Annotated in this window: 53 protein-coding genes, 3 tRNA genes and 1 pseudogene (1 of these 57 cut by a window edge); 44 read left to right on the forward strand and 13 right to left on the reverse strand. The window is 51.7% G+C overall.

From position 1 onward, the window contains the following. The 8 genes from JSN25_RS22105 to flgL all read left to right on the forward strand — a co-directional run. The coding region (locus JSN25_RS22105) for a flagellar hook-basal body complex protein (RefSeq protein WP_233638085.1) at positions 1 to 439 on the forward strand (439 nt) is incomplete at its 5' end. Between the two features lie 20 nt (positions 440 to 459). Then, complete coding sequence (locus JSN25_RS13795; protein ID WP_204525032.1) at positions 460 to 1,215, forward strand: flagellar basal body rod protein FlgF; 756 nt, start codon at positions 460 to 462, stop codon at positions 1,213 to 1,215. A gap of 13 nt (positions 1,216 to 1,228) precedes the next feature. Next, positions 1,229 to 2,011 carry a flagellar basal-body rod protein FlgG gene (gene flgG / locus JSN25_RS13800; RefSeq protein ID WP_006685087.1) on the forward strand — a complete coding sequence of 261 codons (783 nt, stop codon included), beginning with the start codon at positions 1,229 to 1,231 and terminating at the stop codon, positions 2,009 to 2,011. Positions 2,012 to 2,068: 57 nt separating this feature from the next. Continuing rightward, a complete protein-coding gene (flgH, locus tag JSN25_RS13805; RefSeq protein WP_016152630.1) occupies positions 2,069 to 2,767 on the forward strand; it encodes a flagellar basal body L-ring protein FlgH in 699 nt (232 codons plus the stop codon). Between the two features lie 33 nt (positions 2,768 to 2,800). Further along, a complete protein-coding gene (locus tag JSN25_RS13810; RefSeq protein ID WP_087857787.1) occupies positions 2,801 to 3,877 on the forward strand; it encodes a flagellar basal body P-ring protein FlgI in 1,077 nt (358 codons plus the stop codon). Beyond that, a complete protein-coding gene (flgJ, locus tag JSN25_RS13815) occupies positions 3,877 to 4,827 on the forward strand; it encodes a flagellar assembly peptidoglycan hydrolase FlgJ (protein ID WP_085048529.1) in 951 nt (316 codons plus the stop codon). The genes JSN25_RS13810 and flgJ overlap by 1 nt, the downstream gene beginning before the upstream one ends. A gap of 64 nt (positions 4,828 to 4,891) precedes the next feature. Next, positions 4,892 to 6,556 (forward strand): flagellar hook-associated protein FlgK, encoded by a 1,665-nt coding sequence (flgK, locus tag JSN25_RS13820; RefSeq protein ID WP_069323316.1) that lies wholly within the window; start codon positions 4,892 to 4,894, stop codon positions 6,554 to 6,556. Between the two features lie 14 nt (positions 6,557 to 6,570). After that, a complete protein-coding gene (gene flgL / locus JSN25_RS13825) occupies positions 6,571 to 7,524 on the forward strand; it encodes a flagellar hook-associated protein FlgL (protein ID WP_110498365.1) in 954 nt (317 codons plus the stop codon). A 77-nt stretch (positions 7,525 to 7,601) separates the two neighbouring features. On the opposite strand, the gene JSN25_RS13830 is transcribed toward flgL, so the two are convergent. Beyond that, positions 7,602 to 8,801, reverse strand: coding sequence for an MFS transporter (locus JSN25_RS13830; RefSeq protein WP_204525033.1), 1,200 nt, complete (start codon positions 8,799 to 8,801; stop codon positions 7,602 to 7,604). Positions 8,802 to 8,822: 21 nt separating this feature from the next. On the opposite strand from JSN25_RS13830, the gene JSN25_RS13835 reads away from it, so the two are divergent. Next, positions 8,823 to 9,848 (forward strand): LysR family transcriptional regulator, encoded by a 1,026-nt coding sequence (locus JSN25_RS13835; RefSeq protein ID WP_233638415.1) that lies wholly within the window; start codon positions 8,823 to 8,825, stop codon positions 9,846 to 9,848. 40 nt (positions 9,849 to 9,888) lie between these two features. Here JSN25_RS13835 and rne read toward each other — a convergent pair whose 3' ends face one another. Beyond that, entirely contained in the window at positions 9,889 to 13,125 is a 3,237-nt protein-coding gene (gene rne / locus JSN25_RS13840) for a ribonuclease E (protein ID WP_204525034.1), read from the reverse strand. A gap of 574 nt (positions 13,126 to 13,699) precedes the next feature. On the opposite strand from rne, the gene rluC reads away from it, so the two are divergent. Then, complete coding sequence (rluC, locus tag JSN25_RS13845; RefSeq protein ID WP_167371252.1) at positions 13,700 to 14,653, forward strand: 23S rRNA pseudouridine(955/2504/2580) synthase RluC; 954 nt, start codon at positions 13,700 to 13,702, stop codon at positions 14,651 to 14,653. 82 nt (positions 14,654 to 14,735) lie between these two features. Here rluC and JSN25_RS13850 read toward each other — a convergent pair whose 3' ends face one another. Continuing rightward, positions 14,736 to 15,320, reverse strand: a complete 585-nt coding sequence (locus JSN25_RS13850) for a Maf family protein (protein ID WP_038639734.1) — start codon at positions 15,318 to 15,320, stop codon at positions 14,736 to 14,738. 197 nt (positions 15,321 to 15,517) lie between these two features. Between JSN25_RS13850 and yceD the strand changes: the two genes are divergently transcribed. The 14 genes from yceD (at position 15,518) to ptsG (ending at position 28,134) form a co-directional block, all read left to right on the forward strand. Beyond that, positions 15,518 to 16,039 carry a 23S rRNA accumulation protein YceD gene (gene yceD / locus JSN25_RS13855; RefSeq protein WP_003036239.1) on the forward strand — a complete coding sequence of 174 codons (522 nt, stop codon included), beginning with the start codon at positions 15,518 to 15,520 and terminating at the stop codon, positions 16,037 to 16,039. A gap of 16 nt (positions 16,040 to 16,055) precedes the next feature. Further along, positions 16,056 to 16,229, forward strand: coding sequence for a 50S ribosomal protein L32 (gene rpmF / locus JSN25_RS13860; RefSeq protein ID WP_003036242.1), 174 nt, complete (start codon positions 16,056 to 16,058; stop codon positions 16,227 to 16,229). 122 nt (positions 16,230 to 16,351) lie between these two features. Next, complete coding sequence (gene plsX, locus JSN25_RS13865; protein ID WP_074458481.1) at positions 16,352 to 17,431, forward strand: phosphate acyltransferase PlsX; 1,080 nt, start codon at positions 16,352 to 16,354, stop codon at positions 17,429 to 17,431. 77 nt (positions 17,432 to 17,508) lie between these two features. After that, complete coding sequence (gene fabH, locus JSN25_RS13870) at positions 17,509 to 18,462, forward strand: beta-ketoacyl-ACP synthase III (protein WP_085048525.1); 954 nt, start codon at positions 17,509 to 17,511, stop codon at positions 18,460 to 18,462. A gap of 15 nt (positions 18,463 to 18,477) precedes the next feature. After that, entirely contained in the window at positions 18,478 to 19,407 is a 930-nt protein-coding gene (fabD, locus tag JSN25_RS13875; protein WP_087857783.1) for an ACP S-malonyltransferase, read from the forward strand. 12 nt (positions 19,408 to 19,419) lie between these two features. After that, positions 19,420 to 20,154, forward strand: a complete 735-nt coding sequence (gene fabG / locus JSN25_RS13880; RefSeq protein WP_006685074.1) for a 3-oxoacyl-ACP reductase FabG — start codon at positions 19,420 to 19,422, stop codon at positions 20,152 to 20,154. Between the two features lie 155 nt (positions 20,155 to 20,309). Continuing rightward, positions 20,310 to 20,546, forward strand: a complete 237-nt coding sequence (gene acpP, locus JSN25_RS13885; RefSeq protein ID WP_000103754.1) for an acyl carrier protein — start codon at positions 20,310 to 20,312, stop codon at positions 20,544 to 20,546. An 85-nt stretch (positions 20,547 to 20,631) separates the two neighbouring features. Next, the gene (gene fabF, locus JSN25_RS13890; RefSeq protein WP_038639753.1) at positions 20,632 to 21,873 is read left to right on the forward strand and encodes a beta-ketoacyl-ACP synthase II; all 1,242 of its coding nucleotides are present in this window, start codon (positions 20,632 to 20,634) and stop codon (positions 21,871 to 21,873) included. Positions 21,874 to 22,009: 136 nt separating this feature from the next. Further along, entirely contained in the window at positions 22,010 to 22,819 is an 810-nt protein-coding gene (pabC, locus tag JSN25_RS13895) for an aminodeoxychorismate lyase (protein WP_069323326.1), read from the forward strand. Between the two features lie 2 nt (positions 22,820 to 22,821). After that, positions 22,822 to 23,844, forward strand: coding sequence for a cell division protein YceG (gene yceG / locus JSN25_RS13900; protein WP_038639759.1), 1,023 nt, complete (start codon positions 22,822 to 22,824; stop codon positions 23,842 to 23,844). Then, positions 23,834 to 24,475 carry a dTMP kinase gene (gene tmk / locus JSN25_RS13905; protein ID WP_038639762.1) on the forward strand — a complete coding sequence of 214 codons (642 nt, stop codon included), beginning with the start codon at positions 23,834 to 23,836 and terminating at the stop codon, positions 24,473 to 24,475. Before yceG ends, tmk begins: the two co-directional genes overlap by 11 nt. Continuing rightward, the gene (gene holB / locus JSN25_RS13910; RefSeq protein ID WP_204525035.1) at positions 24,472 to 25,476 is read left to right on the forward strand and encodes a DNA polymerase III subunit delta'; all 1,005 of its coding nucleotides are present in this window, start codon (positions 24,472 to 24,474) and stop codon (positions 25,474 to 25,476) included. Before tmk ends, holB begins: the two co-directional genes overlap by 4 nt. A 10-nt stretch (positions 25,477 to 25,486) precedes the next feature. Then, positions 25,487 to 26,284 (forward strand): metal-dependent hydrolase, encoded by a 798-nt coding sequence (locus JSN25_RS13915; RefSeq protein WP_087857780.1) that lies wholly within the window; start codon positions 25,487 to 25,489, stop codon positions 26,282 to 26,284. Positions 26,285 to 26,700: 416 nt separating this feature from the next. Further along, positions 26,701 to 28,134, forward strand: a complete 1,434-nt coding sequence (gene ptsG, locus JSN25_RS13920) for a PTS glucose transporter subunit IIBC (protein WP_003036277.1) — start codon at positions 26,701 to 26,703, stop codon at positions 28,132 to 28,134. Between the two features lie 55 nt (positions 28,135 to 28,189). On the opposite strand, the gene JSN25_RS13925 is transcribed toward ptsG, so the two are convergent. The 4 genes from JSN25_RS13925 to JSN25_RS13940 form a co-directional block, all read right to left on the reverse strand. Further along, positions 28,190 to 29,968, reverse strand: a complete 1,779-nt coding sequence (locus JSN25_RS13925) for an aminopeptidase P family protein (RefSeq protein ID WP_199967459.1) — start codon at positions 29,966 to 29,968, stop codon at positions 28,190 to 28,192. A 14-nt stretch (positions 29,969 to 29,982) separates the two neighbouring features. Continuing rightward, positions 29,983 to 31,437, reverse strand: a complete 1,455-nt coding sequence (locus JSN25_RS13930; protein ID WP_038639774.1) for an AMP nucleosidase — start codon at positions 31,435 to 31,437, stop codon at positions 29,983 to 29,985. Between the two features lie 119 nt (positions 31,438 to 31,556). Beyond that, positions 31,557 to 32,873, reverse strand: a complete 1,317-nt coding sequence (shiA, locus tag JSN25_RS13935) for a shikimate transporter (RefSeq protein WP_038639777.1) — start codon at positions 32,871 to 32,873, stop codon at positions 31,557 to 31,559. Between the two features lie 208 nt (positions 32,874 to 33,081). Next, positions 33,082 to 33,157, reverse strand: a tRNA-Asn gene (locus JSN25_RS13940). A 325-nt stretch (positions 33,158 to 33,482) separates the two neighbouring features. On the opposite strand from JSN25_RS13940, the gene nac reads away from it, so the two are divergent. Next, on the forward strand, positions 33,483 to 34,400 hold the full coding sequence (gene nac, locus JSN25_RS13945; RefSeq protein ID WP_069323332.1) for a nitrogen assimilation transcriptional regulator NAC: 918 nt from the start codon (positions 33,483 to 33,485) through the stop codon (positions 34,398 to 34,400). A 101-nt stretch (positions 34,401 to 34,501) separates the two neighbouring features. Then, a complete protein-coding gene (gene cbl / locus JSN25_RS13950) occupies positions 34,502 to 35,452 on the forward strand; it encodes an HTH-type transcriptional regulator Cbl (protein WP_038639784.1) in 951 nt (316 codons plus the stop codon). 105 nt (positions 35,453 to 35,557) lie between these two features. On the opposite strand, the gene JSN25_RS13955 is transcribed toward cbl, so the two are convergent. Next, a complete protein-coding gene (locus tag JSN25_RS13955) occupies positions 35,558 to 36,430 on the reverse strand; it encodes a LysR family transcriptional regulator (protein ID WP_038639788.1) in 873 nt (290 codons plus the stop codon). 108 nt (positions 36,431 to 36,538) lie between these two features. On the opposite strand from JSN25_RS13955, the gene JSN25_RS13960 reads away from it, so the two are divergent. From JSN25_RS13960 to JSN25_RS13995, 8 genes and pseudogenes are all read left to right on the forward strand, one after another. Continuing rightward, positions 36,539 to 37,729 (forward strand): MFS transporter, encoded by a 1,191-nt coding sequence (locus tag JSN25_RS13960; RefSeq protein ID WP_137346730.1) that lies wholly within the window; start codon positions 36,539 to 36,541, stop codon positions 37,727 to 37,729. Further along, positions 37,726 to 39,588, forward strand: coding sequence for an FAD/NAD(P)-binding protein (locus tag JSN25_RS13965; RefSeq protein WP_204525036.1), 1,863 nt, complete (start codon positions 37,726 to 37,728; stop codon positions 39,586 to 39,588). Before JSN25_RS13960 ends, JSN25_RS13965 begins: the two co-directional genes overlap by 4 nt. Continuing rightward, on the forward strand, positions 39,578 to 40,918 hold the full coding sequence (locus tag JSN25_RS13970; RefSeq protein WP_038639799.1) for a hypothetical protein: 1,341 nt from the start codon (positions 39,578 to 39,580) through the stop codon (positions 40,916 to 40,918). The genes JSN25_RS13965 and JSN25_RS13970 overlap by 11 nt, the downstream gene beginning before the upstream one ends. A gap of 15 nt (positions 40,919 to 40,933) precedes the next feature. Further along, positions 40,934 to 41,137 carry a 2-hydroxymuconate tautomerase family protein gene (locus tag JSN25_RS13975; protein WP_038639801.1) on the forward strand — a complete coding sequence of 68 codons (204 nt, stop codon included), beginning with the start codon at positions 40,934 to 40,936 and terminating at the stop codon, positions 41,135 to 41,137. A 158-nt stretch (positions 41,138 to 41,295) separates the two neighbouring features. Then, positions 41,296 to 41,934, forward strand: coding sequence for a 2OG-Fe dioxygenase family protein (locus tag JSN25_RS13980; protein WP_085048514.1), 639 nt, complete (start codon positions 41,296 to 41,298; stop codon positions 41,932 to 41,934). Beyond that, the gene (locus JSN25_RS13985; RefSeq protein WP_085048513.1) at positions 41,934 to 43,166 is read left to right on the forward strand and encodes an ATP-grasp domain-containing protein; all 1,233 of its coding nucleotides are present in this window, start codon (positions 41,934 to 41,936) and stop codon (positions 43,164 to 43,166) included. The genes JSN25_RS13980 and JSN25_RS13985 overlap by 1 nt, the downstream gene beginning before the upstream one ends. A gap of 65 nt (positions 43,167 to 43,231) precedes the next feature. Further along, a complete protein-coding gene (locus JSN25_RS13990) occupies positions 43,232 to 44,257 on the forward strand; it encodes an AbrB family transcriptional regulator (RefSeq protein ID WP_061381753.1) in 1,026 nt (341 codons plus the stop codon). A gap of 97 nt (positions 44,258 to 44,354) precedes the next feature. Next, positions 44,355 to 44,515: pseudogene (locus JSN25_RS13995) on the forward strand (AbrB/MazE/SpoVT family DNA-binding domain-containing protein); the annotation flags it as partial. A 150-nt stretch (positions 44,516 to 44,665) separates the two neighbouring features. Here JSN25_RS13995 and JSN25_RS14000 read toward each other — a convergent pair. Further along, positions 44,666 to 44,741 (reverse strand) — tRNA-Asn (locus JSN25_RS14000). Positions 44,742 to 44,840: 99 nt separating this feature from the next. Next, a complete protein-coding gene (locus JSN25_RS14005) occupies positions 44,841 to 46,328 on the reverse strand; it encodes an EmmdR/YeeO family multidrug/toxin efflux MATE transporter (RefSeq protein WP_121528886.1) in 1,488 nt (495 codons plus the stop codon). A gap of 160 nt (positions 46,329 to 46,488) precedes the next feature. Between JSN25_RS14005 and JSN25_RS14010 the strand changes: the two genes are divergently transcribed. The 9 genes from JSN25_RS14010 (at position 46,489) to JSN25_RS14050 (ending at position 53,045) form a co-directional block, all read left to right on the forward strand. Continuing rightward, positions 46,489 to 46,564 (forward strand) — tRNA-Asn (locus JSN25_RS14010). Positions 46,565 to 47,000: 436 nt separating this feature from the next. Further along, the gene (hinT, locus tag JSN25_RS14015) at positions 47,001 to 47,360 is read left to right on the forward strand and encodes a purine nucleoside phosphoramidase (protein ID WP_003030826.1); all 360 of its coding nucleotides are present in this window, start codon (positions 47,001 to 47,003) and stop codon (positions 47,358 to 47,360) included. A gap of 2 nt (positions 47,361 to 47,362) precedes the next feature. Beyond that, positions 47,363 to 47,737 carry a YcfL family putative periplasmic lipoprotein gene (locus tag JSN25_RS14020; protein WP_038639814.1) on the forward strand — a complete coding sequence of 125 codons (375 nt, stop codon included), beginning with the start codon at positions 47,363 to 47,365 and terminating at the stop codon, positions 47,735 to 47,737. 13 nt (positions 47,738 to 47,750) lie between these two features. Beyond that, on the forward strand, positions 47,751 to 48,392 hold the full coding sequence (gene lpoB / locus JSN25_RS14025) for a penicillin-binding protein activator LpoB (RefSeq protein ID WP_038639817.1): 642 nt from the start codon (positions 47,751 to 47,753) through the stop codon (positions 48,390 to 48,392). After that, positions 48,373 to 49,197 (forward strand): thiamine kinase, encoded by an 825-nt coding sequence (gene thiK / locus JSN25_RS14030; protein ID WP_204525037.1) that lies wholly within the window; start codon positions 48,373 to 48,375, stop codon positions 49,195 to 49,197. The genes lpoB and thiK overlap by 20 nt, the downstream gene beginning before the upstream one ends. A 10-nt stretch (positions 49,198 to 49,207) precedes the next feature. Continuing rightward, positions 49,208 to 50,233, forward strand: coding sequence for a beta-N-acetylhexosaminidase (gene nagZ / locus JSN25_RS14035; protein ID WP_069323339.1), 1,026 nt, complete (start codon positions 49,208 to 49,210; stop codon positions 50,231 to 50,233). Between the two features lie 21 nt (positions 50,234 to 50,254). After that, entirely contained in the window at positions 50,255 to 50,797 is a 543-nt protein-coding gene (gene ycfP, locus JSN25_RS14040) for an alpha/beta hydrolase YcfP (protein ID WP_003030817.1), read from the forward strand. Positions 50,798 to 51,032: 235 nt separating this feature from the next. Next, positions 51,033 to 52,337, forward strand: a complete 1,305-nt coding sequence (gene ndh, locus JSN25_RS14045; protein WP_038639829.1) for an NADH-quinone dehydrogenase — start codon at positions 51,033 to 51,035, stop codon at positions 52,335 to 52,337. A gap of 168 nt (positions 52,338 to 52,505) precedes the next feature. Then, a complete protein-coding gene (locus JSN25_RS14050; protein WP_003030814.1) occupies positions 52,506 to 53,045 on the forward strand; it encodes a glycine zipper 2TM domain-containing protein in 540 nt (179 codons plus the stop codon). Positions 53,046 to 53,102: 57 nt separating this feature from the next. On the opposite strand, the gene JSN25_RS14055 is transcribed toward JSN25_RS14050, so the two are convergent. Next, positions 53,103 to 55,283 carry a TonB-dependent siderophore receptor gene (locus tag JSN25_RS14055; RefSeq protein ID WP_204525038.1) on the reverse strand — a complete coding sequence of 727 codons (2,181 nt, stop codon included), beginning with the start codon at positions 55,281 to 55,283 and terminating at the stop codon, positions 53,103 to 53,105. Between the two features lie 247 nt (positions 55,284 to 55,530). Beyond that, entirely contained in the window at positions 55,531 to 56,166 is a 636-nt protein-coding gene (gene comR, locus JSN25_RS14060; RefSeq protein WP_204525039.1) for a TetR/AcrR family transcriptional regulator, read from the reverse strand. 243 nt (positions 56,167 to 56,409) lie between these two features. Here comR and bhsA point away from each other — a divergent pair, with 243 nt between their 5' ends. After that, positions 56,410 to 56,667, forward strand: coding sequence for a multiple stress resistance protein BhsA (bhsA, locus tag JSN25_RS14065; protein WP_029139491.1), 258 nt, complete (start codon positions 56,410 to 56,412; stop codon positions 56,665 to 56,667). Positions 56,668 to 56,754: 87 nt separating this feature from the next. Here bhsA and ldtC read toward each other — a convergent pair whose 3' ends face one another. Then, positions 56,755 to 57,671 carry the 3' portion of a L,D-transpeptidase LdtC gene (gene ldtC, locus JSN25_RS14070; RefSeq protein WP_087857773.1) on the reverse strand. It continues 49 nt past the right edge of the window, so 917 of the gene's 966 nt are visible here — the last part of the coding sequence; its start codon lies off the right edge, out of view; its stop codon occupies positions 56,755 to 56,757.

Below are 57,671 nucleotides of genomic sequence, written 5' to 3' on the forward strand. Positions count from 1 at the left end.
CTTCTCCCTGAGCTTCCTGAACTCCATGCAGCAGAACACCGGTGCCAACAACATCGTCGCCACGAATCAGAACGGCTACAAGCCGGGCGATCTGGTGAGCTACCAGATTAACAATGACGGTACCGTGGTCGGTAATTACTCCAACGAACAGCAACAGGTACTGGGCCAGATCGTGCTGGCAAACTTTGCCAACAATGAAGGTCTGGCGTCTCAGGGCGACAACGTCTGGGCGGCTACACAGGCTTCCGGCGTGGCGCTGCTGGGTACCGCAGGCGAAGGTAACTTCGGCAAACTGACCAACGGCGCGCTGGAGGCCTCAAACGTGGATTTGAGTAAAGAACTGGTGAATATGATCGTCGCTCAGCGTAACTATCAGTCGAACGCGCAGACCATCAAAACCCAGGATCAGATCCTCAACACGCTGGTCAACCTGCGCTAAGCGCCTGACGGGATGGCTTAATGGATCACGCAATTTATACCGCTATGGGCGCGGCCAGTCAGACGCTGAATCAACAGGCGGTGACGGCCAGCAACCTGGCAAACGCCTCCACGCCGGGCTTTCGTGCGCAGCTCAATGCGCTGCGTGCGGTTCCCGTTGAAGGTTTGTCTGTGCCGACGCGTACGCTGGTGGTGGCCTCCACGCCGGGGGCCGACATGACGCCGGGCCAGATGGACTATACCTCACGCCCGCTGGACGTGGCGTTGCAACAGGACGGCTGGTTGGCTGTCCAGACCGCAGACGGTAGTGAAGGGTATACCCGTAATGGCGCCATTCAGGTAAGCCCTACGGGTGAACTCACTATTCAGGGGCATCCGGTAATCGGTGAAGCCGGGCCGATAGCCGTACCAGAAGGTTCCGAAGTCACCATTGCGGCTGACGGGACGATCTCGGCGCTTAACCCAGGCGATCCGGCTAATACGGTTGCGCCCGTTGGGCGTCTGAAACTGGTGAAGGCGACGGGGAATGAAGTGCAACGTGGCGACGACGGTATGTTTCGTCTGACCCAGGCCGCGCAGGCTACCCGTGGCGCGACGTTACAGGCCGATCCGAGCATCCGCGTTATGTCGGGCGTGCTGGAAGGCAGTAACGTCAAGCCGGTTGCCGCGATGAGCGACATGATTGCCAACGCCCGCCGTTTTGAAATGCAGATGAAGATTATCAGTAGCGTGGATGATAACGCGGGCCGCGCTAACCAACTGCTGTCGATGAGTTAACACAGGACATTTTATGATCAGTTCATTATGGATCGCCAAAACCGGCCTGGATGCGCAGCAAACCAACATGGATGTGATTGCCAACAACCTGGCAAACGTCAGCACCAACGGATTTAAGCGCCAACGTGCGGTGTTTGAAGATCTGTTGTATCAGACGATTCGCCAGCCTGGCGCCCAGTCTTCTGAACAAACCACACTGCCGTCCGGTTTGCAGATTGGTACCGGTGTGCGTCCGGTGGCAACCGAGCGTTTACACAGCCAGGGGAACCTGTCGCAAACCAATAACAGTAAAGATGTAGCGATTAAAGGCCAGGGCTTTTTCCAGGTCATGCTGCCTGATGGTACGTCAGCTTATACCCGTGACGGTTCTTTCCAGGTGGATCAGAACGGTCAGTTAGTGACGGCGGGTGGTTTTCAGGTTCAGCCTGCCATTACCATCCCGGCTAACGCGCTCAGCATCACCATTGGACGTGACGGTATTGTCAGTGTGACCCAGCAGGGTCAGGCTGCGCCTGTTCAGGTCGGGCAGCTTAACCTGACCACCTTTATGAACGACACCGGCCTGGAAAGTATTGGTGAGAATCTGTACACCGAAACGCAGTCATCTGGCGCGCCGAATGAGAGCACGCCGGGGCTGAACGGCGCGGGTCTGCTGTACCAGGGTTATGTTGAAACCTCTAACGTCAATGTGGCGGAAGAACTGGTAAACATGATCCAGGTTCAGCGCGCTTACGAAATCAACAGTAAAGCGGTATCGACCACCGATCAGATGCTGCAAAAACTGACGCAACTCTAAAGTGGAGTCCGGTGGGGTGAGAACCTCACCGGCACACTGATTTTGAAGATGACCGCAATGCGAAAATACGCGCTTCACCCATACCCAATTTTAGCTCTGCTGGTGGTTTCACTGACAGGGTGCGCCTGGATCCCAGCCACGCCGCTCGTGCAGGGCGCGACATCTGCTCAACCGGTTCCAGGCCCGACGCCGGTGGCGAATGGCTCAATCTTCCAGTCGGCACAGCCGATTAACTACGGTTATCAGCCGCTTTTCGAAGACCGCCGTCCGCGCAATATTGGCGATACGCTGACCATCGTATTGCAGGAAAACGTCAGCGCGAGCAAAAGCTCCTCGGCAAACGCCAGTCGCGACGGCAAGACCAACTTTGGTTTTGATACCGTACCGCGCTATCTGCAAGGGCTGTTTGGTAACGAACGTGCCGACGTAGAAGCCTCCGGTGGGAACACTTTTAACGGTAAAGGCGGCGCGAACGCCAGCAATACCTTCAGCGGTACGTTGACCGTAACGGTCGATCAGGTCCTGGTGAATGGCAATTTACATGTCGTGGGTGAAAAACAGATCGCCATTAATCAGGGCACTGAGTTCATTCGCTTCTCTGGGGTCGTTAACCCGCGCACCATCAGTGGCAGCAACTCCGTACCGTCAACTCAGGTTGCGGATGCGCGTATTGAGTACGTCGGCAACGGCTACATCAATGAAGCGCAAAATATGGGCTGGTTGCAGCGTTTCTTCCTTAACTTGTCGCCGATGTAAGCGAGGTACCCGGTGTTTAAATCTCTTGTTGGAATGGTACTGGTACTGGCAACCGCCTTTGCGCATGCCGACCGTATTCGTGACCTTACCAGCGTGCAGGGCGTGCGGGAAAACTCGTTGATAGGTTACGGGCTGGTGGTCGGGCTGGATGGTACCGGTGACCAGACCACACAGACGCCGTTTACGACGCAAACGCTCAATAACATGCTGTCGCAGTTGGGGATCACCGTACCAACAGGCACCAATATGCAGCTGAAAAACGTGGCGGCGGTGATGGTTACCGCGCAGTTTCCAGCTTTTGGTCGCCAGGGGCAAACCATTGACGTGGTGGTCTCTTCCATGGGGAACGCCAAAAGCCTGCGCGGCGGAACGCTGCTGATGACCCCGCTGAAAGGGGTCGATAGCCAGGTATATGCCTTGGCGCAGGGGAATATTCTGGTTGGCGGTGCGGGCGCGGCTGCGGGTGGCAGTAGCGTGCAAGTTAACCAGCTCAATGGCGGACGCATCACCAACGGCGCGACCATCGAACGTGAGTTGCCCAGCCAGTTCGGCGGCGGCAACACTATTAATCTGCAGCTCAATAATGAAGATTTCACTATGGCGCAGCAGATTACCGACACCATTAACCGCTCGCGTGGTTTTGGCAGTGCGACGGCGCTGGATGCCCGGACCATACAAGTGCGTGTGCCAAGCGGCAACAGTTCGCAGGTACGCTTCCTTGCCGACATCCAGAATATGGAGGTGAACGTCACGCCGCAGGACGCGAAGGTCATTATCAACTCGCGTACGGGATCTGTAGTCATGAACCGTGAAGTCACGCTGGATAGCTGTGCCGTGGCGCAGGGTAACTTGTCGATTACGGTAAACCGCCAGGCAAACGTCAGCCAGCCGGATACGCCGTTTGGCGGCGGACAGACCGTAGTGACGCCACAAACGCAGATCGATCTGCGCCAGAGCGGCGGCTCGCTGCAAAGCGTACGTTCCAGCGCCAATCTGAACAACGTCGTGCGCGCGCTGAATGCGCTGGGGGCGACGCCGATGGATCTGATGTCCATTCTGCAATCGATGCAGAGCGCGGGTTGCTTACGCGCCAAACTGGAAATCATCTGATGATTGGCGACAGCAAACTGCTGACCAGCGCCGCCTGGGATGCGCAAGCACTGAACGAATTGAAAGCGAAAGCGGGTCAGGATCCGGCGGCGAATATTCGCCCCGTGGCCCGTCAGGTTGAAGGGATGTTCGTGCAGATGATGCTGAAAAGCATGCGTGAAGCGTTGCCGAAAGATGGTGTGTTTAGCAGCGATTCAACGCGTTTGTATACCAGCATGTATGACCAACAAATTGCGCAGCAGATGACCGCAGGCAAAGGTCTGGGACTGGCTGAAATGATGGTTAAGCAGATGACGCAAGGACAAGCGCAACCTGCTGATGATGCGCCACAGGTACCGATGAAGTTTCCGCTGGAAACGGTGACCAGCTATCAAAACCAGGCGCTGACGCAACTGGTGCGCAAAGCCATCCCGAGGACGACGGAAAGTAATGATGAGCCGCTGTCGGGCGACAGTAAAGACTTCCTCGCCCAGCTGTCGCTGCCGGCAAAACTGGCGAGTCAGCAAAGCGGCGTTCCGCATCATCTCATTCTGGCGCAGGCGGCGCTGGAGTCCGGATGGGGTCAGCGGCAAATTCGCCGGGAAAACGGTGAACCGAGCTTCAACATTTTTGGCGTGAAGGCTTCGGGAGGCTGGAAGGGACCAACGACCGAAATCACCACCACCGAATATGAAAACGGCGAGGCGAAAAAGGTGAAAGCCAGATTCCGCGTCTATAGCTCTTACCTTGAGGCGCTGTCGGATTATGTCGGGCTGATTTCCCGTAACCCGCGCTATGCGGCGGTGACCGCAGCTGCAACCGCTGAGCAGGGCGCGCAGGCCCTGCAAAATGCCGGTTACGCTACCGACCCTAACTATGCGCGGAAATTAACCAGCATGATCCAGCAGTTGAAATCGATGAGTGAAAAGGTGAGCAAAACCTACAGCACGAACATCGATAATCTCTTTTAAATAGCTCAAGTCTACCGACCTGCTGCCGATAATAACGAGTATTGAAGGATTACAAGGAACCTCCATGTCCAGCTTGATTAATAACGCGATGAGTGGACTCAGCGCAGCGCAGGCCGCGTTGAACACTGCCAGTAATAACATCTCCAGCTATAACGTCGCCGGATATACCCGACAAACGACAATTATGGCGCAAGCGAACAGCACGCTGGGTGCGGGGGGCTGGGTAGGCAATGGCGTCTATGTTTCTGGCGTGCAGCGCGAGTATGACTCGTTTATCACCAATCAGCTGCGGGCAGCGCAAAACCAGAGCAGCGGTCTGACGACCCGTTATGAGCAAATGTCGAAAATCGACAACCTGCTGTCCAGCAAAACCAGTTCGATTTCGACCTCAATGCAGGACTTTTTTACCAGTCTGCAAACGCTGGTCAGCAACGCCGAAGATCCGGCGGCACGCCAGGCGCTGATCGGTAAAGCTGACGGTTTGGTGAATCAGTTTAAAACGACCGATCAGTATCTGCGCGATCAGGATAAGCAGGTTAATACCGCTATCAAAGCCAGCGTCGATCAGATCAACAACTACTCGAAACAAATCGCCAGCCTTAACGACCAGATTTCTCGTCTGACCGGTGTTGGGGCGGGGGCATCCCCTAACGATCTGCTCGATCAGCGCGACCAACTGGTCAGTGAACTGAACCAGCTTGTCGGCGTGGAAGTCAGCGTTCAGGACGGCGGCACTTACAACGTAACCATGGCGAACGGTTATTCATTGGTGCAGGGCAGCAATGCGCGCCAACTGGCGGCAGTGCCTTCCAGTGACGATCCTTCGCGTACAACCGTTGCGTATGTGGATGGCGTTGCCGGAGCGGTTGAGATCCCTGAGAAACTGCTGAATACCGGTTCATTGGGTGGACTGCTCACCTTCCGTTCGCAGGAACTGGATCAAACGCGTAACACGCTGGGCCAACTGGCGCTGGCGTTTGCCGATGCGTTTAACACCCAGCATAAAGAAGGTTTTGATGCTAACGGCGATGCGGGTAAAGATTTCTTTGCTATCGGCAGCCCGTCCGTACTGAGTAACGCTAAAAATACCGGTAAAGCAGAATTAAGTGCTGAGGTTGATGACAGTTCGAAAGTGCAGGCTACCGACTATAAAGTTGTGTTTAGCGGCGGCAAATGGCAGGTGACGCGTCTGGCCGATAACACCACGTTTGAAGCCAAACCTGATGCGAACGGTAAACTGGATATTGATGGTCTGAAGGTAACGGTTAAGGCTAATCCAACCGGCGCTAACGATAACGACAGCTTTATTCTGAAACCCGTGAGCAACGCTATCGTTGATATGAAAGTCATGGTGACTGACGAGTCGAAAATCGCCATGGCGTCAGAGAAAAGCACTGATCCTGCTGCAGATACAGGTGCAAGCGATAACCGTAACGGTCAGAAACTGCTGGATCTGCAAACCAAGGCAACTGTTGGTAATAAAACCTTTAATGACGCTTACGCCACCCTGGTGAGCGACGTGGGCAACAAAACGGCGACGCTGAAAACCAGCAGTACCACGCAAAACAATGTGGTCAAGCAGCTTTATAACCAGCAGCAGTCGATTTCCGGGGTAAACCTCGACGAAGAATACGGTAATTTGCAGCGTTATCAGCAGTATTACCTGGCTAACGCACAGGTATTGCAAACTGCGAATGCGCTGTTTGATGCATTGATTAATATTCGCTAAGGGAGAGGGACACAATGCGTATCAGCACCCAGATGATGTACCAGCAGAATATGCGTGGCATCACTAACTCTCAGGCTGAATGGATGAAGTTCGGCGAGCAGATGTCGACCGGCAAACGCGTGATCAGCCCGTCTGACGATCCGATTGCCGCGTCGCAGGCCGTAGTGCTTTCTCAGGCTCAGGCGCAGAACAGCCAGTACACGCTGGCGCGCACCTTCGCGACGCAGAAAGTCTCGCTGGAAGAGAACGTACTGAGCCAGGTAACAACGGCTATTCAGGCTGCGCAGGAGAAAATTGTTTATGCCGGCAACGGTACATTAAGTGATGATGACCGTGCATCGTTGGCCACTGATTTGCAGGGTATCCGCGATCAGCTGATGAACCTGGCGAACAGCACCGACGGTAATGGGCGCTACATTTTTGGCGGATATAAAACCGAATCGGCCCCGTTTGCCCAGGCTGATGGTTCCTATAGCGGTGGAACAACAAATGTGACCCAGCAGGTTGATGCTTCCCGTACCATGGTCATTGGTCACACGGGCGACAAAATCTTCGCCAGCCTGACCAGCAACGCCGTACCGGAACCACCGGGTAGCACCCAGGAAAAGAACCTGTTCAAAATGCTGGACAGCGCGATTGAAGAGCTAAAAATTCCTATTGCGGGTGATGATGTGGCAAAGGATAAGGCCGCAGCCGCTATCGATAAAACCAATCGTGGCTTGAAAAACTCACTGAATAACGTGCTTTCCGTTCGCGCAGAATTGGGTACCCAGCTGAGTGAACTGAGCTCACTGGATTCACTGGGAGCCGATCGTGCGTTAGGCCAAACCCAACAGATGAGCAACCTGGTGGATGTCGACTGGAATGCGGCGATTTCGTCCTACGTCATGCAGCAGGCCGCACTTCAGGCTTCTTATAAAGCATTTACCGATATGCAGGGAATGTCGTTGTTCCAGCTTAATCGGTAATATCTCTTTTTGAACATATCTTGAAACTGGGTATGTTTGTCTGCCCGCTCCCTTAACACCCAGGAGCGGGCATTTTTTTAGGCTACCGTTGTTTTGCTAAGCGACAGATTTCCCGTCAGCCTTATTACCAGCGCAAGCGCACCGCTGATGGTTGCCAGCGTCACCACACCTTCCCAGTTTACCCGCGCATAGACCTGACTCCCGAGAACGGAACCCAGCGCCATACCAATGAACACCATAGTAAACAGCAGCGCATTCAGACGGCCCCGGGCCTGAGGCTCCAGGCCATAAACCAGGTTCTGGTGGGCAACCAGGCTGGATTGCAATCCGAGATCAAAACCGACCGCCGAAACAGCAATCAGCAGCCACTGCCCCTGTACTGGCAGGGCGGGTAACAAGAACATCAGTGCGAAAGAGACGGTTACCAGCAAAGCACCTAACTGTGTCACTTTTGCTGCGCCCACTTTATCGGCCAGATGACCCGCCAACGGCGCGGCAAGCGCACCGGCGGCTCCCGCGATACCAAACGCGCCCGCCATAGCGCTACCCATGTGATAATGTTCAGATAACATCACCGCCAGCGTGGACCAGAAAGCGCTGAAGGCTATGGACAGAAAGCCCTGTGCCAGCGCCGCGCGGCGCAATGCGGGATACCGTTGCCAGAGCTGCGCCATAGAGAGCATCAATGACGGGTAGCTCAGCGTAGAATGGGCCGTAAAACGAGGCAGTACCTTCCACATAATTACGGTAATCATGGCAATACTGGCGGCGGCAAGTTGGTACATCTCACGCCAGCCAAACGCTTCACCCACCAGTCCGCTAACGGTACGCGAGAGTAAAATCCCCAACAGCAGGCCTGTCATCACCGTGCCCACCGTTTTTCCCTGTTTGCCTTCCGGCGCCAGAATAGCCGCCGCGGGAACGATATCCTGCGCCATTGTTGCCGCCATGCCCATCAACAGGCTCACTATTAGCAGTGAATGTAACTGCCCGGTAAAGCTGCATGCCAGAAGCAGTACGGCAAGAGAGATACTTTTCAGCAGGATTAATGTCCGGCGGTCATAACGATCGCCCAATGGCAATAAAAACAAAATACCCAGCGCGTATCCCGCCTGGGTCAGCGTTGGAACCAGTCCCATGCCGGTGATACTTAAGTTCAGATCCTGACCCATTAAAGGCAGAAGGGGCTGGGCATAGTAGATAGCAGCGACACTGAATCCGGCACCTGATGCCAGAACGAAAATGACCCAACGGGAAAGTGCGGTGTGTGTGTTCACAAATGATTCCTCAATCACAGGATGTGCGGCTATTTTTATCCTTCTGCGGGTGGTGCGGTAGCGAGCGCAGTGGTAAAACAGTTATACGCCGGGCGTATGAAGAAACCGATAATGATAAAAACTGAACGTATAGATAGGGTGGAGCTAATGCGCACGTTTGTGCGCATCGTTGAAGCAGGATCGCTTTCGGCAGCGGCAAAACAGATGGGAACAACGCAAGCGACCGTAAGCCGACGGTTGCAATCCCTGGAAACTCTGCTGGGTGTGAAACTGATCATGCGTACCACGCATGCGATGAAATTAACCGACGATGGAGAGCGCGGTTACCAGCACGCCAAAAATATCATCGATGCCTGGCTGGCGCTGGAAGATGGACTTAATGTCACGGAAGATGAACCGGTGGGGACGTTGCGCGTACGGGCGCCGCATGCGTTTGGACAGCAACAGCTCCTTGAGCCGCTGTTGCAGTTTCTTTCGCGCTATCCACAGTTATCGGTGGAGTGGATGCTTAACGACAAAACCGTTGATTTCCTGAGCGATAATATTGATTGCGCGATTCGGGTTGGCGCGGAAGTCGATCCGGCCACGGTTTCCGTTTTACTGGCTGAAGTTCCCCGTAGCATGGTGGCGAGTCCTGTATTGCTGGAGCAATATGGCGAAATTTCGCACCCTGAGCAGTTATCCGTGCTGCCGTGGATTGCAGTGAACACGTTTTTTCAGCATAGCGTTTCGTTGCTACACCAGGCGCGCAATGAACCTGTCACGCTGACTATTTCACCCAGATTAAGTACTGACAGTATTTATGTGGCAAGAAATGCCGCGCTGGCGGGGCTGGGGGTGACGATTGTTTCAAGCTGGATGGTTGAAGAAGATATCGCCAACGGACGTTTAGTTATGCTGCTACCCGAGTGGCGGGCAGCCTCGTTGCCGGTGCATCTGGTTTATCCATGGGCGCGTTACTATCCGACACGGTTGCGCAAATTTTTAGCGTTAATGAAGGATGTGATGCCACAATTAACCGGGATGAAACGCGTAGAGCCGATATAAAAAAGCCGACCCTAAGGTCGGCTTTGAGGTTGATTATGGCTTATTCAACCGGCTGCGGGCGTGTTGCTGGCGCAGTGGCTTGATGCGTGGCGCTGTGTCCACCGGCGGCGCCTTTGCCTTCAAAAGCGAATGGCGGGCGCTGCCAGTCGCTATGACGCGGCGCTTCTGGCACATAATCCGGCGCGGGAGCGCGGGTCATCGGCGCAGTCGCATGGCTGTGAAGGTGCTCGGCGTCAACGCTTGTTGCGACAACGTCAGACTTAACGACTTCAGCTTCTACAACCGGCGCAGCAACAACTTCCTGCGGCGCAGCGACTTCTTCCACAACAGGTGCTGCTTGCGCGACTTGTGCAACTTCTTCAACCACCTCCGGCCGGGAGACAACGATTTCCGCAGGCTCTTCAGCCGGGGTTTCAGCGACCGGTTGAGCTTCAGCGGCGATCTCTTCAGCTACAGGTGCGTCAGATTCAGCGATAATTTGCGGTTGTTCTTCAACCGGGGTCGCAATGACTTCCGGATGCGTGGTTTCAACAACGGCAATCTGAGGTTCCGCTACAACTTCCTCTGGCTGCACGGCTTCAACCGGCGCAGGAGTGTCCGCAATGTGCTCAACGGCAGCCGCAGCAACCTGAGGCTCTACTGCGACAGAGGCAGTTTGCTCCTGGTGAATTTCCTGCTCGCGTTGTTCTTCAACCTGCTGATCCTGCGGACGAACGACAGGGTAGCTGATCCATACTTTACCGGACGCCAATTCAGGAGAAGCACAGGCGACGGTCAGCGGCATTGGCGACTGAGCCGGATAACGCTCGTCACGATAACGACGACGACGCTGTCCACTTACGCGCAGATGGCGAGGGGAACGGCGGGAACGACGTGGCATACCGTTGGAGTCACGCGCTTCGCTGTTGTCTTCCTGCTCAGGTGCGACAACGGCTGGTAGATCAACTTTCGCCAGTTCGGTACGCGGAGTCGGTACGGACTGCTCAACGGGTTGAGCGACAACGACCTCAGCTGCCGCAGCGGTAGTTGCCACTTCGGCTTCAACCGCCGTGCTGTCTGTATAACGCACTTTCTGGTTCAACTGACGCTGTTTACGACGGGTCTGAGGCTGACGTACGCGCTCTTCCTGCTCGGTATCCTGCGCTTGTTGTTCAGCCAGGTTCAGCTCTTTAACTTCCTGCTGCGCCTGACGCTTGTCATCGTTGCGGCGGCGGTTGCGCTCACGACGCGGGGTCTGCTGCTCATCACCTGATTTCGCTTTGTCAGCGACATCACTGGATTGCTGGCGATTATCGCGCGCTTCCGCATTTTGCTGCTGGGCCTGACGACGGTTACGACGATTGTCATCGCGGTTTTCGCCGTTTTCCGCACGTTCGTTACGGTTGTCACGATCGCCACGGTTATCGCGGTTATCACGACGATCGTTACGATCGCGACGATTATTTTGACGTGGTTTACGGCGGTCCTGCTGACGTTCCGTCTTCTCTTCAGCTTTCGGTGCAGGTTGTTCAACCGGCTTCGCTTCTTCGTTACCGCCGAAGATAGACTTCAGTGCGCTGAAGAAACGGCTAATCAAACCAGGCTGAGAGGCTGTTGCTGCGGTGGCGGCAGCAGCTTTAGGCGCAGCGGCTTTAACAGCGGGTTCTTGCACGGTTGGTGCTGGCGGCACGTCTGGCATAGCAAAGGTCGCGAGCGCCGGTTGCTCTGGCTGTTTACGCTCGACATACTCTTGTTCTGACGGCAGTTCCATTGCTTCTTCGTGCAGCTTCGGCAGCAAGTAGCTCAGGGTTGGCGTTTCTTCGCCTTTGCGGACGCGCAGCACGGAATAGTGCGGGGTTTCCATCTGATCGTTTGGCACGATTACACAGCGCACGCCATTCTGACGCGTCTCGATGGCGTTGACCGCAGTACGCTTTTCGTTGAGCAGATAAGAGGCAATCGGCACAGGAACGATAGCGTGAACTTCCTGGGTATTCTCTTTCAGCGCTTCTTCTTCAATCAGACGCAGAATAGACAGCGACAGAGATTCATTATCACGTACGGTACCGGTGCCGGAGCAGCGCGGGCAGACGTGATGGCTGGACTCACCCAGCGACGGGCTCAGACGCTGGCGGGACATCTCCAGCAGGCCGAAGCGAGAAATATGGCTGATCTGAATACGCGCTCGGTCCTGACGCACGGCTTCACGCAGGCGGTTTTCAACCGCACGCTGGTGGCGAACCGGCGTCATATCGATAAAGTCGATGACAATCAGGCCGCCGAGGTCGCGCAGACGCAGCTGACGCGCAATTTCATCGGCTGCTTCCAGGTTGGTGTTGAATGCGGTTTCTTCGATGTCGCCGCCGCGGGTCGCGCGTGCGGAGTTGATATCGATAGCGGTAAGGGCTTCAGTGCTGTCGATGACGATGGAGCCGCCGGACGGCAGACGCACTTCGCGCTGGAATGCAGACTCAATCTGAGATTCAATTTGATAGTGGCTGAACAGCGGAATTTCACCGGTGTACAGTTTGATTTTGCTGCTGAAATCCGGACGACCCAGCGCGGCGATGTGCTGACGCGCCATCTCCATGACTTTCGGGTTATCAATGAGGATTTCGCCAATATCCTGACGTAAATAGTCACGGAATGCGCGGACGATGACGTTGCTTTCCTGGTGAATCAGGAACGGAGCAGGGCGGCTGTCGGCGGCTTTTTGAATGGCTTCCCAGTGTTTCAGGCGGAAGCTCAGGTCCCATTGCAGCGCTTCGGCGGATTTGCCGACACCTGCGGTACGCACAATAAGCCCCATACCATCAGGCAGTTCCAGGCTTGCCAGCGCTTCTTTTAATTCGGTGCGGTCGTCGCCTTCAATACGACGGGAGATGCCGCCCGCGCGCGGGTTGTTCGGCATCAGAACCAGATAACTACCCGCCAGGCTGATAAAGGTGGTCAGCGCAGCGCCTTTATTGCCGCGTTCTTCTTTATCGATCTGAACAATGACTTCCTGACCTTCACGCAACACATCTTTAATGTTGGGACGACCATGGGAGTTGTAGTTAGCGGGGAAGTATTCGCGGGCAATTTCTTTTAACGGAAGGAAACCGTGACGTTCAGCGCCGTAATCAACAAAAGCAGCTTCCAGACTCGGTTCAATACGGGTAATTTTCCCTTTATAGATGTTGGCTTTTTTCTGTTCGTGTCCAGGACTTTCGATATCCAGATCGTACAGACGTTGCCCATCTACAAGGGCGACACGCAACTCTTCCTGCTGAGTCGCGTTAATTAACATTCTTTTCATCGTAACTTACTCATTATTCTTACATTGACGACTAAGCTGCGGGCAGAGTAATGCCTTTCCGGGTGTGAACCGATGGCCTCGTGTCTATTCGCGTCGCCAACCTCACGGTTATCGTCAGCTCAAAGAGGCGCAGAGTGTCGGTTGCCTGTATTTCATACGGAAACACAGCGCAATTATCAGGGGAACAGTCTGGGTGTTACTCTCCAGAAAAGCTTCCTTATTACCGGTAAGGACTGCAACCCGCAGCCCGCTAACTGCCTGAAAGATCAATACGTCTTACGCCATTGCTGCGTTGATGATCGGTCGGGCAAAATTGGGTCATTCCGGAAAAGGTCTTGTTTTAACAAGATTCAACACGGAGACAACCTCATTATTCCACTGCTAACCTTGTTATAGCAAGATGACTTTTGCCATTTATCTCCCGGTTACTCACAGTTTTTTCACTTCCGCGTAGTGATTGGTTTAATAACCACCAAATCGGTTATGTCAAACTTAAGTAATAGGGTATAGCAGTTAATATAAGCATAGAAAAATGTGTGGCGCGAATCTTGATGGCTATTTAAAATCGGCCCCCATGAAAACAGAGACTCCAGCCGTAAAAACAGTTGCTATCACTGCCGACGAAGCAGGGCAACGCATCGACAACTTTTTACGCACTCAACTTAAGGGTGTGCCGAAAAGTATGATTTATCGCATTTTGCGTAAAGGCGAAGTGCGGGTGAATAAAAAGCGCATTAAACCCGAGTACAAACTCGAAGATGGGGACATCGTGCGTATTCCACCTGTGCGTGTCGCCGAACGTGAAGAAGAGACTATTTCCCCAAATCTGCAGAAGGTTGCGGCGCTGACTGATGTCATTTTATATGAAGATGATCATATTCTGGTGCTTAACAAACCTTCAGGAACGGCCGTACATGGCGGAAGCGGATTAAGCTTCGGTGTTATTGAAGGTTTACGCGCATTACGTCCGGAAGCGCGTTTCCTCGAACTGGTGCATCGCCTGGACCGCGATACCTCCGGTGTGCTGCTGGTTGCTAAAAAACGCTCAGCCTTACGTTCGTTGCATGAACAACTGCGTGAAAAAGGGATGCAAAAAGACTACCTGGCGCTGGTGAGAGGCCAGTGGCAGTCGCATGTCAAAACCGTGCAGGCGCCGCTGTTGAAGAACATTTTGCAAAGCGGCGAGCGTATCGTGCGGGTGAATCAGGAAGGCAAACCGTCGGAAACACGCTTTAAGGTGGAAGAGCGCTATGCGTTTGCCACGCTTGTGCGCTGTAGCCCGGTCACAGGGCGCACGCACCAGATCCGTGTGCATACCCAATATGCCGGGCATCCGATAGCCTTTGACGATCGCTATGGCGACCGTGAGTTCGATAAACAACTCGCGGATACCGGACTGAACAGGCTGTTCCTTCATGCCGCGGCGTTGAAATTCACCCATCCGGGGACGGGCGAAGTGATGCGTGTTGAAGCGCCAATGGATAAACAGTTGAAGCGCTGCCTTGAGGTGTTACGTAGCAAAGCCTGATGCGCGTTGCTTATCAGGCCTGCAATCGCGTTATGCGCCGTAGGCCTGATAAGACGCATCGCGTCGCCATCAGGTAGATTAACTAGGCGTTAAGCGGGTTCATCTCTTCCCGGCGCAGCATTTGACACAATGCGATCAGCGGCAGGCCGATCAGCGTATTGGGGTCGCGACCCTCGAGACGCTCAAAGAGAGCAATACCTAACCCCTCACTTTTAAAACTGCCGGCACAATGTAGCGGGCGTTCTTTGCGCAGGTAATCATCAATTTCCGTTTCGCTTAAATGCCGAAAATGAACGTCGAACGGCTCGACCTCAGTTTGTAAATGTCCGGTAGCTGAATTATAAAGCGCCAGTCCGGTGTAAAACGTCACAATATTGCCACGGGCTTTGAGTAATTGTTGGCGCGCATTTTCTTCTGTTAATGGTTTGCCGGTTATTTCACCATCAAGAACACAAATTTGATCGGAGCCAATAATCAGATGCGCTGGATAACGTTGGGCGAGAGATTGCGCTTTTTGTTGCGCCAGTCGCGAGACTAAATGGCGTGGCGCTTCGCCGGGTAACGGCGTTTCATCCACCTCAGGAGCCGCGCATTCAAACGGAATTGCCAGTTTTTCAAGTAAAGCGCGACGCCAGGGAGAGGTCGAGGCAAGTATAAGTTGAGGCATATTTTTCCCCTCGCATATAGCGTATTGATGAGAGCCATTTTAAACTATGGACTTCGTCCTACAAGCTGGCTGTATTGGCTTGTCTTGAGCGATTTTAAGTCGATGACCCGCAATGTGTGCGAATTATTGGCAAAAGGCAACCTCAGGCTGCCTTTTTCTTTGACTATATGACGTTACAAAGTTAATATGCGCGCCCTATGCAAAAGGTAAAATTACCCCTGACTCTTGATCCGGTTCGTACGGCTCAAAAACGCCTCGATTATGAAGGTATCTATACTTCTGATCTGGTTGAGCGCGTCGCCGATTCTGTGGTCAGTGTGGACAGTGATGTGGAATGCTCCATGTCGTTCGCTATCGATAACCAGCGCCTTGCCGTGATAACCGGTGATGCGAAAGTGTCGGTTACGCTCGAATGTCAGCGTTGCGGGAAACCGTTCCCACTTCATGTTCACACAACATATTGTTTTAGTCCTGTCCGTTCTGACGAACAGGCTGAAGCACTCCCGGAAGCGTATGAGCCGATTGAGGTTAACGAATTCGGTGAAATCGATCTGCTTGCAATGGTTGAAGATGAGATTATCCTCTCCTTGCCGGTAGTTCCGGTGCATGATTCTGAACACTGTGAAGTGTCCGAGGCGGACATGGTCTTTGGCGAATTGCCTGATGAAGCGCAAAAACCAAACCCATTTGCCGTATTAGCCAGCTTAAAGCGTAAGTAATTGAGGAGTAAGGTCCATGGCCGTACAACAGAATAAACCAACCCGTTCCAAACGTGGCATGCGTCGTTCTCATGACGCTCTGACCGCAGTCACCAGCCTGTCTGTAGACAAAACTTCTGGTGAACAACACCTGCGTCACCACATCACTGCCGACGGTTTCTACCGTGGCCGTAAGGTAATCGCTAAGTAATCACGCATGACTCAATGGATTTCCCGCTTCGGTGAGAAAGACAGAGAGCGCACGCGTGATGAAGCTTAGTGAGGCTTTCCCCGGGTAACTGGGGAAACACCTAACCGGGCAGCGACGATACCTTGACACATCTAACCCTGGCGTTAGATGTCATGGGGGGAGATTTTGGCCCTACCGTGACAGTGCCTGCAGCATTGCAGGCACTGAATTCTAATTCGCAACTCACACTTCTTTTAGTCGGGGATCCCGATACAATCACGCCATTACTTGCCAAAGCTGACTTCGAACAACGTTCACGTCTGCAGATTGTCCCTGCTCAGTCAGTTATTGCCAGTGATGCCCGGCCCTCGCAGGCTATTCGCGCCAGTCGTGGAAGCTCAATGCGTGTTGCCCTGGAGCTCGTGAAAGAAGGTCGAGCGCAAGCCTGTGTGAGTGCTGGTAATACCGGCGCGCTAATGGGACTTGCGAAGTTATTGCTCAAACCCCTTGAGGGTATTGAGCGTCCTGCGTTGGTGACGGTTTTACCGCATCAGCAAAAGGGCAAAACGGTGGTGCTGGATTTAGGCGCCAACGTGGATTGTGATAGCACGATGTTGGTGCAATTTGCCGTTATGGGTTCCGTGCTTGCAGAAGAAGTCGTTGGGATTGCTAATCCTCGCGTTGCGTTGCTCAACATCGGCGAAGAAGAAACTAAAGGTCTCGACAGTATTCGGGATGCTTCTGCGGTGCTAAAAACAATCCCTTCCATTAACTATATAGGCTATCTTGAAGCCAATGAGTTACTGACTGGCAAAACTGATGTACTGGTCTGTGACGGCTTTACAGGTAATGTCACATTAAAGACGATGGAAGGTGTTGTCAGAATGTTCCTTTCACTGCTGAAATCTCAGGGTGAGGGCAAAAAACGGTCGTGGTGGCTGCTTTTATTAAAACGTTGGTTACAAAAAAGCCTGACAAGGCGATTTAGTCACCTCAACCCCGACCAGTATAATGGCGCCTGTCTGTTAGGATTGCGCGGCACGGTGATTAAGAGTCATGGTGCGGCTAATCAGCGAGCATTTGAGGTCGCGATTGAACAGGCAGTGCAGGCGGTGCAGCGACAAGTTCCTCAGCGAATTGCCGCTCGCCTGGAATCTGTATACCCAGCTGGATTCGAACTGCTGGACGGTGGCGAAAGCGCAAACTCACGACCGCACAGATAATAGCGCGTTTGTGAAAGCTGTCAGCGTACCAGCGTTTTGCTCGTGGTGGTATATAACCAAAAAGTGACTGAGCGTACATGTATACGAAGATTATTGGTACCGGCAGCTATCTGCCTGAACAAGTGCGTACTAACGCCGATTTGGAAAAAATGGTCGAGACATCTGATGAGTGGATCGTCACTCGTACAGGTATCCGTGAACGCCACATTGCAGCGCCAAATGAAACAGTTGCGACGATGGGCTTTGCCGCCGCAAACCGTGCGCTGGAAATGGCGGGCATCGACAAAGACGAAATTGGTCTGATTGTGGTTGCCACCACATCATCCACACACGCATTTCCAAGCGCGGCATGCCAGATCCAAAGTATGCTGGGGATCAAAGGCTGTCCGGCGTTTGACGTTGCGGCCGCTTGTGCCGGTTTTACCTATGCCCTGAGCGTTGCCGATCAGTACGTTAAGTCTGGCGCAGTGAAGCATGCGCTGGTCGTTGGATCTGATGTTCTTGCTCGTACTTGTGATCCAACCGATCGTGGGACGATCATTATCTTTGGTGACGGCGCGGGCGCGGTGGTACTGAGCGCATCCGAAGAGCCGGGTATTCTCTCCACGCATCTGCATGCTGATGGTCGTTATGGTGAGTTGTTGACGCTGCCTAACGCCGATCGCGTAAATCCGGATAACCCGATCCACCTGACGATGGCGGGTAACGAAGTATTTAAAGTCGCGGTGACCGAGCTTGCCCACATCGTTGATGAAACGCTGGAAGCCAATAATCTCGACCGTTCTGCGCTGGACTGGCTGGTGCCGCACCAGGCAAACCTGCGCATTATCAGCGCGACAGCGAAAAAGCTGGGCATGTCGATGGATAATGTCGTCGTTACACTGGACAGACATGGCAATACGTCCGCGGCTTCCGTACCGTGCGCACTGGACGAAGCCGTCCGCGACGGGCGTATCAAAGCCGGGCAGTTGATATTGCTTGAAGCCTTCGGGGGTGGATTCACCTGGGGCTCCGCGCTGGTTCGTTTCTAGTATAAGGATTTTAACATGACGCAATTTGCATTTGTGTTTCCGGGGCAGGGTTCCCAGACCGTTGGGATGTTGTCTGAAATGGCAGCAAGCTACCCAATTGTTGAAGAAACTTTTGCTGAAGCATCAGCTGCGCTGGGCTATGATCTGTGGGCGCTGACTCAGCAAGGTCCGGCAGAAGAACTGAATAAAACCTGGCAGACGCAGCCAGCGCTATTGGCTGCATCTGTCGCGCTGTATCGCGTATGGCAGCAGCAGGGGGGTAAAACACCTGCGCTGATGGCAGGTCATAGCCTGGGCGAATATTCTGCGCTGGTATGTGCGGGTGTAATTGATTTTGCCGATGCCGTCCGTCTGGTTGAACTGCGCGGCAAATTCATGCAGGAAGCCGTACCGGAAGGTACTGGCGGCATGTCTGCGATTATTGGTCTGGACGATGCCTCTATCGCTAAAGCGTGTGAAGAGTCTGCTGAAGGGCAGGTCGTTTCTCCGGTTAACTTCAACTCGCCGGGTCAGGTGGTTATCGCCGGGCATAAAGAAGCCGTAGAACGTGCAGGTGCTGCTTGTAAAGCCGCTGGCGCCAAGCGTGCGCTGCCGTTGCCGGTCAGCGTGCCTTCTCACTGCGCGCTGATGAAGCCTGCCGCTGAGAAACTGGCCGTTGAATTGCAAAAAATCACTTTCAACGCGCCGACTGTTCCAGTTGTGAACAACGTCGACGTGAAGTGTGAAACTACCGCAGACGCGATTCGCGATGCGCTGGTTCGTCAACTGTACAGCCCGGTTCAGTGGACCAAAACCGTTGAGTTTATGGCATCTCAGGGCGTAGAGCACCTGTATGAAGTGGGGCCAGGTAAAGTTCTCACCGGTTTGACGAAACGTATTGTTGACACCCTGACCGCTTCGGCACTGAATGAGCCGGCGGCGCTGTCTGCGGCGCTAGAGCAATAAAAGAGGAAGCCCATGAATTTTGAAGGAAAAATCGCGCTGGTAACCGGTGCAAGCCGTGGAATTGGCCGCGCAATTGCTGAAACACTCGTTGCCCGTGGCGCGAAAGTTATCGGTACTGCAACCAGTGAAAGTGGTGCGCAGGCCATTAGCGATTACTTAGGTGCAAATGGTAAAGGTCTGATGTTGAATGTGACCGATCCGGCATCTATCGAATCTGTTCTGGAAAATATTCGCGCAGAATTTGGTGAAGTCGATATTCTGGTCAATAATGCCGGGATTACTCGTGATAACCTGTTAATGCGCATGAAAGATGACGAGTGGAACGATATCATCGAAACCAACCTGTCATCTGTTTTCCGTCTGTCAAAAGCGGTAATGCGAGCTATGATGAAAAAGCGTCATGGGCGTATTATCACTATCGGTTCTGTGGTTGGTACCATGGGAAATGCGGGTCAGGCTAACTACGCTGCGGCGAAAGCAGGTCTGATCGGCTTCAGTAAATCACTGGCGCGCGAAGTTGCGTCCCGTGGTATTACTGTAAACGTTGTTGCTCCGGGCTTTATTGAAACGGACATGACGCGTGCGCTGTCTGATGATCAGCGTGCGGGTATACTGGCGCAGGTTCCTGCGGGTCGCCTTGGTGGCGCTCAGGAAATCGCCAGTGCGGTTGCATTTTTAGCTTCTGACGAAGCAAGTTACATCACAGGTGAGACTTTGCACGTCAACGGCGGGATGTACATGGTTTAACCACGATTGAAAAATATTTGCGTTATTAGGGGGAATGGCCTCAAAATAACGTAAAATCGTGGTAAGACCTGCCGGGATTTAGTTGCAAATTTTTCAACATTTTATACACTACGAAAACCATCGCGAAAGCGAGTTTTGATAGGAAATTTAAGAGTATGAGCACTATCGAAGAACGCGTTAAGAAAATTATCGGCGAACAGCTGGGCGTTAAGCAGGAAGAAGTTACCAACAATGCTTCCTTCGTTGAAGACCTGGGCGCAGATTCTCTTGACACCGTTGAGCTGGTAATGGCTCTGGAAGAAGAGTTTGATACTGAGATTCCGGACGAAGAAGCTGAGAAAATCACTACCGTTCAGGCTGCCATTGATTACATCAACGGCCACCAGGCGTAAGTGAACATCTCCAGGCGGTCATTCGACCGCCTGAGTTTTATCTTTTTATCCCACTTGAATTATTTTCCCTCCCTGGAGGACAACCGTGTCTAAGCGTCGTGTAGTTGTGACCGGACTGGGCATGTTGTCTCCTGTCGGCAATACCGTAGAGTCTACCTGGAAAGCTCTCCTTGCCGGTCAGAGTGGCATCAGCCTGATCGACCATTTCGATACTAGCGCCTATGCAACGAAATTTGCTGGCTTAGTAAAGGATTTTAACTGTGAAGACATTATCTCGCGCAAAGAACAGCGCAAGATGGATGCCTTCATTCAATATGGAATTGTCGCTGGCGTTCAGGCCATGCAGGATTCTGGCCTCGAAATTACGGAAGAGAACGCTCACCGTATTGGCGCCGCTATTGGCTCCGGTATTGGCGGTCTCGGTCTGATCGAAGAAAACCATACCTCTTTGGTAAACGGTGGACCGCGTAAGATCAGCCCGTTCTTCGTTCCGTCGACGATTGTTAACATGGTGGCAGGTCACCTGACCATCATGTACGGCCTGCAAGGGCCAAGCATCTCCATCGCGACCGCCTGTACTTCAGGCGTACATAACATCGGTCATGCCGCACGTATCATTGCATACGGTGATGCAGACGCGATGGTTGCGGGTGGTGCTGAAAAAGCCAGTACACCGCTTGGCGTGGGTGGTTTTGGCGCGGCACGCGCGCTGTCTACGCGTAATGATAACCCGCAAGCGGCAAGCCGCCCGTGGGATAAAGAGCGTGATGGCTTTGTGTTGGGCGACGGCGCAGGCATGGTGGTACTGGAAGAGTACGAGCATGCGAAAGCGCGCGGCGCGAAAATCTATGCTGAAGTCGTTGGTTTTGGCATGAGCAGCGATGCTTACCACATGACGTCACCACCGGAAAACGGTGCAGGCGCTGCGCTGGCAATGGTCAACGCGCTACGCGATGCGGCTATCGAAGCGGGTCAGATCGGCTATGTCAACGCGCATGGTACGTCTACGCCTGCAGGCGATAAAGCTGAAACCCAGGCAGTGAAATCTGTCTTTGGCGATGCAGCGAGCCGCGTGATGGTTAGCTCAACCAAATCCATGACCGGTCACCTGTTAGGCGCTGCGGGCGCGGTAGAGTCTATTTTCTCTATCCTGGCGCTGCGCGACCAGGCTATTCCGCCAACCATCAACCTGGATAACCCGGATGAAGGTTGTGACCTGGACTTCGTTCCTCACGAAGCGCGTCAGGTGAGTGGTTTGGAATATACTCTGTGTAACTCCTTCGGCTTCGGTGGTACCAACGGTTCTTTGATCTTTAAAAAGATTTAAGTCTCGTCAGGTGATGCGTTAGCATCGAAATAAAACTGAAAAGGTCCGCTTGTCGGGCCTTTTTTTATTCGGTTTTTCACCCTTGTCCTGTGTTACTCATCCTGCCAAACTAGCGGACCAGATATAAGGAGCCTCCATGTTCTTAATTAATGGCTGCGAGCAAAATCTGCTGGCCGTAAGCGATCGAGCGACCCAATTTGGCGATGGTTGTTTTACTACCGCGCGAATTATCGACGGCGAAATTTGCCTCTTTGCAGCGCATCTTGCGCGTTTACAAGACGCTTGCCAAAAGTTGCTGATCGCTTTTGAACAGTGGTCAGAACTGCAAGATGAAATGAAAATGCTGGCTCAAGGACACGCGCGTGGCGTATTGAAAGTCATTATTAGCCGCGGTAGCGGCGGTCGGGGATACAGCGGCGCAAATTGTCACAACGCCACCCGTATTCTCTCTGTTTCAGCCTGGCCCGAACATTACGATCGTTGGCGCCATGAAGGGATTACGCTGGCGTTAAGCCCAGTGCGTCTGGGGCGTAACCCTATGCTTGCCGGACTTAAGCATCTGAATCGCCTGGAGCAGGTATTGATTCGCTCTCATCTTGAGCAGACGGATGCCGATGAAGCGCTGGTTCTTGACAGCGAGGGATGGGTTACGGAATGCTGTGCGGCTAATTTGTTCTGGCGTAAAGGTAATGTGGTTTACACTCCCCGGTTGGATCAGGCCGGAGTGAACGGCATTATGCGACAATTCTGTATCCGTATGCTGGCACAATCACCGTTCAGTCTTGTCGAAGTGTATGCCGGGTTGGAGGAGATTATGCAAGCCGATGAAATCGTCGTCTGTAACGCATTAATGCCGGTTATTCCCGTGCGTACCTGTGGCGACACGATGTTGTCTTCACGTTTGTTATTCGATTTTTTAGCCCCACTTTGTGAGCACCCGAATTAGTCATGAAAAAACTGTTACTCGTTGTCCTGTTATTGCTGGTTGTGCTGGGCATTGCCGCGGGCGTAGGCATGTGGAAAGTTCGCCATCTGGCGGACAGTAAGTTATTGATTAAAGAAGAGACCATTTTTACGCTGAAAGCGGGTACAGGCCGCCTGGCCCTCGGTGAACAGCTGTATGCGGATAAGGTTATCAATCGTCCGCGTGTCTTCCAGTGGCTGCTGCGTGTGGAGCCTGACCTGTCGCATTTTAAGGCGGGTACCTATCGCCTGACGCCCGACATGACGGTGCGAGAAATGCTGCTATTGCTGGAAAGCGGTAAAGAGGCCCAGTTCCCGTTACGTCTGGTGGAAGGGATGCGCCTGAGTGATTACCTCAAACAACTGCGCGATGCGCCCTATATCAAACATACGCTGAGCGACGATAACTACGAGACTGTCGCTCAGGCGCTGAAGCTGGAAAACCCGCAGTGGGTGGAAGGCTGGTTCTGGCCCGATACCTGGATGTATACCGCCAATACGACCGACGTAGCACTGCTAAAACGTGCGCATCAAAAGATGGTTAAAGCGGTGGATACCGTCTGGGAAGGGCGCGCTGATGGCTTGCCTTATCAGGATAAAAATCAGCTAGTGACAATGGCCTCGATTATTGAAAAAGAAACTGCGGTTGCCAGCGAGCGCGACCAGGTGGCCTCGGTCTTTATTAACCGCTTACGTATTGGCATGCGTTTACAAACCGATCCGACGGTGATTTACGGCATGGGGACACGGTATAATGGCAAATTGTCGCGTGTGGATTTAGAAACGCCAACCGCCTATAACACCTACACCATTACCGGGCTGCCGCCTGGCCCGATTGCCATGCCGGGAGAGGCCTCGTTGCAGGCTGCCGCACACCCGGCAAAAACGCCGTATCTCTATTTCGTGGCAGATGGTAAAGGCGGCCACACATTTAACACCAATCTTGTCAGCCATAACCGGTCAGTACAGGATTACCTGAAAGTGCTTAAGGAAAAAAATGGGCAGTAACTATATCGTCATCGAGGGCCTGGAAGGCGCCGGAAAAACCACTGCGCGTAATGTGGTGGTAGAGACACTTGAGCAACTCGGTATTCGTGACATGGTTTTTACCCGCGAGCCTGGTGGAACGCAGCTCGCTGAGAAACTAAGAAGTCTGGTGCTGGACATTAAGTCGGTAGGTGACGAGGTCATTACCGACAAAGCAGAAGTCCTGATGTTTTACGCCGCGCGCGTACAGTTGGTCGAAACCGTTATTAAACCTGCTCTGGCGAGAGGCGCATGGGTCATTGGCGATCGTCACGACCTGTCGACCCAGGCGTATCAGGGCGGTGGCCGCGGTATCGATCAAAACATGCTGGCAACGCTGCGTGATGCGGTACTCGGAGATTTTCGTCCGGACCTGACGCTCTATCTGGATGTCACTCCAGAAGTCGGATTGAAGCGTGCGCGTGCGCGTGGCGAACTGGACCGTATCGAACAGGAATCTTTCGATTTCTTTAATCGTACCCGAGCGCGCTATCTTGAACTGGCTGCCAAAGATGCCAGCATTCGTACGATTGACGCTACGCAGCCGCTGGAGGCTGTGATGGCTGATATTCGCAATACCATTACTCAGTGGGTGAAGGAGCAGGGCGCATGAAATGGTTCCCATGGTTACGACCTGATTTTGAAAAACTGGTAGCGAGCTACCAGACGGGTCGTGGTCACCATGCGTTACTGATTCAGGCGTTACCCGGCATGGGCGACGATGCGCTGATTTACGCGCTCAGTCGCTATTTAATGTGTCAGCAGCCGGAAGGACATAAAAGCTGCGGACACTGCCGCGGCTGTCAGCTGATGCAGGCGGGGACCCATCCGGACTACTATTCGCTGCTGCCGGAAAAAGGCAAAAGCACGCTGGGCGTTGATGCGGTACGTGAAGTCAGTGAGAAACTGTACGAGCATTCACGCCTGGGCGGGGCGAAAGTGGTGTGGATCCCGGATGCCGCCCAGTTAACCGATGCCGCCGCTAATGCGTTACTGAAAACGCTGGAAGAGCCTCCGGCGCAGACCTGGTTCTTCCTCGCCAGTCGCGAACCTGCGCGTTTATTGGCCACGCTGCGTAGCCGCTGTCGGTTACATCACCTTGCACCACCGGCAGAGTCATACGCTATCTCCTGGCTTACCCGTGAAGTGACGGCGTCACCGGAAGCATTGTTGAGCGCATTACGTCTGAGTGCGGGGTCGCCTGGCGCGGCATTAACGTTGCTACAGGCTGAAAGCTGGACGCACCGCACAGAGTTCCTCGCCGCGCTGGCGAACACCCTGCAATCAGGCGACTGGTATATCCTGTTAGCGGCGCTCAACCACGATCAGGCTGCCGCTCGTTTACACTGGCTGGCCACGCTGTTGACGGATGCCTTAAAGCGTTCTTATGGGATTTCCCATTTAACCAATCCTGATGCTCAGGATCTCATCTCTTCTATCGCCGAGCGGTTATCCGTCGCCCAGATACAGGCGATACTTGGTGATGTTTGTCATTGTCGTCAGCAGTTGCTGAACGTGACGGGCATAAACCGTGAACTGGTATTAACCGATCTTATTCTCCGTATTGAGCATTACCTGCAACCAGGCACCGTACTGCCTGTTCCTCATCTTTGAGAGAGACATTATGTTTTTAGTCGACTCACACTGCCATCTTGATGGCCTGGATTATCAATCTCTGCATAAGGACGTGGACGACGTGTTGGCGAAAGCGGCCGCACGCGATGTAAAATTTTGTCTTGCCGTCGCGACCACCCTGCCGGGATACCGCAGTATGCGTGAACTGGTTGGCCAACGTGACAACGTGGTTTTCTCCTGCGGTGTGCATCCGTTAAATCAGGCTGAAACTTATGATGTTGAAGACCTGCGTCGTTTTGCCGCCGAAGACGGTGTGGTAGCGATGGGCGAAACCGGGCTGGATTATTTTTACACGCCGGAAACGAAGGTGCGCCAGCAGGAATCTTTCATCCACCATATTCAGATTGGCCGCGAGTTACAGAAACCGGTTATCGTGCATACCCGTGATGCCCGAGCCGATACATTATCAATTCTGCGCGAAGAAAAGGTGACGGATTGCGGCGGCGTACTACACTGTTTTACAGAGGACAGAGAAACGGCGGGCAAATTGCTGGATCTCGGCTTTTATATCTCGTTTTCCGGCATCGTCACGTTCCGTAATGCTGACCAACTGCGTGATGCTGCCCGTTATGTTCCTCTGGATCGTTTGTTAGTTGAGACGGATTCTCCGTACCTTGCGCCGGTGCCGCATCGTGGAAAAGAGAACCAACCTGCCATGACGCGTGACGTTGCGGAGTATATGGCCGTAGTGAAAGGTGTTGCCGTGGAAGAACTGGCGCAGGCAACCACTGATAACTTTGCCCGCCTGTTTCACATCGATGCTTCTCGCCTGCAATCAGTCCGTTAACTGACTTTTTTTAAAGCTCGTAATTAATAACTAAAGCGAGTAAAGTTCACCGCCACAAAATGGGCGGTGAATAACCAGTTAGACACATTCAGAAACTCATTTTATCGGAATGTGCGAATTTTGCGGCCATTCACAACTGAATTGTGATAGCCGTCAAACAAATACAGACTGAATTATTTTACTCTGTGTAATAAATAAAGAGCACTTAGATGCTCTGTCCACGGCGAGGCTCTCCCCCCTTGCCAATGCGTGAGAACGTAGAATACACAAAATCATTCAAGCGGCATCAAGGCGGCAAGTGAGTGAATGACAGGAGCTTACTCGAGTAAGTGACTGGAGTGAATGAGCGCAGCCAACGCTGAGGCGGTTTGAAGGATGAAGTGTATAAGCACAAATACTCAGGAGCACTCCTAATTATGTTTAAGAATGCATTTGCTAACCTGCAAAAGGTCGGTAAATCGCTGATGCTGCCGGTATCCGTACTCCCGATTGCAGGTATCCTGCTGGGTGTCGGTTCCGCTAACTTCAGCTGGCTGCCAGCCGTTGTATCGCACGTAATGGCAGAAGCAGGCGGTTCTGTTTTTGCGAACATGCCGCTGATCTTTGCCATCGGTGTTGCGTTAGGCTTCACCAACAATGACGGCGTATCTGCACTGGCATCCGTTGTTGCCTACGGCATCATGGTTAAAACCATGGCTGTTGTTGCGCCGCTGGTTCTGCATTTACCTGCTGAAGAGATCGCCGCTAAACACCTTGCTGATACGGGTGTTCTCGGGGGGATTATCTCCGGTGCGATTGCAGCGTATATGTTCAACCGTTTCTACCGTATCAAATTGCCTGAGTATCTCGGCTTCTTTGCGGGTAAGCGCTTCGTTCCTATTATTTCTGGTCTGGCTGCCATCTTCACAGGCGTGGTTCTGTCCTTCATTTGGCCGCCGATCGGTACTGCTATTCAGACGTTCTCCCAGTGGGCTGCATACCAGAACCCGGTAGTGGCGTTCGGTATCTATGGCTTCATTGAACGCTGCCTGGTGCCGTTTGGTCTGCACCATATCTGGAACGTTCCATTCCAGATGCAGATCGGTGAGTACACCAACGCCGCGGGTCAGGTGTTCCACGGTGATATCCCTCGCTATATGGCGGGCGACCCGACTGCGGGCAAACTGTCCGGTGGCTTCCTGTTCAAAATGTACGGTCTGCCGGCTGCCGCTATCGCTATCTGGCACTCTGCTAAACCAGAAAACCGCGCGAAAGTGGGCGGTATTATGATCTCCGCGGCGCTGACCTCGTTCCTGACCGGTATTACCGAGCCGATCGAGTTCTCCTTCATGTTCGTGGCGCCGATCCTGTACATCATCCACGCGATTCTGGCTGGTCTGGCATTCCCGATCTGTATCCTGCTGGGTATGCGCGACGGGACATCGTTCTCTCACGGTCTGATCGACTTTATCGTTCTGTCCGGTAACAGCAGCAAACTGTGGCTGTTCCCGATTGTCGGTATCGGTTATGCGATTGTTTACTACACCATCTTCCGTGTGCTGATCAAAGCGCTGGACCTGAAAACGCCAGGTCGTGAAGATGCGACCGAAGACAGCAAAGCGGGTGCGTCCGGCGAAATGGCTCCGGCTCTGGTTGCTGCATTCGGTGGTAAAGAAAACATCACTAACCTCGATGCGTGCATTACTCGTCTGCGCGTTAGCGTGGCTGACGTTGCCAAAGTGGATCAGGCTGGCCTGAAGAAACTGGGTGCGGCGGGCGTCGTGGTTGCTGGTTCCGGTGTTCAGGCGATCTTCGGTACCAAGTCCGATAACCTGAAAACTGAAATGGATGAGTACATCCGTAACAGCTAAGCAGTAAGACGTTGGGGAGAACTAAGGCAGCCTGCGGGCTGCCTTTTTTATTGCCTTAATTGGCCTGAACGCGAATAGGCGCAGTGGCGGCGAACAGCCACGGACGGGCTTCTGCGTTTACGCGTGGGGACAATGTCTCTCTGACCTGCTGGTGGTAATCATCAATCCACTGTTTCTCAGCATCGCTCAGCAGATGCAGTTCCACAAGGTTCAAATCAATCGGCACCAGCGTCAGCGTTGAGAAACGGCAGAAGCCCGGACGGCTGTTGATAATCTCCACCTGATTCTCAATGCGGATCCCATATTGCCCGGCCAGATAATAACCCGGTTCGATGGTGATGATATTGCCCGCGACCAGAGGCCAAGGGTTAACTTTTTTGGCAATGCGATGAGGTTGTTCATGGATAAGCAACTGATGGCCTACGCCGTGCCCGGTTCCATGATCAAAATCCAGTCCCAAATCCCACAACGCCCGCCGACTAAAGGCATCCAGTTGATGGCCCTGAGTACCGCTGGGGAACTGCAGTGAAATAAGTGACAAGAAGCCTTTCAACACGGCGGTGTAGTGCAAGCGTCGCTGCGGATCCTGTGGGCCAAATGCCAGGGTGCGCGTCGTATCCGTTGTACCATTATGATACTGACCACCGGAATCATTCAGGTACATGGCCTGCGAGGTAATTGGCGTATTGGTTTTTTCGCTGGAGTGGTAATGACACATCGCCGCATTGCTGGCAGAGGCTGAAATCGTGCTGAAACTCTGCTCGATAAATCCCGGCTGCTGCTGGCGAAACTCCAGCTGTTTAGCCTGTGCTTCCAGTTCGGTGATTGGATTGCCCGCCGCTTCGCGTAAAGGGACCTCATGCGCCAGCCATGCGAGGAAGTTAACCCAGGCTGCGCCATCCTGTTCATGGCATTCCCGATAGCCTGCCAGTTCAACGTCATTTTTGTGCGCTTTCATTAACGTAATAGGGTCGGGGGCCCACAGGACGTGGCCGCCATGTTCTTCTATGGCAAAACGCAATGCCACCGGAGCGTAGTCTTTATCGACCAGAAAGCGCTTCCCATTTGCCAACTGCTGGCAGCGAGCCAGGAAGCTCTCTTGCGGGGCCAGCGTAAGCGTATCCAACAGCGATGCGGGGAGTTGCTGTGTTTTATTGCTATCGACAAACCATTCCAGTTCGCCGCTGCGATGGAGCAGGGCAAATGAGAACGGCACCGGAACCATAGCAAGATCCGAACCACGGACATTAAGCAGCCAGGCAATGTTGTCCGGCAGCGTAATCGCCAGCACATCGGCCTGATGTTGAGTGACCTGCTCCACGACGCGGGCACGTTTCTGTGCGCTGCTCTCACCGCTGATGTCGAGGGGCATTTCGCGAATGATGCCGCAAGGCGCTGCCGGACGATCTAACCATACCTGGTCGAAGGGATCTTGCTCCAGAGGTACCAGCTCGCAGTGGGTAGCCGACAGCGCTTCAAACTGGCTGTTAACCATCAGCAGCGGCTCAAAGCCGATACGTGTACCCGCTGCAACGTGAGACTGCAAATAGTCTGCCAGCGGTTCGTCGTGTAAATGGTGAATTTCAAAATCATCCAGCGAGACTTCATTGCGCACCTGGACCTGATAGCGCCCATCGACAAATATTAATGCGCGGTCGCGCAGGACCAGCGCGAGTCCCGCTGAGCCGCTAAAACCAGTCAGCCAGGCCAACTTATTATCATGCGGCGTACAATCTTCACTTTGGTGAGCGTCGGCGCGCGGGACAATCATACCATCCAGCCCCTGCGCTATCAGCAGGTTACGCAGGGCGGAAAGAGGGGTTGAGTTGTGCATAGTTACCTCAGGCCTTAACGGAACGGCGGTTCGTTGAACGTACGTAATTTACGGGAGTGCAGTCGATCGCCTTCGGCGCGAAGACGATCGATAGCCCGGATACCTATTTGCAGATGCTCGGAAATGGCGCCTTCATAAAAACGGTTGGCCTGACCAGGTAGTTTAATCTCGCCGTGCAGCGGTTTGTCGGAAACGCAAAGCAATGTGCCGTAGGGGACGCGGAAGCGGTAGCCCTGTGCGGCGATAGTGGCGCTTTCCATATCGATAGCTACCGCACGGCTGAGGTTAAAGCGCAGCGCAGAGGCGGAGTAACGTAATTCCCAGTTTCGATCGTCGGTGGTGACAACGGTACCGGTACGCAGGCGCTGTTTGACCTCTTCGCCGGGCATGCCGCTGACCTCTTTGGTCGCGTCATACAGCGCGCGTTGCACTTCAGCGATGCTCGGAATCGGAATATCCGGTGGGAGTACAGCATCCAGCACGTGGTCATCACGCAAATAAGCGTGGGCCAGAACATAATCGCCAATTGCCTGACTTTCACGCAGGCCGCCACAGTGCCCAATCATCAGCCAGACATCAGGGCGCAATACGGCGAGATGATCGCAAATAGTTTTGGCGTTAGACGGGCCGACGCCGATATTCACCAGCGTGATCCCCTGACCATCAGCGGTAATTAAATGCCAGGCGGGCATCTGGTGTTTCTTCCAGGCGAGATCGGAGATGGCTTCTTCTGGCGCTTCGGTTTCGGCGGTGATCCAGATCCCGCCCGCGCATGACAGCGCGATATACGGACTGTCCGGGTCGAGGATCTGGCTGCAGCCCCAGCGTACGAACTCATCGACATAGCGGGTGTAGTTGGTGAACAGCACAAAGGGCTGGAAATGTTCAACCGGCGTGCCCGTGTAATGACGCAGTCGCGCCAGCGAAAAATCCACGCGTCGGGCATCGAAGTGAGACAGCGGAGAAAATTCCGCCGGATGAAAAATCCCGTCCGCCGTTTCGTCACCAATCTGCGACAATTCAGTGGTGGGGAAATGGCGCGTTAATCCGGCGCTCATCGAGCGATCCAACGTCAGTTCTGAACCGTCAATCACATAGGGATAGGGGATTTCATGCTGCGATGGCTCAACGGAGATATGCGCATCATAATCCTGATACAGCAGCGTGAGCTGTTCTTCAAGATAAGGACGAAAGAGCGACGGACGGGTAATGGTGGTGGTATAGCAACCCGCATGGGTAAAACGGCCATAGGCGCGCGTTTTTGGCGGATTGGTGGCGCTGCCATCCCAGGTGACACGAAGTGACGGGTAGACAAAAAGACCGTTCTGGCGGGCGATTACGTCAGGGAGGGTCCCTGTTTCAATATACTTACCAATGGCGCTACGCAGTGATTTAACCGACTGTTCGTACAGCGCGTCCAGTTTATCCAGTGCCTGAGCCGGGGTCAGGCTGGCGCCCTTATTGTTCATGTCTGTCTCCTTGTTCCACAGATATACCGCTCTCCCGATAGTATGTCACAGGAATGTGAAACAAAAGTCAGACGTTAAGGAAGATGGTGCGAAGACCGGATGGCCCTCGCACCGGGGGTTTAACCGTGCTGCTTATCCCGCATCAACAGCGCGGTAGTGGCGGAGATAAGACAACCCGCCATCAGATAAATAGCTACGCTGTGCCAGTCTCCGCCTGAAAATGTCACCAGTGCCGCCGCAATAAAGGGGGTAAAACCGCCGCCAACCACGCTGGCCACCTGATAACCAACGCCTGCGCCGCTATAGCGATAGCTTGCGCCAAATAAACCGGTAAACATAGGCTGCTGTACGCAGACCACCATATCGTGTGCGATGTTGGCCAGCATAATCGCGAAGAACACGATCCAGAAAATAGACTGGGCCTCCAGCGCCATAAAGAATGGGAAGGCGCTTAGCGTCCCGACCAGTGCCCCGGTAATGTAGACGCGACGACGACCAAAGCGGTCAGCAAGCCACGCAAAGCAGGGGATGGTCAGACAGCTCAGCCCGCCGACCAGCAATCCGATATTCAGAAACAGCTCGCGTGGCAGGCCGAGGTTTTGTGTCGAGTAGTTAAGAGCAAATGCGGTGACGATATACATCGTCAGCAGTTCACACAGGCGCAGGGCGATAATTTTTAAGAATGCGCCCGGATGTCGGATTAAAGCCTCAATGACCGGAAGCCGCTTTTTCTCGGGCTGTGGCGCCTGTTGCTGTTGTTCGAACTCGGCCGATTCATCCATTCTGTTACGCATCCACAACGCGCCTAATACCAGCACGATGCTGAACAAGAACGGAATACGCCAGCCCCAACTGAGGAACTGCTCATCGGTAGTTTGAGAGCTAATCAGCGAGACCAGGCCGGTAGAAAGCAGCAGACCGACGCCGTACCCGACCTGTACACCGCTGCTATAAAAGGCTTTTTTATTTTTCGGCGCGCTTTCGACGGAGAGCAACGCGGCTCCGCCCCATTCACCGCCCACGGCGAAGCCCTGAATGGCGCGCAGCGTCACCAGTAGAACAGGGGCCCACCAGCCAATGGTGTCAAAGGAAGGAATAATGCCAATCAGCGCCGTGGCGATCCCCATCATCCAGACGGTGAGCATCAGCATACGTTTACGCCCAAGACGATCGCCGAAGTGGCCGAAGATGACCCCGCCTAGCGGGCGGAACAGAAATCCGACGCCAAAGGTAGCGAAGGCGGCAAGTGTTCCCATCGCCGGACTGACCTGCGGAAAAAACTCGCGGTTAAAGACTAACGCAGCGGTGATGCCATAGAGCAGAAAATCATACCAGTCGACCACGGCGCCCGCGAAGCTACCAAGCGCAGCGCGTCGGGCACGGTTGAGCGAAGAGGCGTCCTGTTGGGGACCCGTGGAGGTGAGGGTGGAATCCATAGTTATCCTGTCTGTACTGTCTTTTAATTATTAGTATTTGAGTTGGGTTACGCACATTGCAGCCGATAGATTACCGGACGTTATGAGATTACCGCGACAGGCATGAAGAGGAAACGATTATATCCCTCGCAGAGGGCAACATGAATAATTAGACGAATGAGAAAATTGAAAAGCAAAAAGCCTGCTCGAAAGCAGGCTTTTCTGAATTTGGCTCCTCTGACTGGACTCGAACCAGTGACATACGGATTAACAGTCCGCCGTTCTACCGACTGAACTACAGAGGAATCGTGTGAACGAGGCGCATATTAGCGAGGGTGATGAGGGTTGTCAAAGGACGAAATACAATTGTGCGTTCGTTTGCTGACAAAATCAGCAAAGCGGCGAACTTTCCGCCTTTTTATGCTTTTGCCCCATTCTGGTGCGTATCTACCTTTTCCAGGGCAGCCACAGTCATCTGTATAAGCGTACAAAAAATGTCGTTCTTCATTTTGCTCCTTACCTGACGCGGCGTCAGCGTAAAACGCCGCTTCAGACGAAACTGGCAAGTATCTTGCAATCCTGATTCACATGACTGCCAGCACGGGTTCTGGTATTCCGACAGGAGGCAAAATGAACTTCAGACGACTGAAATATTTCGTAAAAATCGTCGATATTGGTAGCCTGACCCAGGCAGCGGAAGTGTTGCACATCGCGCAACCCGCGCTGAGCCAGCAGGTCGCCACGCTGGAAGGCGAACTGGATCAGCAATTGCTGATTCGTACCAAACGCGGCGTCACTCCCACGGAAGCGGGGAAAGTGCTGTATACCCACGCCCGAACGATTTTACGTCAGTGTGAACAGGCGCAACTTGCAGTCAATAATGTTGGCCAGACTCTGAGTGGTCAAGTTTCTATTGGCCTGGCACCGGGGACGGCGGCATCATCCATCACTATGCCACTGTTACAAACAGTACGTGCCGAACTGCCCGATGTACTGGTCTATTTGCATGAAAACAGTGGGGCAGTGCTAAATGACAAGCTTCTCAGCGGACAATTAGACATGGCAGTGCTCTATGAGCGCTCGCCCGTGGCGGGCATAAGTTGTCAGCCGTTGCTGAAGGAGGATCTTTTCCTGGTGGGGACGCGTGATTGTCCAGGCCAAAGCGTCGATTTAGCCGCAGTGGCGCAGATGAATCTGTTTTTGCCGCGGGATTACAGTGCGGTGCGTTTGCGGGTGGATGAGGCTTTTTCGCTACGTCGCTTAACGGCCAAAGTCATTGGTGAAATCGAGTCTATCTCGACCTTAACGGCTGCCATTGCCAGCGGTATGGGCGTCACTGTGTTACCCGAATCGGCAGCCCGCGCATTGTGCAATGCAGCAAATGGCTGGATGGCGCGGATTACCACCCCATCAATGAATCTGCCGCTCTCGTTGAATGTGTCGGCCATGGGGAGCTTGTCGCCACAAGCGCAGGCAGTTAAGGAGATCCTGTTGTCGCTGGTTAGCCGACCGATGCTGGAAAACCGTGAGCTGCAGCTGGTGAGCTAAACCTTATTCCCAAGAGGAATAAGATGCAGGTTTTTATTATTTGTTATGCCGGCCATCAGACTTTAACAATAGCGTAATGTCTGATGTGCCCGGAGCGAAAAGTGAATTTCCAGCAACTTAAAATAATCCGCGAGGCGGCCCGTCAGGATTACAACCTGACGGAAGTCGCGAATATATTGTATACCTCGCAGTCGGGTGTCAGCCGACATATTCGTGAACTTGAAGATGAACTTGGCATCGAAATATTTATTCGTCGCGGGAAACGCCTGCTGGGCATGACCGAACCGGGTAAAGCCTTACTGGGCATTGCCGAACGTATTCTGAATGAGGCCAGCAACGTCCGCCGTCTGGCGGATCTGTTTACCAATGACACGTCAGGTGTTCTGACGATAGCCACCACGCATACCCAGGCGCGCTATAGCCTGCCCGCAGTGATTAAAGCTTTTCGTGAGCTTTTCCCGGAAGTGCGTCTGGAACTGATTCAGGGCACGCCACAGGAGATCGAAGCGTTGTTGCAAAATGGCGGAGCAGATATTGGGATTGCCAGTGAACGTCTGAGTAGCGATCCACTGCTGGTGGCTTTTCCCTGGTTTCGTTGGCACCACAGTCTGCTCGTTCCGCACGACCATCCACTCGTCAAGACATCGCCTTTAACGCTGGAATCCATCGCCCATTGGCCGTTAATTACTTATCGACAGGGAATTACGGGACGTTCGCGTATTGATGAAGCGTTTGCCCGAAAAGGGTTAGTGCCGGATATTATACTTAGCGCCCAGGATTCGGATGTGATTAAAACTTATGTGGCGTTGGGACTGGGTATTGGGCTGGTGGCAGAGCAATCCAGTGGCGAGCAGGAGGAGGGCAGTTTGACCCGTCTGGATACCCGGCATTTATTTGATGCAAACACCGTCTGGCTGGGGTTGAAACGAGGACAACTACAGCGCAACTATGTCTGGCGATTTATCGAGCTATGCAACGCAGGGTTATCCGTGGATGAAATCAAACGCCAGGCAATGGAGCCGGATGAAACGGTGATTGATTATCAGATATAAAGCGGGCTTTTCAATATCAATTACGTTGCCACTGGCGCTCTTTTGAGTGCGCCAGTCTTCCACTGACTCTGCGGCCTGCATTGCGCCGTTGTCGGTAGCGAAAAATTAAGCCTCGGTAATAAATGAGACAAAGCGATTAAGCACCCGGCTGACTTCTCGGTTTTTAAGCCATATCATCATAGTGTTCACGTTACCTATCTGTGGGGTAATCGTATGGCTACGGATAGGGAAATTATGTTCATACTGTCTGACTACGCTCTCTGGCAACAGGGCAATCCCCATTCCGGCACTCACGCAGCCAAGGATCGCCTGAAAAGAGCCGAACTCCAGGGGATCGGCATAATCGACTCCCTGCAGCCGCAGCCATTGTCCCAGACGGGAGCGATAGTTACACCCCTTAACAAAGACCAGCGGTCTTGTCACTTTGAGGTCCGCGCCGGTAATGACATTCCGGTGCTCTGCCGCCGTCACCAGTACCAGCGTTTCCTGACATAAAATGTGCAATTGCAGAGGCGAATTTTCCGTGTGCAGTGCCTGATGATCGGCAACGAAAGCGATTTCCAGTTCATTGTTCAGGATGTGCTGCACCAGTACCTCCGTGGGGGAGGTTTTCAGGTTTAGCTCAACGGAAGGCATTTCGCGGTGGAAATTCGCCAGTATCGAGGGCAGACGTACCGCTGCGGTCGTTTCCATTGCGCCGATGCGTAACGGTCCCGCCACTTTTGTTCCATGCATGGACAATTCCGCTTCGTGTAACAGGGCCAGAATTTTGTTGGCATAGCGAAGAAGAAGCTCGCCTTCAGGGGTGATGTAGAGACGATTTTTCTCACGGACAAACAGAGATACGTCAAGGCTGGCTTCCAGCTGTTTGAGACGGGTTGTGACATTCGATGAAACGCAGTGCAGACTACGCGCAGCAGCAGATATGGAACCCGTTTCCGCAACCGTTTTAAACAAGTTAAGCGAGGTACTGTTCATAGAAGGCATTACCTAAAGTGAATGTTTTCGTCATTTTTATTAACTTTTTATTATCATTTCCTTATGTAAGATAACAATCAAACTTAATTCGTCTTTTGAGGCCAAAAAATGGATATCGATCACAGTGCTGTTGGCCATCGTCAGCTGAGTACTGCTGTATTTGGTATGATCGTCTTGACCTTAGGAATGGGAATTGGGCGTTTTTTATATACCCCTATGCTTCCCGTTATGCTTCATGAAGGGCTTTTTACCTTTTCGCAATTATCCTTAATTGCCAGCGCAAACTATGCAGGTTACCTCGTCGGCAGTCTCCTTTTCTCCTTTGGTATTTTCAACGCAGTCAATAAGTTAAGAATGCTGTTACTGGTTTCAGCGTTACTCACAGCCCTGCTGATTTTTTTGATGGCACAAGTGACTCAGCCTGAAATTATTCTGTTAATCAGATTCCTTGCGGGTGTGGCAAGCGCGGGAATGATGATATTTGGTTCAATGCTGGTGCTCCAGCATACCCATAATCCTTTTGTTATCGCCTCACTGTTTTCAGGCGTAGGAATAGGCATTTTTATCGGTAATGAATATGTCATTGCTGGCGTGTCTTACGCGTTAGATTCACACTTGTTGTGGATTGGTGCTTCCATACTTTCAACGATATTTTTCGTCATCCTGGTAATTTTATTGCCGAAAGATAAGCATATGATCCCGCCGGTAAAAGCAGTCGTAAGTGCGGAACCTGAAATCCAGTGGTGGAATTTAGCCTTACTGTATGGTCTGGCCGGATTCGGTTATATCATTGTCGCTACATATTTACCGTTAATGGCCAGGGGGGTTGGCAACACCTTTTTAGCCGACCATATCTGGTCCATTGTCGGTCTTGCCGTTATTCCTGGATGCTATGGCTGGTTATGGGCCGCGCGCAAGTGGAATATATTATCCTGCCTAAGTGTTAACTTAATTGTTCAGGCGATTTGCGTAGTCATGGCCATATTTATTAACTCACCACTGCTACTAACCATTAGCTGTATTGGTTTTGGCGGCACATTCATGGGGACAAGTTCTTTGGTCATGCCGCTGGCAAGAAAAATAAGGGCACCAAAAAAGATTAACCTTCTTGGCCTCGTTACGCTGACTTATGGGGTCGGGCAGATCGTCGGTCCATTAATTGTCAGTGCCTTCCAGAGCAATAAAAATGGAATGACCTATTCCATATTATTGGGTGCAGCCTCGTTATTTATCGCAGCAGGGATTAGCTATTTACAATACAGTAAAGTTAAATATTCAGACAGTTGGAGCAAAGAATGAAAAAAATGACAGTGGCTATACTGGGTATGGGACCGCGTGGTTTAAGTATTCTGGAAAGGATTTGTGCCCTGCATACAGAGTATGCGATTAATGAACATATGCAGATCATTATTATTGATAAAAATGCCATGGGTGTGGGAGCGCATAGTTTGTCTCAGCCCGACCATTTATTAGTTAATACTGTTGCCTGTCAAATAACATTGTTTGGTGATGCGACCGTAAAAAATGCCGGCCCTTTTCGCCCAGGCCCATGTTTTCATCAATGGGCTAACAATCAGGGTTATCGCAAAGTGGGTGATCGCTATATAAAAAGCGAAACAGGTTTAGCTATTGATGCAAATGATTACTTGCCTCGTCGCTTATTGGGAGAATATTTGAATTGGGCGTATGAGAGAATACTAAAAAATCTGCCAGCCAGTCTGACGGTAACGCAAGTAAATCAGCAGGCAACTAATCTTTTTATTCAGCAAGATAAACGATCAGCCGTTGTTTTAGAAGATAATCAGAGGATTGTTGCTGACTTTGTTTATCTGACAACCGGCCATGGCGACAATATGAAAACGTTGGAAGATCATTATGTCGAAAAATTTATTGCCAGCAGCAATAAGCAAAATGAACTGCTGGAATATTATTCCACGCCTTATCCGGTTGATAGGTTAAATAACATTCACTCCCGAGCTAAGGTTATCGTCCAGGGCATTGGGTTGACAGCTTATGATGTTATTTCTCAATTAACGCTGGGACGTGGTGGACGGTTTGTGACCGACAATGGGATGCTTCGCTATCACCCTAGTGGCAATGAACCTGATATTTTTATTTATTCCAGACAGGCTCTCCCTTTCAGCAGTCGTGGCATGAATCAAAAAGGTATTTCCGGTCAATACCGACCACGATTCTTAACTTCAGCCGCAATTAATGAATTTCGTGTCCAGAATTTAATTCATAATGCCACATCAAAAATAAATTTCATCGAACAAATTTTCCCGTTGCTGCATAAAGAAATGTGCTACGTCTATCGATCTACCCTGGAGGGGAAGTGGCAGGAACCCACGACATATGTTGCTGATGTGCATGATGCCGCGATTATCGATAGCATACTTTATCCTCATCGCAATCAGGAACATGCCTCCCTGGAAGAATATAGTCTATGGTTTATTGATTTTTTACGCGATGACTTGCATGAGTCTGACAAAGGCAACGTCAAGGGCCCAGTGAAAGCGGCGACCGACATTATTCGTGACGTAAGAGATATTTTGCGAGGGGCTATCGATAATTGCGGACTTGACGCGAAATCGCATCAATACTTCATTGAGCAGATCAATCCTGTCTTTAATCGTATTGCTGTAGGTCCGCCGAAACTGCGTAATGAACAACTGTTGGCATTAATGCATGCCAACATAGTTCGTCTGGCAGGAGGAAAGGATCCCCGGTTAATGATGAATGAATATGAGGGTAAGTTCGAGGTTCATTCTGAATTTAAAGATGAGAGTAGCGTAGTGAAAGCTGATGTGTTGATAAAAGCCAAAATTGCTAACTTTTCGCCGTTGCACGACGTTTCAACGTTGATGAGGAATATGACTATCAACGGCATTGTGCGTCCCTTTATGAACGATGGTTATCATCCAGGCGGGCTGGATATTGATATCAATCAGCATCCGATTAACTGCCTTGGGGAAACGCAAGAATCGATTTGGGTGTTAGGCAATCCAGCGGAAGGGGCTAATTTTTACACTTACGTATTGCCCCGACCCCTTGTCAATTCGAGGTTCTTGGTCGATGCCGGGCGTTGTGTAACCGATATGTATCAACAATTGCACCATCGCAATGTTCAGCATGAGGTTGTCATTAATGCAGACTGAGCAAATCCAGACGCACGGTAATCTCTGGCAAAATCTGCAATCCTCAATGATTGTGATCTCATTGGGTGTTTTCCTTGCATCCTGTGTGCTTGCCGGTAAATATCCCGTGATGTCTGCTTTTGCACTCGTTGCGTCAATATTGTATATCCTGTCAACTTTTTCATTCTGGTGGAAAAAATCATCGGCAAGAAGTGGGATCCTCATTTTTATCGCTTCGATGATTTTTCTACTGACAGCAAACAAGAGTGGGGAACTTAACCTCCTCGCTGTTTTTGTACGATATTCAGACGTCATGCTCTTGCTGGTGGGGATTGCATTACTCCGGCAGGTGATGAACGCGATAAATTTTAACGCTGCGCTGGGGGCATATTTACTGCAGAAAAAACCGTCTCGAGTCACATTGTCTATAACGTTGCTGACCGCTTTTTTAACCTGGCCAATGAGCCTTGGGGCCATTCCACTCCTGCTTGATAGCCTGAAAAAAGTGGTTCAACCGAAGTTTAACCTGGCGAAGATTGTCACTCGTACGGTATGTATCACGATGGTTTTAATGCCGACGACTATTGGTGCGGCGGCGGTATGGGCAGCTATGCCGGATATCCCTCATGTTCCGGCGATGCTGGTCGGCATTCCCCTGTTTTTATTCAGTATCCTGTTAAACCAGAAATCGCGTGTCCAACTGGTTGCCGAAGATAGTCATACGGTTTCTGACCGCGGCAATATGACCTCGATTCTTGCTTTTATCGGCTTGTTTTGGGGAAGCTTTATTCTATCGTTGAGCGTGCTGGGGTTGAATCCTTTGCAGAGCATCACCTTCACGGCGGTTGTTCTTTTTATCGTCAGCCATTTTGCGAATCGCAAAAAGCAATGGGCGCAACAACTGTCTGAATCTGCTCAGGGGATCTCCGGCGAAGTGGTATTACTCCTGGCATGTAGCCTGTTAACATCGGTATGTATGATGTTGTTTGCAAACATCCCGCAAGGCATTACAGCGTTTGTTAGCGGTCTTACAACTTTTCAGTGCTATGCCATTATTTTATTTGTTCTGCCCTTGCCTGGTATCCTCGGTATTCATCCCCTAATTATATTTAGCGTGTCGTGGTCGATTTTTTCCGACTATCTTTCCGGCAGCGTGGTGGATTATCAGATTTGGATTTGCCTTTTTATTGCTACGCAACTGCTATCTCCGGTATCGATAAACGCAATTTTTGCTGCCAACAGCCTTAATGTTTCTCCCGGCAGAACCAGTTTCCAGATGCATTATGGTTATGTTCTGCTGTTTAACCTGTTTGCGCTTAGCTACCTCGGCGCATTATCCACAATCATTTAGTTTACAGGAGTTGTTATGCCCTACGTAAATATTAAGATCACTAAAGAAGGTGTGACCGATAAACAAAAGAAACAGCTGATGGAAGGTGCGACTCAGCTACTGGTGGATGTGCTTAATAAAAACCCTGCTACAACCATTGTGGTTATTGACGAAGTCGATACCGATAACTGGGGGATTGGCGGCGTACCGGTGACCGAGTTGCGTAAAAAAAGTCAGTAATAGTGAATGTGATGGCGGGGAACGTGCGTTCCTCGCCTGATATCCGCAGTCATCGTATTTTGCCCTGGATGCAGGTAATGATATTGGCCCTTGCCGGTGTCATAAGTTGAGAAAAATAACCAACATACATTATTGTCTCTTTTCTGAGGATGTCATATATGCATGCTTATCATCATATACGTTTGGGTAATACCTCGATTAATGTTAAAAAAAGCTTTGATGAGTTGCTACCTGATCCCTGGCTTAAAGCTGAAGATGGGAAATTTCGTTTTCGAAGTTATCTTCAGGCAAAAGCAGGGTGTGAAAAATATTTTAGTTTGTGCGAGGCCGGAGTTTTCTTTCAGTCTGAAAAACTTAATACGTATTCAGGTGGTATCAGCAGAAAGTATCCAGAAATAAAACAGGATGTTGCCGAAGAAATTATGAATCTGGTATTTAGCAAATTACTGCCATTGCTACCGAAGGATAACTATAACGTTGGTATTCATCAAATAAGAATTACAACACATGATCGACAGCCGGGCTATCCGGCTCCGGAAGGTATACATCAGGATGGCTTTAAGTTCATTGCCGTCTATTGCAGCGAAATGGAAAATATCGCCGGTGGCGATACTACGTTAATCCCTCATCACGACGGCGGAAATGACGCAACAACCTTCAAAATTCTGGCGGGGGAGGCGATCATTTTCAATGATGTTAATTATCTGCATTATACCGCACCTATCGTACCGCTGTTGCCCGGGAAAGGATTTCGGGATGTGTTTGTCATTACGTTTGATATCGAGAGTGAAAAATAATGAACATCTTACTGTGTCCACCCAAAATTCTTTTACAACACTCGCCAAACGCCTGGCATGAACTCCAGCAATCAACGCCGTTAGTGATAGCCACCTGCGCCAGTCAAAAAGCGGCGATCTTGCATCATATGGGGAATGATTTTACCTTTCTGTTTTATGAAAACTTTAACGATAATCCCGTGGTAGAACTGGATATTTATCATTATGCACGTTCGAACAACGCCAGCGGTATTTACTTCCTGGCTGAAATTGATGTGCTCAGGGCGGCAAGGATCAGCGATCGTTTAGGTTTAACGCAGGGGCGTGAGAATGCGGCGATCCTGTTTCGCGATAAGTTTCTGATGAAATCCCGTGTGCAGCAATATCAGTTACCGATTCCAGCAATGGCTCGCGTGGGAAATGCGACGGCAATGGCCTCATTTATTGCGCAACACGGATATCCCTGCGTGATAAAACCAAATGATGGTCGTGGATCTCTGGGGGTGGTGGTTTTAAAAAATGAAGGTCAGTTATTTAAATATCTGGCGCAGATGAAATCCTCTGAATACCATAATCTGTTAATCGAGAAGTTTATTGAAGGTGAGGCTTATCAGATCAACGCGTTGTATCTGCAGGGGAAACCCATATTTATTTCCGCCTCTCGGGCCACGGTATCTTGTCTTGATTTTCTATCAGGGCAAACCTTAGGGCTGGTCATGGAAGATGATAATTCACTACACCAGAAGTTGATTGACTATACAAAATATCTTGCGAAAGAAGTCTTCCCTATTGAGAAAAACACCTTACTTCATCTTGAGGTATTTGTGGATCAGGGCGGTAATATTATTTTCGGCGAGCTTGCCTGCCGGTTAGGCGGATGTTTCGTTAATGAAGAATTAGGTGCGGCGTTTGGCCTCGATCCGCGTATGACATGGCTGAAGGCCTGTCTGAACGAAACGTATCCGCGGGATTTAGCGCAAAGAATACCTGTTATCCGGGTTGGACAACTGAATGTGCCGCCTTCTCAAGGAACCTTACAGGCTATTGCGGATAAATGTCCGTTACCTTTTGTGATCAATTATCGGGCTACAGGTGTTGTCGGACGTCATTACGATGTGATGAAACTGACGAATGGTGAGATTGTCAGTGCTATTGTTGAAGGTGAGTCCAGTCGTGAAATTGAGGAACATCTTGCGATGCTAACGCAATGGGTGATCGATAATACGCATTGGGTTAAAGATACGGTGCACTGAATATATTCATGACGGTGCCGGCGAAAACTATTGTTATCTGAACAACCGGCCTGGAGAGGTACTGGATGAGAGTATTGGCAGGTATTATCCTCTGTTTTCTCGTCGGGCAGGGATTCACTTTCTGTAACGTTCCGCTGGGCATGATGTTTGGTGCCCTTTTTACCGTGCTTATGCTCAAACGTATTGGGTTCTCCGTATCCTCAATGCCGGGGAGTATCACGGTTATCCAGCTTTCTCTCGGAATCTCGATAGGGATTATGTTCAGAGATTTTTCATATGGCGAGCATCGGCAGATAAGCCTTTTGTTTGCTTTGTTATTACTCTGCTTATCTTTACAATTTACCTTGAGTTACTTCTGGTGTGTGCGGCGGTTAGGCTGGAGTAAAGAAGAGGCGCTTTTAGGTGCGGTGCCAGGAGCGATGGCGGCGGTACTGGCGTTAGCCTCCCATATTAAGACGCCGCCACAAAAGATTGTGATCTCGCATTCTCTGCGTCTCATTACCCTGACGTTTCTGGCCGGGTATATCACGCGTGGGGCATCTGCAGATATTCTGGCTGCGACTCCAGCCGTTTTTTTCTCCGGGCACAATCTGCTCTGGCTGACCGGAATGGTATTAGCAGGATATATTGCGGGGAAGTTTCTGGAGCGCTTACATTTCCCGGCACCCTTTATGATAACCTCGCTGGTTTGCGCGGCGGCATTGCACCCTTTATCTTCACAACCACTAATTTTTCCTGATCTCTTTAACCAGATTAGCATGGTGTTGATGGGGATCTTGCTGGGGCATCATTTTACGACTTATTCGATGGCTGAATTTAGTCGTCATCTTTGGTCTTCTGTACAGCTTGTTCTGATTGGACTGGGGGTGACGATAATCATGGCATTTATCTCGGCGCGCTTGCTGGATTATCCCTTCCCGGTGTTGATGCTCTCCTGGGTTCCCGGCAGCGTAGAGTCGATGTCATTTGCCGCGCTGGCGTTAAAAGCGGATGCGAGCTTTGTTATGGCGAATCATATTATTCGTATGCTTCTCATTCATACCGTTCCAGCATTGGTTTTCTTTCGCAAAAGACAGATGAAAGTAGATTAATGTCTTCCTTGAAGAGCAAGGCATTGTTGTGGCGTTGCGGTTATTATTGCGCTTATCCGCCGCTGGCCTAAAGGTGAAGGATTGATTGCTGAAGCCTATGTATACCACTCGTCTGAAAAAGGTGGGCGGATCCATCATGCTGGCGGTCTCTCCCGCCGTGCTGAAAACGCAGGGCTGTCGACGGACAGCGAAGTGGGTATGACCATTGATGATGGCTGCCTGATTATTGAACCCCAGAAACGGCCCCGTTATTCGCTGCGACTAGCACAGAACTATAGATATGGCGGCCCGGAACGCATACCTGACGCCGTTGTCAATGAGATGCTTGCCAGGCTGGATGCGATTCTGTGTTAACACCAGAGACGCATAAAAGCAAAAAGCCTGCTCGAAAGCAGGCTTTTCTGAATTTGGCTCCTCTGACTGGACTCGAACCAGTGACATACGGATTAACAGTCCGCCGTTCTACCGACTGAACTACAGAGGAATCGTGTGAACGAGGCGCATATTAGCGACACCACTCAGCGATGTCAAAGCCTGAATCGATAAATTCAATCGTTTGCCGAAATATTCCCCATTTCGCCGATTATTCAGGCGCAACAGGTTGTTTTATGCACTTTTCCTGTTCGGGACGCGGGTATTTCCATAACCAGCGGCCGGTCACCATACGCCAGTAAAATAATGCGGCGCGTACGGCCCAGTCGAAGAACATCCCTAACCAGACGCCGACTACGCCCCATCCTAAAACGATCCCCAGGGTGTAACCTACCACAACGCGACAGCCCCACATGCCCAGCATAGATACCCACATTGCGAAACGGGCATCGCGTGCGCCCTTAAACCCAGCAGGTAATACCCAGGAGGCTGCCCATATCGGCATAAATGCCGCATTGAGCCAAATCAGAATGACTATGACCTCTTTTACGTCCTGATCCTGGGTATAAAACGAGGCCATTACGCCAGCAAAAGGGGCGGTTAGCCAGGCAATGGCAGTTAAACCAATGGTCGACAGCCAGAATACATGCCGTAACTGGATTTCGGCTTGGGCAATCTGGCCGTTTCCCAAACGCCTGCCGGTGATGATTGTCGACGCAGAGCCTAAAGCATTTCCCGGTAGGTTGATGAGCGCGGCGATAGAAAATGCAATGAAGTTTCCGGCAATTACGCTGGTGCCCATCCCTGAGACAAACATCTGCGTTAACAGTTTACCGCCATTAAACAGCACTGACTCGATGCTGGCTGGAATACCGATCCCCATCACCTCCCAGATAATGGCGAGGTTGAGTGGCTTAAAATAACTTTTGAAAGTGATACGTAACGCCGGATTAAAACCAATCATCAGTACCCAAATAATAGCGATCGCACCTATGTAGCGTGAAATGGTTAGTCCGAGTCCGGCCCCCACGAATCCCAGTCCTTGCCAGGAAAAAATCCCGTAGATCAGGATACTGCTGATGACGATATTCAGAATATTCATGCCGCCATTAATCAACAGCGGTATTTTGGTATTGCCCGCACCGCGTAGGGCACCACTACCGATTAACGCAATAGCTGCCGCCGGGTAGCTGAGCACAGTTAGCTCCAGATAGGTAAGTGCCAAAGCCTTAACGTCTGGCGTTGCTTCACCTGCGACAACGTCAATAATCTGTTGACCAAAATAGTGAATGACTGCAGCCAGTACGGTTGCAAAAATCGTCATGATCACCAGCGATTGTCTGGCAGCAGCTCTGGCCCTGCGCCGATCTCGTTTTCCCAGGCTAAAGGCGACTACCACCGTGGTACCCAGATCGATGGCGGCGAAAAATGCCATGATAACCATATTGAAACTGTCGGCGAGACCGACACCTGCCATCGCTTCTTTTCCCAACCAGCTCACCAGGAAGGTACTCAGGACACCCATTAACAGCACACAGGTGTTTTCCAGAAAAATAGGGACCGCAAGCGGAGTGATTTCGCGCCAAAAGAGAACTTTATAACTCTTGCGTTTGGCATACCAGGGCGTGCGGGAAGCGACCTGACGTAAGGCTGCGGAGACGTTCAAAGTGGACCTTAAAGAAGAAAGTTGAAACCTCATTTCAAATGATGAGGGAGAATCCAAAAAGCTGCAAAGTTTTTTCCATTTAAAATGTCTGCAAATGCAACAAACTGTCGAGAGAAGCATCAATTGAGCGTTATTCAGGAAAATGGGGTTTGACAAAAAAAATTTCGCCGCTAAGATTAGCCTCCACAACGATTCCTCTGTAGTTCAGTCGGTAGAACGGCGGACTGTTAATCCGTATGTCACTGGTTCGAGTCCAGTCAGAGGAGCCAAATTTAAAAAGCCTGCTTAGGAAACTAAGCGGGCTTTTTTGCCTTTGTTTGGCTGCCAGGCGCAGTGACCTGGCGAGCTGCTTTTTGAGTTGAGTTATACAGTGTTGTTTTTCCACACTGAGTACCGGCGATTAGCACGCCAGTTGATTGCTCCACGTAATCCCTCTCTATGGGAGAATCATTGAGATTCTCTATAACCACTAACATTCCATACGCATACAGATGATACGGCACAAATGAAGCATCGTTTCAGTACTATGCTTAAGCGATAGCATAGGGAAATGGTTATAAGAGCGGCGCTGACCAGGGTTTTTGCTTAAAAAATCGAGGGTTAAAGTTGAAAGAGCGTGAGTAACTCGCTCATACTCTATACTCGCAGTGTTACCCGGCGTAGCATGGCATAACGCTTGGGCTGTTAATGAAAAAGGAAAACGTCGTGGCAGAAGAAACTATATTCAGCAAAATTATCCGTCGTGAAATTCCATCGGATATCGTGTACCAGGATGAACTGGTCACAGCGTTTCGTGATATTTCCCCTCAGGCACCTACGCATATTCTGATCATCCCTAATATCCTGATCCCCACCGTCAACGATGTGACGGCAGAACATGAGCAGGCGCTGGGCCGAATGATTACCGTTGCGGCGAAAATCGCGGAGCAGGAAGGTATTGCTGCGGATGGATACCGTTTAATCATGAATACCAATCGTCACGGCGGGCAGGAGGTGTATCACATTCATATGCACCTGTTGGGTGGACGTGCGCTTGGTCCAATGCTCGCACATAAAGGTCTTTAAGCATGACCAGAGGATGCATTGCACTTTCACTGGGCTTGCTGTTGCTGGCAGGCTGTCGCTCACACCCCGAAATTCCGGTCAGTGATGAACAGTCTCTGGTGATGGAATCAACGATTCTGGCGGCGGGCATAACCGCAGAACAGCCCGTGTTAACAACATCTGATATTCAGGCCTCAGCATCCTCGCGACTCTATAACGAAAGACAAGAATCCGTCACCGTGCATTATCGGTTTTACTGGTATGACGCCAGAGGGTTGGAGATGCACCCTCTGGAAGCGCCACGCAGCGTGACTATCCCGGCTCATTCGTCGGTCACACTGTACGGCAGCGCCAATTATCTGGGGGCGCACAAGGTTAGACTTTATCTATATTTGTAAGGGGTGAATCTTGATGATCAAAATGAATCGCTACGCATTGCTTGCCGCGCTGGCGATGTTTCTTTCTGGGTGTGTGGCTCAACGTGAACCCGCGCCGGTAGAGGAAGTGAAGCCGGTACCGGAACAGCCCGCGCAGCCGCAACAGCCAGTACCAGTAGTACCAACGGTGCCAAGTATACCGCAGCAGCCGGGTCCGATCGAACACGAGGATCAAACGGCGCAGCCAACACCGCGCCAACGTCACTACGACTGGAACAGCGCAATGCAGCCGATGGTAGGTAAAATGCTGCAGGCCGATGGCGTCAAAGCGGGTGGTGTTCTGCTGGTTGATAGCGTGAATAATCGTACCAACGGCTCGTTGAACGCTGGCGAAGCGACTGAAACCTTACGTAACGCGCTGGCGAATAACGGCAAATTTACCCTGGTTTCCGCCCAGCAACTGGCTGTCGCCAAGCAGCAGTTAGGTCTGTCGCCGAACGATAGCCTTGGAACGCGCAGCAAAGCGATTGGTATTGCCCGTAACGTTGGTGCGCAGTATGTGCTCTACTCCAGCGCATCTGGCAACGTCAATTCGCCGGCACTGCAAATGCAATTAATGCTGGTACAAACTGGCGAGATAATCTGGTCAGGTAAAGGTGCCGTTCAGCAACAATAACAGACTGACGCGCGATGAAGTGCTGTCGCGCTACTTTCCGCAGTATCATCCCGTCGTAGCCAGCCACCACGGCCTGAGCGGCGGGAGCTGCATTATCGAATATCAGACCCACCGTTTAGTGCTGCGCTGTCATCACGACCCCGACGCGCCGGAATCGCATTTTCTGCGCCAATATCATGCCTTAAAACACCTGCCGGAAAATCTTGCGCCCCGACCTCGTTTTTATACGCGTGGCTGGATGGCAGTCGACTTTTTTCAGGGTAAGGTAGAATCCAGATTACCGGACGCCGACGAACTTGCTGACTTATTGTATTATCTGCATCAGCAACCCCGACTGGGCTGGCGAATCAGTCTGCTGCCGTTACTCGAACAGTACTGGCAGTGCGGTGATCCGGCGCGTCGTACACCACATTGGTTACGAGCGCTGAAGCGGCTAAGAAAAAGCGGCGTGCCCCGACCTTTGCGGCTGGGGCCGCTGCATATGGATGTCCACGGTGACAACATCGTGCGCGGGGCGTCAGGGTTGCGGCTGATTGACTGGGAATATGCCGGAGACGGCGATATCGCCCTCGAGCTGGCAGCGGTGTGGGTCAGTGATGAACTCCAGCACCAACAGCTGGTCAGCGCCTATGGCCGACGAGCACGCATTGAGCCAACCGTTTTGTGGCGACAGGTCAGGCGGTGGCGACCCTGGGTAATCATGCTAAAAGCGGGGTGGTTTGAGTATCGCTGGCGACAAACCGGCGATCAACAATTTATCAGGCTGGCCGATGAAACCTGGCGGCAGCTAACAATGAAAGGATGAGGAGAGCAGTGTGGGCCCAGTAATGTTGGATGTCGAAGGGTATGAGCTGGACGCTGAAGAGCGAGAGATTCTGGCGCATCCGCTGGTAGGTGGGTTGATTCTCTTTACCCGAAATTATCATGACCCGGAACAGTTGCGTGAGTTAGTGCGTCAGATCCGTAGCGCGTCACGTAATCATTTGGTCGTGGCGGTTGATCAGGAAGGCGGACGCGTACAGCGTTTTCGCGAAGGTTTTACCCGCCTGCCTGCGGCGCAATCCTTTGCCGCGCTACACGGTCTGGAAGAGGGCGGCAAACTGGCTCAGGACGCCGGCTGGCTGATGGCCAGCGAAATGATCGCCATGGATATTGATATTAGCTTTGCACCGGTTCTGGACGTGGGACATATCAGCGCAGCGATTGGCGAGCGCTCTTATCATGCTGATCCGCTGAAAGCGTTGGCGATGGCGACCCGTTTCATTGACGGTATGCATGCCGCTGGCATGAAGACCACCGGTAAACACTTCCCCGGGCATGGAGCTGTGACGGCGGATTCGCACAAAGAAACGCCAACCGATCCACGTTCAGAAGCAGAGATTCGTGCGAAGGATATGTCCGTGTTCCGGACGTTAATTACGGAAAACAAACTCGATGCCATTATGCCTGCGCACGTTATCTACAGCGATGTTGATCCGCGTCCGGCGAGTGGTTCGCCTCACTGGTTGAAGACGGTACTGCGTCAGGAGCTTGGCTTCGACGGCGTTATTTTCTCCGACGATCTGTCGATGGAAGGTGCGGCGATTATGGGAAGCTACGCCGAGCGTGGGCAGGCATCGCTGGATGCTGGTTGCGATATGATCCTGGTCTGCAATAATCGTAAGGGAGCGGTCAGTGTGTTAGATAATCTGTCGCCGATCAATGCAGAACGTGTTACACGTTTGTATCATAAAGGTTCATTTTCACGTCAGGAACTGATGGACTCGACACGCTGGAAGACGGTAAGCGCCCAGCTCAACCAGCTTCATGAGCGCTGGCAGGAAGAGAAAGCAGGTCATTAACGCACGTTTGGCGAGGATGCGATGATTATCTATTTACACGGTTTTGACTCTAATAGTCCGGGCAACCACGAGAAGGTGTTGCAGCTGCAATTTATCGACCCGGATGTCAGGCTGATTAGCTACAGTACACGGCATCCTAAACATGATATGCAGCATCTGCTGAAAGAAGTGGACAAAATGTTGCAGCTTAATGTGGACGACCGTCCGCTGATTTGTGGCGTCGGGCTGGGGGGATATTGGGCAGAACGTATTGGTTTTCTGTGTGATATTCGTCAGGTGGTATTTAATCCTAACCTGTTCCCATATGAGAATATGGAAGGGAAAATCGACAGACCTGAAGAGTATGCTGACATTGCGACAAAATGCGTGACCAATTTTCGTGAAAAGAACCGCGATCGCTGCCTGGTGATCCTCTCTCGCCATGATGAAGCTCTGAACAGTCAGCGCTCGTCAGAAGAGCTGCATCATTTTTATGAGATCGTCTGGGACGAAGAGCAGACGCATAAGTTTAAAAATATCTCCCCGCATTTGCAGCGCATTAAGGCGTTCAAGACGTTAGGTTAAGCCTGATGAGCGTCTAAAAAACCAGCTTTCGGGCTGGTTTTTTTGTCCTTAACCTTCCGGTTGTCTATCTTTTCAGCATCAAAACTTGATGCACATCAATTTTGGTATGACCAATGCACCGTTCGTGTTATTCTCACTCTCGAAGGACATTTTCATTATCGTAACTTGTTGTTAATTAAAGGCTATGCCAATAACTTTTAATTAACAATTGGTTAATAAATTTGAGGGGGTCACGTTGACTACACCATTGAAAAGGATCGTGATTGTCGGCGGCGGTGCTGGCGGACTGGAAATGGCGACGCAGCTGGGTAAAAAGCTGGGGCGTAAGAAAAAGGCCAAAATTACGCTGGTGGACAGAAACCACAGCCATTTATGGAAACCGTTACTGCATGAAGTGGCGACCGGTTCTCTGGATGAAGGTGTGGATGCGCTGAGCTATCTGGCGCATGCCCGTAACCATGGCTTCCAGTTCCAGTTGGGCTCGGTGGTTGATATCGATCGCGAAGCGAAGACCATTACTATCGCTGAGCTGCGCGATGAGAAGGGCGATCTGCTGGTTCCTGAGCGTAAAGTGCCGTATGACACGCTGGTGATGGCGCTGGGCAGTACGTCCAACGATTTCAACACGCCGGGCGTCAAAGAGAACTGTATTTTCCTTGATAACCCGCATCAGGCGCGTCGTTTCCACCAGGAGATGCTGAATCTGTTCCTCAAGTATTCCGCGAATCTGGGCGTTAACGGTAAAGTGAATATTGCCATTGTCGGCGGCGGCGCGACGGGGGTTGAACTCTCCGCGGAACTGCACAATGCGGTTAAACAGCTGCACAGTTATGGCTATAAAGGACTGACCAATGACGCGCTGAACGTTACGTTGGTTGAAGCCGGTGAGCGTATCCTGCCGGCATTGCCGCCGCGGATTTCCAGCGCCGCGCACAATGAGTTAACCAAACTGGGCGTACGCGTACTGACGCAGACGATGGTTACCAGCGCTGACGAAGGCGGGTTGCATACCAAAGATGGCGAATACATTGAGGCTGACCTGATGGTGTGGGCCGCAGGGATCAAAGCGCCAGACTTTATGAAGGATATTGGCGGTCTGGAAACGAACCGGATTAACCAACTGGTGGTTGAGCCGACGCTGCAAAGCACACGCGATCCTGACGTGTATGCGATTGGCGACTGCGCTTCCTGCGCGCGTCCGGAAGGTGGATTTGTGCCGCCGCGCGCTCAGGCTGCGCACCAGATGGCGACCTGCGCGATGAACAATATCCTGGCGCAGATGAACGGCAAGCCGTTGAAAGCATATCAGTACAAAGATCACGGTTCTCTGGTCTCGCTTTCTAACTTCTCTACCGTCGGTAGCTTGATGGGCAACCTCACGCGCGGTTCAATGATGGTAGAAGGCCGTATTGCGCGCTTTGTCTACATCTCACTGTATCGTATGCATCAGATTGCGCTGCATGGTTACTTCAAAACCGGCCTGATGATGCTGGTCGGCAGTATTAACCGGGTGATTCGTCCGCGGCTGAAACTGCATTAATATTGACCTCAGGCGTCGGACAATTTCACGCATCCGACGCCTTCCTTCAGAGTTCTCTGAATCATCTCGTTTTATCCCTGCCTTCCGCTATTTTCATCCGTAATCTGATTGGCATTCCTTACCTTCTGTTGCAAAGTTGTTGCTAATAGCAAAAAAGGAGGAAGTCCCGTGAATAAATCAATGTTGGCGGGTATAGGGATTGGCGTAGCTGCTGCGCTGGGTGTTGCAGCGGTGGCCAGTCTTAACGTTTTCGAGCGTGGCCCACAGTATGCACAAGTTGTCTCTGCAACACCGATTAAAGAATCGGTAAAAACGCCACGTCAGGAGTGTCGGAACGTGACGGTCACGCACCGCAAGCCGGTGCAAGATGAAAACCGTATCGCGGGTTCTGTGCTGGGTGCCGTTGCCGGCGGTGTTATCGGCCATCAGTTTGGTGGCGGACGCGGTAAAGATATTGCCACCGTGGCGGGGGCGTTAGGCGGCGGCTATGCCGGTAACCAGATCCAGGGTTCGATGCAAGAAAACGATACGTACACCACCACGCAGCAGCGCTGTAAAACGGTGTATGACAAATCAGAAAAAATGCTGGGCTACGACGTGACGTACAAAATTGGCGATCAGCAGGGGAAAATTCGTATGGATAAGGACCCCGGCGCGCAAATTCCGTTGGATAACAACGGACAGTTGGTACTGAATAACAAAGCGTAAAATAGCATTATCCTGAACATTAGCCCCCCATTCGCTCAGGCTGGGGGGCTTTTTTTATCAGAAGGTTAAGGCGTAGTTCAGACCAAAGGTACGACCCCGGCCCTTGTATTCATACAGTGACGGGCTGCCATAAGTTGGGCTGTACAGTAGTGGCGCACGCTGTCCCCATAGCGTGGTGTACTCTTCATTCAGCAGGTTTTCCACGCTGAAGGTCAGCTTACCTAACGGGAGCTGGTAGCTGCCGATAAAGTCCATGGTGTTATAGCCGTCCAGCTTATTGCCGCTGGCATCACTCAGATCAAATGTTTGCTGGCTCTGTACTCGCAGCGACCACGGTTCAGGCGCCCAGCCGACCCATGCGGTTGCTTTAGATGGTGAAGCCAGAGTGACATCCCATTTCTGCCATTTACCGTTTTGTTTCACTTCGGATTTAATGACGTTGAAGTTGCCGCCCAGACTCCAGTCAGTATCGGCGATGAAATAATCTACCGCACCTTCCAGACCATAAATTCGACGATCGTCGGGCTGTACGTTTATGGTCATATCACTGCGGTTGATAACGATCGATTTATCCGAAGTGGAGTAATAAGCAGCCAGTTGCGTGCGCAGGTTATCGCCCGTGTAACGCCATCCCAGCTCGTACGAGTTAACTTTAATCCCTTCCAGGCGAGAATCCGCCACGTTGACGCTGCGCAGGAGCTGGTAATGATCGCCAACCAGGGAATAGGTGCCGTTACCGTAATATTTCCCCGGATCCGGAAGCTCAACGCCTTGAGAGAAATTAAACCAGGTTTGCTGGCGCTCAGTCAGGTGGGCGAGGATCCCGGCGTTAAACAGGAAGTTATCGTAATCGGTTTTACCGCCCGGGATGGTATCGGCGGAGTTTGCAAGGCCCGTCGCGATTCCCTGCTGTTGGGCATAGCCAACGAAATCATCAACCCTGTTTTCGGTCCATTGATAGCGTACGCCGCCACTGAGAGTGAAGATATCGTTTATGTCATAGCTGTTTTGCAGGAAAGGCGCGAAGTTGGTGATGCTGTAACCAGGATAACGCCCGGTAGTATAAGCGGTATGGTTGTCCATGCCACCGGAGGGCAGAGAGTAAGCCAGATCGAAGAATTTCTGATTGGAATCAAAGGTTTCATGATCCGCATCGATACCCCACGTCAGTTCCCAGTCATCCATCACCTGGCTGTTGAGGGTAATTTTGGCACCGAACTGGTCGGTATCCTGCTGTGAGGCGGAGAAACTGGTGACCTTGCCTTTGCTCAGCGTAGGGAAGGGGTAGAATTTTAGCGATTCGTCGCGGTAATAGATTTGACTGACCAGGTTCTGACCAAAGAAGTCTGCATCGGAATATTGCAGACTGATCAGATGACGCTCGGTGCCGGGAATACGATCGGAGTTCAGTCCGCTGCTGGTATAAGCTTTACCGTTTCCGGTCACGGCGGACATGTTCTCGCCGAGATCCAGCCCGTAATCTTCATCCCCCTGGCTCTTGTAGTACTGGGTAACCAGTTGTAATTGACGGTTATCATCCAGCTCAATCGTCCCGGTGCCCATCACGTCCAGACGATCGGAATGCTGCAGGCCGGTTTGGGTGTTATCCAGCAGCAGAGCATCGTGGTTGCCGTCATACCAACCGCCAAACCGTTGATACGCGACGGACATACGACCGGATGCACGATCGGTTCCTCCACTCACCGCGGCGGCGACGCGTTCGTCATGATCGTTACTGTTATTAAACCCGCTTTTACTGCCCAGTTCGAGTTCGACTTCACGCTCAGGCTGACCTTTTTTGGTGACGATGTTGATCAAACCGCCGGTACTTCCTCCGCCATACAAGGATGTTGCGCCTGAGATGACTTCAATATGAGCAATGTTAAACGGGTCAATGGAGTCAAGTTGACGGCTGTCGGTACGGGAGGAATTCAGACGGACACCGTCTATCAATACTACGATGGCGCGACCGCGCATGTTCATGCCGTAATTGGTTCGTCCCTGACTGCTGACATCAATTCCGGGGATTAACTGAGCAAGAACATCCTTGAACTCTTTACCACCCTGAACTTGCTGTTCAATTTCGCTTCCTTCAATAACCCAGGTCGTTTGCGCCATTTCTGCCACGGTGCGTTGGCTGCGGTTAGCGCTGACGATGAGATTCTCTTCCTCCGCTGCGATAGCCGGTAGGGTTAAGGATAATAAGAGCGGATTGAGCACCCAGAGACGCTTATGCATTTGTATTCCTTTTAAAAAAGTCGGTCTGTTTTTGTTATTGCGGTAGAGAAACCGATAGTTACATTGGGAAACAGGCGTTAAAACAAATGCGAATATTGCTGATAATAATTGTCGTTATCAATACATTTTTTAAAAAAGATCTGCTAATGCGATGAAAACAATAAGGAATGAAGGGTTATTGGTACAAAAAACCGAGGGCTTTTAGCCCCCGGCGGTGTCATCTGTTCGTGGAAGAGAGAGGAGAGGGTTAAACTTTGATGAGTTCGGGCCACAGCCGTAGGGTGGTGTGTGCGATCTGCATCAGTTTCTCAAATGATGCGCCTTCGCGGGCGCTAATCGACATACCCTGTAAAATGCAGTTCAGATATTCGGCCAGCTTTTGCACGTCGCAGTGGGCCGGAATTTCGTCACGCTGCTGGCGCTGACGAAGGAACTGGGTAAGCGTCTGTTCCTGCATCGCATGGCGTGATTTCACCGTGTGGGCGATCTCGCGGGAAGAGGCCGCCAGCGTCGCGGACGTATTAATCATAAAACATCCTGCCGGAGTATCTTTACTGGTAAAGCAGGTCGCTATGGCGGTGAAATAGTCTTCCAGTGCTGACTGAAGGCTTTTTTCTTCGCAAAACAGCTGAGCTTCGTGTTTCGCCGCGAAGCGAGTTATATAGCGGTCCAGCACGGCACGAAACAACCCTTCCTTGTTGGTAAACTCCGCATACAGCGTGGGCGCTTTCGCACCCGTTGCTTCCACGAGATCGGCGAGCGATGTCGCTTCATATCCGTGCTGCCAGAAGAGTGTCATGGCCTTATCAAGCGCGGCTTCCCTGTCGAACACTTTTGGTCGGCCACGGCTTTTTTTTGCACAACCTGTCGTTTCAGTTGTCATGGCGCCGATGTACCTTTTTTGGCTTTATTGAATAATCATTATAAAAATATTCCCCGCCACACTCCAGCGGATTAGCGATAAAAATAATTTATAGCTATTAGCATGAAAAATAAGGTCTTTATCTTTTATATAACGATCATTATAAAAAAATGTTGACGTGTGACCTGGATCACATCTATGATTTACCTATCGATCGTTAAGTTAATCATTACGACACCCATTCATCTGCAAAAGGTCACTATTATGAAAAACGTAAAAACTCTGTTTGTTGCTGCTGTTCTTAGCTCACTGTCATTTGCCAGCTTCGCCGCTGTTGAAGTTCAGGCCACGCCTGCAGGTCAACAGAAAGTTGGTACTATCTCTGCAAATGCGGGGACGAACTTAGGTTCTCTGGAAGATCAACTGGCGCAGAAAGCGGATGAGATGGGCGCGAAGTCTTTCCGTATTACTTCCGTTACCGGTCCTAACACCCTTCACGGGACTGCCGTTATCTACAAATAAGATTTAACCCATCGCAATGCCACTGCGAGTTAAATAAAAAACCCCCGCGGAATAAAATCCAGCGGGGGTTTTTTTTATGGGTAATGTTTACATCGGTTGTTGAGCCACATCGTGATGACGGGTGACATCGACCGGCATGCCTGAGCGAATCTCCATCGCATGTTCCATGACGGCAGGGTCCGTTTGCGCCGCATTCTTAAAGGTCTGCATTGCGGCGTTCAACACGATCGGCAGCAGTTGCGGGTCATCATTGATCTTTTCTGACAGCGGCTGGTGCACTTCCACCAGTCGCATGCCGTTAGGTTCGACCGAGGCTTTGATCGGCGTGTTAATGATATTGACTTTGGTTCCTGGCTTCACTTGACGGAACAGGGTTTCAATATCACCGTCGCGCAGACGAATACAGCCGGAACTGACACGCATACCGATACCAAAGTCAGCATTGGTGCCGTGCAGCAGATAAACACCGCCGTATGCGGCTAAGCGAATTGCGTGATGGCCCATCGGGTTATCTGGCCCGGCAGGGACAACGGCAGGAAGATCGATGCCGTTTGCTTTATAGCGCGCGCGGATATTTGCCGTAGGCGTCCAGGTGGGATTAGCGCGTTTATCGGAAATGGTGGTTACCATGGTGGGCGTCAGCGTATCACCACCTAACTGGCCAATGCCAATAGGATATACGGTCACCGAATTTGTCCCCGGCTGGTAATAATAAAGACGCAATTCGGCGAGGTTGATGACAATACCTTCGCGCGGTGCATCCGGTAACAGGGTTTGCAATGGGATAGTCAAAACGCTGCCAGGACGAGGCACGAAAGGATCAACGCCGGGGTTGGCCTGCAGCAGCGCTAAAAAGCCGACGTTGTATTTTTTCGCAATAGCTTCGAGAGAACCGCCATTGTCTTCGACAACGTGAACGGTATTCTGTCCCACCAGACGGCTTCCCGGCGGCGGCAGCGGCCAGGTGTTTGCCTGAGCCGGAAGTGCTAACGCGAAGGTCGCTG

Source organism: Citrobacter cronae, from assembly GCF_016893685.1.
Taxonomy (GTDB): Bacteria; Pseudomonadota; Gammaproteobacteria; order Enterobacterales; family Enterobacteriaceae; genus Citrobacter; species Citrobacter werkmanii.

What these genes read in the sequence shown, in the direction of transcription:
- JSN25_RS13795 (WP_204525032.1), top strand. Translation starts at nt 460, where the DNA reads ATGGATCACGCAATTTATACCGCTATGGGCGCGGCCAGTCAGACGCTG.
- flgG (WP_006685087.1), top strand. Translation starts at nt 1,229, where the DNA reads ATGATCAGTTCATTATGGATCGCCAAAACCGGCCTGGATGCGCAGCAA.
- flgH (WP_016152630.1), top strand. Translation starts at nt 2,069, where the DNA reads ATGCGAAAATACGCGCTTCACCCATACCCAATTTTAGCTCTGCTGGTG.
- JSN25_RS13810 (WP_087857787.1), top strand. Translation starts at nt 2,801, where the DNA reads ATGGTACTGGTACTGGCAACCGCCTTTGCGCATGCCGACCGTATTCGT.
- flgJ (WP_085048529.1), top strand. Translation starts at nt 3,877, where the DNA reads ATGATTGGCGACAGCAAACTGCTGACCAGCGCCGCCTGGGATGCGCAA.
- flgK (WP_069323316.1), top strand. Translation starts at nt 4,892, where the DNA reads ATGTCCAGCTTGATTAATAACGCGATGAGTGGACTCAGCGCAGCGCAG.
- flgL (WP_110498365.1), top strand. Translation starts at nt 6,571, where the DNA reads ATGCGTATCAGCACCCAGATGATGTACCAGCAGAATATGCGTGGCATC.
- JSN25_RS13835 (WP_233638415.1), top strand. Translation starts at nt 8,823, where the DNA reads ATGTGCGGCTATTTTTATCCTTCTGCGGGTGGTGCGGTAGCGAGCGCA.
- rne (WP_204525034.1), bottom strand. Translation starts at nt 13,125, where the DNA reads ATGAAAAGAATGTTAATTAACGCGACTCAGCAGGAAGAGTTGCGTGTC.
- rluC (WP_167371252.1), top strand. Translation starts at nt 13,700, where the DNA reads ATGAAAACAGAGACTCCAGCCGTAAAAACAGTTGCTATCACTGCCGAC.
- JSN25_RS13850 (WP_038639734.1), bottom strand. Translation starts at nt 15,320, where the DNA reads ATGCCTCAACTTATACTTGCCTCGACCTCTCCCTGGCGTCGCGCTTTA.
- yceD (WP_003036239.1), top strand. Translation starts at nt 15,518, where the DNA reads ATGCAAAAGGTAAAATTACCCCTGACTCTTGATCCGGTTCGTACGGCT.
- rpmF (WP_003036242.1), top strand. Translation starts at nt 16,056, where the DNA reads ATGGCCGTACAACAGAATAAACCAACCCGTTCCAAACGTGGCATGCGT.
- fabH (WP_085048525.1), top strand. Translation starts at nt 17,509, where the DNA reads ATGTATACGAAGATTATTGGTACCGGCAGCTATCTGCCTGAACAAGTG.
- fabD (WP_087857783.1), top strand. Translation starts at nt 18,478, where the DNA reads ATGACGCAATTTGCATTTGTGTTTCCGGGGCAGGGTTCCCAGACCGTT.
- fabG (WP_006685074.1), top strand. Translation starts at nt 19,420, where the DNA reads ATGAATTTTGAAGGAAAAATCGCGCTGGTAACCGGTGCAAGCCGTGGA.
- acpP (WP_000103754.1), top strand. Translation starts at nt 20,310, where the DNA reads ATGAGCACTATCGAAGAACGCGTTAAGAAAATTATCGGCGAACAGCTG.
- pabC (WP_069323326.1), top strand. Translation starts at nt 22,010, where the DNA reads ATGTTCTTAATTAATGGCTGCGAGCAAAATCTGCTGGCCGTAAGCGAT.
- yceG (WP_038639759.1), top strand. Translation starts at nt 22,822, where the DNA reads ATGAAAAAACTGTTACTCGTTGTCCTGTTATTGCTGGTTGTGCTGGGC.
- tmk (WP_038639762.1), top strand. Translation starts at nt 23,834, where the DNA reads ATGGGCAGTAACTATATCGTCATCGAGGGCCTGGAAGGCGCCGGAAAA.
- holB (WP_204525035.1), top strand. Translation starts at nt 24,472, where the DNA reads ATGAAATGGTTCCCATGGTTACGACCTGATTTTGAAAAACTGGTAGCG.
- JSN25_RS13915 (WP_087857780.1), top strand. Translation starts at nt 25,487, where the DNA reads ATGTTTTTAGTCGACTCACACTGCCATCTTGATGGCCTGGATTATCAA.
- ptsG (WP_003036277.1), top strand. Translation starts at nt 26,701, where the DNA reads ATGTTTAAGAATGCATTTGCTAACCTGCAAAAGGTCGGTAAATCGCTG.
- JSN25_RS13925 (WP_199967459.1), bottom strand. Translation starts at nt 29,968, where the DNA reads ATGCACAACTCAACCCCTCTTTCCGCCCTGCGTAACCTGCTGATAGCG.
- JSN25_RS13930 (WP_038639774.1), bottom strand. Translation starts at nt 31,437, where the DNA reads ATGAACAATAAGGGCGCCAGCCTGACCCCGGCTCAGGCACTGGATAAA.
- shiA (WP_038639777.1), bottom strand. Translation starts at nt 32,873, where the DNA reads ATGGATTCCACCCTCACCTCCACGGGTCCCCAACAGGACGCCTCTTCG.
- nac (WP_069323332.1), top strand. Translation starts at nt 33,483, where the DNA reads ATGAACTTCAGACGACTGAAATATTTCGTAAAAATCGTCGATATTGGT.
- JSN25_RS13955 (WP_038639788.1), bottom strand. Translation starts at nt 36,430, where the DNA reads ATGAACAGTACCTCGCTTAACTTGTTTAAAACGGTTGCGGAAACGGGT.
- JSN25_RS13960 (WP_137346730.1), top strand. Translation starts at nt 36,539, where the DNA reads ATGGATATCGATCACAGTGCTGTTGGCCATCGTCAGCTGAGTACTGCT.
- JSN25_RS13965 (WP_204525036.1), top strand. Translation starts at nt 37,726, where the DNA reads ATGAAAAAAATGACAGTGGCTATACTGGGTATGGGACCGCGTGGTTTA.
- JSN25_RS13970 (WP_038639799.1), top strand. Translation starts at nt 39,578, where the DNA reads ATGCAGACTGAGCAAATCCAGACGCACGGTAATCTCTGGCAAAATCTG.
- JSN25_RS13975 (WP_038639801.1), top strand. Translation starts at nt 40,934, where the DNA reads ATGCCCTACGTAAATATTAAGATCACTAAAGAAGGTGTGACCGATAAA.
- JSN25_RS13980 (WP_085048514.1), top strand. Translation starts at nt 41,296, where the DNA reads ATGCATGCTTATCATCATATACGTTTGGGTAATACCTCGATTAATGTT.
- JSN25_RS13985 (WP_085048513.1), top strand. Translation starts at nt 41,934, where the DNA reads ATGAACATCTTACTGTGTCCACCCAAAATTCTTTTACAACACTCGCCA.
- JSN25_RS13990 (WP_061381753.1), top strand. Translation starts at nt 43,232, where the DNA reads ATGAGAGTATTGGCAGGTATTATCCTCTGTTTTCTCGTCGGGCAGGGA.
- JSN25_RS14005 (WP_121528886.1), bottom strand. Translation starts at nt 46,328, where the DNA reads ATGAGGTTTCAACTTTCTTCTTTAAGGTCCACTTTGAACGTCTCCGCA.
- JSN25_RS14020 (WP_038639814.1), top strand. Translation starts at nt 47,363, where the DNA reads ATGACCAGAGGATGCATTGCACTTTCACTGGGCTTGCTGTTGCTGGCA.
- lpoB (WP_038639817.1), top strand. Translation starts at nt 47,751, where the DNA reads ATGATCAAAATGAATCGCTACGCATTGCTTGCCGCGCTGGCGATGTTT.
- ycfP (WP_003030817.1), top strand. Translation starts at nt 50,255, where the DNA reads ATGATTATCTATTTACACGGTTTTGACTCTAATAGTCCGGGCAACCAC.
- JSN25_RS14055 (WP_204525038.1), bottom strand. Translation starts at nt 55,283, where the DNA reads ATGCATAAGCGTCTCTGGGTGCTCAATCCGCTCTTATTATCCTTAACC.
- comR (WP_204525039.1), bottom strand. Translation starts at nt 56,166, where the DNA reads ATGACAACTGAAACGACAGGTTGTGCAAAAAAAAGCCGTGGCCGACCA.
- bhsA (WP_029139491.1), top strand. Translation starts at nt 56,410, where the DNA reads ATGAAAAACGTAAAAACTCTGTTTGTTGCTGCTGTTCTTAGCTCACTG.